Annotated in this window: 56 protein-coding genes and 1 pseudogene (1 of these 57 running past the window's edge); 31 read left to right on the forward strand and 26 right to left on the reverse strand. The window is 56.2% G+C overall.

The window, feature by feature from the left end; genetic code table 11:
• Positions 1-95: 95 nt before the first annotated feature.
• Both JI62_RS12485 and JI62_RS12490 read right to left on the reverse strand, forming a co-directional pair.
• A complete protein-coding gene (locus JI62_RS12485; protein WP_088700480.1) occupies positions 96-1,184 on the reverse strand; it encodes a histone deacetylase family protein in 1,089 nt (362 codons plus the stop codon).
• Positions 1,185-1,335: 151 nt separating this feature from the next.
• On the reverse strand, positions 1,336-1,812 hold the full coding sequence (locus JI62_RS12490) for a flavodoxin family protein (RefSeq protein WP_088700481.1): 477 nt from the start codon (positions 1,810-1,812) through the stop codon (positions 1,336-1,338).
• A gap of 93 nt (positions 1,813-1,905) precedes the next feature.
• Here JI62_RS12490 and JI62_RS12495 point away from each other — a divergent pair, with 93 nt between their 5' ends.
• The 3 genes from JI62_RS12495 to JI62_RS12505 all read left to right on the forward strand — a co-directional run bounded on the left by JI62_RS12495 (position 1,906) and on the right by JI62_RS12505 (position 3,231).
• Positions 1,906-2,280: a thiol-disulfide oxidoreductase DCC family protein gene (locus tag JI62_RS12495; RefSeq protein WP_088700482.1), complete on the forward strand. Its 375-nt coding sequence runs from the start codon at positions 1,906-1,908 to the stop codon at positions 2,278-2,280.
• A 42-nt stretch (positions 2,281-2,322) separates the two neighbouring features.
• Complete coding sequence (locus tag JI62_RS12500) at positions 2,323-2,799, forward strand: YbhB/YbcL family Raf kinase inhibitor-like protein (protein ID WP_088700483.1); 477 nt, start codon at positions 2,323-2,325, stop codon at positions 2,797-2,799.
• Positions 2,800-2,889: 90 nt separating this feature from the next.
• Positions 2,890-3,231, forward strand: coding sequence for a zinc ribbon domain-containing protein YjdM (locus JI62_RS12505; protein WP_088700484.1), 342 nt, complete (start codon positions 2,890-2,892; stop codon positions 3,229-3,231).
• A 72-nt stretch (positions 3,232-3,303) separates the two neighbouring features.
• On the opposite strand, the gene JI62_RS12510 is transcribed toward JI62_RS12505, so the two are convergent.
• Positions 3,304-3,504 carry a putative motility protein gene (locus JI62_RS12510; RefSeq protein WP_088700485.1) on the reverse strand — a complete coding sequence of 67 codons (201 nt, stop codon included), beginning with the start codon at positions 3,502-3,504 and terminating at the stop codon, positions 3,304-3,306.
• 296 nt (positions 3,505-3,800) lie between these two features.
• On the opposite strand from JI62_RS12510, the gene JI62_RS12515 reads away from it, so the two are divergent.
• The 7 genes from JI62_RS12515 (at position 3,801) to JI62_RS12545 (ending at position 10,613) form a co-directional block, all read left to right on the forward strand.
• A complete protein-coding gene (locus JI62_RS12515) occupies positions 3,801-4,265 on the forward strand; it encodes an SUF system Fe-S cluster assembly regulator (protein WP_022522974.1) in 465 nt (154 codons plus the stop codon).
• A 78-nt stretch (positions 4,266-4,343) separates the two neighbouring features.
• Positions 4,344-5,786 carry a Fe-S cluster assembly protein SufB gene (gene sufB / locus JI62_RS12520; protein WP_022522975.1) on the forward strand — a complete coding sequence of 481 codons (1,443 nt, stop codon included), beginning with the start codon at positions 4,344-4,346 and terminating at the stop codon, positions 5,784-5,786.
• A 73-nt stretch (positions 5,787-5,859) separates the two neighbouring features.
• On the forward strand, positions 5,860-6,609 hold the full coding sequence (sufC, locus tag JI62_RS12525) for a Fe-S cluster assembly ATPase SufC (RefSeq protein ID WP_035580283.1): 750 nt from the start codon (positions 5,860-5,862) through the stop codon (positions 6,607-6,609).
• The gene (gene sufD / locus JI62_RS12530; RefSeq protein WP_088700486.1) at positions 6,606-7,946 is read left to right on the forward strand and encodes a Fe-S cluster assembly protein SufD; all 1,341 of its coding nucleotides are present in this window, start codon (positions 6,606-6,608) and stop codon (positions 7,944-7,946) included. Before sufC ends, sufD begins: the two co-directional genes overlap by 4 nt.
• Before the next feature lie 26 nt (positions 7,947-7,972).
• The gene (locus tag JI62_RS12535) at positions 7,973-9,268 is read left to right on the forward strand and encodes a cysteine desulfurase (RefSeq protein WP_088700487.1); all 1,296 of its coding nucleotides are present in this window, start codon (positions 7,973-7,975) and stop codon (positions 9,266-9,268) included.
• 34 nt (positions 9,269-9,302) lie between these two features.
• A complete protein-coding gene (sufT, locus tag JI62_RS12540) occupies positions 9,303-9,872 on the forward strand; it encodes a putative Fe-S cluster assembly protein SufT (RefSeq protein WP_088700488.1) in 570 nt (189 codons plus the stop codon).
• A gap of 18 nt (positions 9,873-9,890) precedes the next feature.
• Positions 9,891-10,613: a SanA/YdcF family protein gene (locus tag JI62_RS12545; RefSeq protein WP_088700489.1), complete on the forward strand. Its 723-nt coding sequence runs from the start codon at positions 9,891-9,893 to the stop codon at positions 10,611-10,613.
• Here JI62_RS12545 and JI62_RS12550 read toward each other — a convergent pair.
• From JI62_RS12550 to JI62_RS12565, 4 genes are all read right to left on the reverse strand, one after another.
• Positions 10,610-11,056, reverse strand: a complete 447-nt coding sequence (locus tag JI62_RS12550) for a hypothetical protein (protein WP_088700490.1) — start codon at positions 11,054-11,056, stop codon at positions 10,610-10,612. The genes JI62_RS12545 and JI62_RS12550 overlap by 4 nt on opposite strands.
• 87 nt (positions 11,057-11,143) lie before the next feature.
• Positions 11,144-12,052, reverse strand: a complete 909-nt coding sequence (rimK, locus tag JI62_RS12555) for a 30S ribosomal protein S6--L-glutamate ligase (RefSeq protein WP_088700491.1) — start codon at positions 12,050-12,052, stop codon at positions 11,144-11,146.
• Positions 12,053-12,095: 43 nt separating this feature from the next.
• Positions 12,096-12,536: an ATP-dependent zinc protease family protein gene (locus JI62_RS12560; RefSeq protein ID WP_088700492.1), complete on the reverse strand. Its 441-nt coding sequence runs from the start codon at positions 12,534-12,536 to the stop codon at positions 12,096-12,098.
• Between the two features lie 33 nt (positions 12,537-12,569).
• The gene (locus JI62_RS12565) at positions 12,570-13,607 is read right to left on the reverse strand and encodes a DUF3549 family protein (protein WP_088700493.1); all 1,038 of its coding nucleotides are present in this window, start codon (positions 13,605-13,607) and stop codon (positions 12,570-12,572) included.
• A gap of 328 nt (positions 13,608-13,935) precedes the next feature.
• Between JI62_RS12565 and JI62_RS12570 the strand changes: the two genes are divergently transcribed.
• The gene (locus tag JI62_RS12570; RefSeq protein WP_088700494.1) at positions 13,936-14,271 is read left to right on the forward strand and encodes a YqcC family protein; all 336 of its coding nucleotides are present in this window, start codon (positions 13,936-13,938) and stop codon (positions 14,269-14,271) included.
• A gap of 80 nt (positions 14,272-14,351) precedes the next feature.
• Here the strand turns inward: JI62_RS12570 and JI62_RS12575 are convergent, their stop codons facing one another.
• The 7 genes and pseudogenes from JI62_RS12575 to JI62_RS12600 all read right to left on the reverse strand — a co-directional run bounded on the left by JI62_RS12575 (position 14,352) and on the right by JI62_RS12600 (position 23,112).
• Complete coding sequence (locus tag JI62_RS12575) at positions 14,352-14,978, reverse strand: OmpW/AlkL family protein (protein ID WP_088700495.1); 627 nt, start codon at positions 14,976-14,978, stop codon at positions 14,352-14,354.
• A gap of 447 nt (positions 14,979-15,425) precedes the next feature.
• Positions 15,426-19,082: a bifunctional proline dehydrogenase/L-glutamate gamma-semialdehyde dehydrogenase PutA gene (gene putA / locus JI62_RS12580; protein ID WP_088700496.1), complete on the reverse strand. Its 3,657-nt coding sequence runs from the start codon at positions 19,080-19,082 to the stop codon at positions 15,426-15,428.
• Positions 19,083-19,204: 122 nt separating this feature from the next.
• A complete protein-coding gene (putP, locus tag JI62_RS12585) occupies positions 19,205-20,698 on the reverse strand; it encodes a sodium/proline symporter PutP (RefSeq protein ID WP_088700497.1) in 1,494 nt (497 codons plus the stop codon).
• Between the two features lie 252 nt (positions 20,699-20,950).
• Positions 20,951-21,043: pseudogene (locus JI62_RS23220) on the reverse strand (1-pyrroline-5-carboxylate dehydrogenase); the annotation flags it as partial.
• Between the two features lie 119 nt (positions 21,044-21,162).
• A complete protein-coding gene (locus tag JI62_RS12590; protein ID WP_088700498.1) occupies positions 21,163-22,005 on the reverse strand; it encodes an AraC family transcriptional regulator in 843 nt (280 codons plus the stop codon).
• Positions 22,006-22,079: 74 nt separating this feature from the next.
• Positions 22,080-22,439, reverse strand: coding sequence for a hypothetical protein (locus JI62_RS12595; RefSeq protein WP_088700499.1), 360 nt, complete (start codon positions 22,437-22,439; stop codon positions 22,080-22,082).
• 265 nt (positions 22,440-22,704) lie between these two features.
• Positions 22,705-23,112, reverse strand: a complete 408-nt coding sequence (locus JI62_RS12600; RefSeq protein ID WP_088701319.1) for a CBS domain-containing protein — start codon at positions 23,110-23,112, stop codon at positions 22,705-22,707.
• Between the two features lie 232 nt (positions 23,113-23,344).
• Between JI62_RS12600 and JI62_RS12605 the strand changes: the two genes are divergently transcribed.
• The 8 genes from JI62_RS12605 to JI62_RS12640 all read left to right on the forward strand — a co-directional run bounded on the left by JI62_RS12605 (position 23,345) and on the right by JI62_RS12640 (position 29,594).
• Positions 23,345-23,890: a YqaE/Pmp3 family membrane protein gene (locus tag JI62_RS12605; protein ID WP_088700500.1), complete on the forward strand. Its 546-nt coding sequence runs from the start codon at positions 23,345-23,347 to the stop codon at positions 23,888-23,890.
• An 88-nt stretch (positions 23,891-23,978) separates the two neighbouring features.
• Positions 23,979-24,848 carry a carboxylate/amino acid/amine transporter gene (locus tag JI62_RS12610; RefSeq protein WP_088700501.1) on the forward strand — a complete coding sequence of 290 codons (870 nt, stop codon included), beginning with the start codon at positions 23,979-23,981 and terminating at the stop codon, positions 24,846-24,848.
• A gap of 63 nt (positions 24,849-24,911) precedes the next feature.
• Positions 24,912-25,856 carry an NAD(+) kinase gene (locus JI62_RS12615; protein ID WP_088701320.1) on the forward strand — a complete coding sequence of 315 codons (945 nt, stop codon included), beginning with the start codon at positions 24,912-24,914 and terminating at the stop codon, positions 25,854-25,856.
• A 2-nt stretch (positions 25,857-25,858) separates the two neighbouring features.
• Positions 25,859-26,845, forward strand: coding sequence for a metallophosphoesterase (locus tag JI62_RS12620; RefSeq protein WP_088700502.1), 987 nt, complete (start codon positions 25,859-25,861; stop codon positions 26,843-26,845).
• A 253-nt stretch (positions 26,846-27,098) separates the two neighbouring features.
• Entirely contained in the window at positions 27,099-27,950 is an 852-nt protein-coding gene (locus JI62_RS12625; RefSeq protein WP_088700503.1) for a rhomboid family intramembrane serine protease, read from the forward strand.
• 10 nt (positions 27,951-27,960) lie between these two features.
• Positions 27,961-28,245 (forward strand): YeaC family protein, encoded by a 285-nt coding sequence (locus tag JI62_RS12630; protein WP_088700504.1) that lies wholly within the window; start codon positions 27,961-27,963, stop codon positions 28,243-28,245.
• A gap of 43 nt (positions 28,246-28,288) precedes the next feature.
• On the forward strand, positions 28,289-29,089 hold the full coding sequence (locus JI62_RS12635; protein WP_170938578.1) for a DUF2797 domain-containing protein: 801 nt from the start codon (positions 28,289-28,291) through the stop codon (positions 29,087-29,089).
• Between the two features lie 79 nt (positions 29,090-29,168).
• Complete coding sequence (locus tag JI62_RS12640) at positions 29,169-29,594, forward strand: CopD family protein (RefSeq protein WP_088700506.1); 426 nt, start codon at positions 29,169-29,171, stop codon at positions 29,592-29,594.
• Positions 29,595-29,613: 19 nt separating this feature from the next.
• Here JI62_RS12640 and JI62_RS12645 read toward each other — a convergent pair whose 3' ends face one another.
• Positions 29,614-30,075 carry a DUF2231 domain-containing protein gene (locus JI62_RS12645; RefSeq protein WP_035583470.1) on the reverse strand — a complete coding sequence of 154 codons (462 nt, stop codon included), beginning with the start codon at positions 30,073-30,075 and terminating at the stop codon, positions 29,614-29,616.
• 36 nt (positions 30,076-30,111) lie between these two features.
• On the opposite strand from JI62_RS12645, the gene coxB reads away from it, so the two are divergent.
• From coxB to JI62_RS12665, 4 genes are read left to right on the forward strand one after another with little or no spacing between them, the layout of a single operon-like run.
• A complete protein-coding gene (gene coxB, locus JI62_RS12650; protein ID WP_088700507.1) occupies positions 30,112-31,155 on the forward strand; it encodes a cytochrome c oxidase subunit II in 1,044 nt (347 codons plus the stop codon).
• The gene (ctaD, locus tag JI62_RS12655) at positions 31,152-33,692 is read left to right on the forward strand and encodes a cytochrome c oxidase subunit I (protein WP_088700508.1); all 2,541 of its coding nucleotides are present in this window, start codon (positions 31,152-31,154) and stop codon (positions 33,690-33,692) included. Before coxB ends, ctaD begins: the two co-directional genes overlap by 4 nt.
• Before the next feature lie 4 nt (positions 33,693-33,696).
• Positions 33,697-34,053, forward strand: coding sequence for a hypothetical protein (locus tag JI62_RS12660; protein ID WP_088700509.1), 357 nt, complete (start codon positions 33,697-33,699; stop codon positions 34,051-34,053).
• A 5-nt stretch (positions 34,054-34,058) separates the two neighbouring features.
• Positions 34,059-36,263 carry a heavy metal translocating P-type ATPase gene (locus tag JI62_RS12665; protein WP_240513234.1) on the forward strand — a complete coding sequence of 735 codons (2,205 nt, stop codon included), beginning with the start codon at positions 34,059-34,061 and terminating at the stop codon, positions 36,261-36,263.
• Here the strand turns inward: JI62_RS12665 and JI62_RS12670 are convergent.
• Positions 36,260-36,559 carry a winged helix-turn-helix domain-containing protein gene (locus tag JI62_RS12670; RefSeq protein WP_088700510.1) on the reverse strand — a complete coding sequence of 100 codons (300 nt, stop codon included), beginning with the start codon at positions 36,557-36,559 and terminating at the stop codon, positions 36,260-36,262. The two genes, JI62_RS12665 and JI62_RS12670, sit on opposite strands and share 4 nt — an antisense overlap.
• Before the next feature lie 41 nt (positions 36,560-36,600).
• Positions 36,601-37,674, reverse strand: coding sequence for a PA0069 family radical SAM protein (locus JI62_RS12675; protein ID WP_088700511.1), 1,074 nt, complete (start codon positions 37,672-37,674; stop codon positions 36,601-36,603).
• Positions 37,675-37,843: 169 nt separating this feature from the next.
• On the opposite strand from JI62_RS12675, the gene JI62_RS12680 reads away from it, so the two are divergent.
• From JI62_RS12680 to JI62_RS12705, 6 genes are all read left to right on the forward strand, one after another.
• A complete protein-coding gene (locus JI62_RS12680) occupies positions 37,844-38,575 on the forward strand; it encodes an SDR family oxidoreductase (protein ID WP_088700512.1) in 732 nt (243 codons plus the stop codon).
• Positions 38,576-38,644: 69 nt separating this feature from the next.
• Positions 38,645-39,190 carry a DinB family protein gene (locus tag JI62_RS12685; RefSeq protein WP_088700513.1) on the forward strand — a complete coding sequence of 182 codons (546 nt, stop codon included), beginning with the start codon at positions 38,645-38,647 and terminating at the stop codon, positions 39,188-39,190.
• Between the two features lie 67 nt (positions 39,191-39,257).
• Positions 39,258-39,527 carry a type II toxin-antitoxin system toxin DhiT gene (dhiT, locus tag JI62_RS12690; protein ID WP_170938551.1) on the forward strand — a complete coding sequence of 90 codons (270 nt, stop codon included), beginning with the start codon at positions 39,258-39,260 and terminating at the stop codon, positions 39,525-39,527.
• On the forward strand, positions 39,521-40,042 hold the full coding sequence (dhiA, locus tag JI62_RS12695) for a type II toxin-antitoxin system antitoxin DhiA (protein WP_088700514.1): 522 nt from the start codon (positions 39,521-39,523) through the stop codon (positions 40,040-40,042). The genes dhiT and dhiA overlap by 7 nt, the downstream gene beginning before the upstream one ends.
• A 14-nt stretch (positions 40,043-40,056) precedes the next feature.
• Positions 40,057-40,512: a hypothetical protein gene (locus tag JI62_RS12700; protein ID WP_088700515.1), complete on the forward strand. Its 456-nt coding sequence runs from the start codon at positions 40,057-40,059 to the stop codon at positions 40,510-40,512.
• 123 nt (positions 40,513-40,635) lie between these two features.
• Positions 40,636-41,106 carry a GNAT family N-acetyltransferase gene (locus JI62_RS12705; RefSeq protein ID WP_088700516.1) on the forward strand — a complete coding sequence of 157 codons (471 nt, stop codon included), beginning with the start codon at positions 40,636-40,638 and terminating at the stop codon, positions 41,104-41,106.
• A 115-nt stretch (positions 41,107-41,221) separates the two neighbouring features.
• Here the strand turns inward: JI62_RS12705 and pgi are convergent, their stop codons facing one another.
• From pgi to ptsP, 4 genes are all read right to left on the reverse strand, one after another.
• Positions 41,222-42,889: a glucose-6-phosphate isomerase gene (pgi, locus tag JI62_RS12710; RefSeq protein WP_088700517.1), complete on the reverse strand. Its 1,668-nt coding sequence runs from the start codon at positions 42,887-42,889 to the stop codon at positions 41,222-41,224.
• 185 nt (positions 42,890-43,074) lie between these two features.
• Complete coding sequence (locus JI62_RS12715) at positions 43,075-44,808, reverse strand: PTS fructose-like transporter subunit IIB (protein ID WP_088700518.1); 1,734 nt, start codon at positions 44,806-44,808, stop codon at positions 43,075-43,077.
• Complete coding sequence (gene pfkB / locus JI62_RS12720; RefSeq protein ID WP_088700519.1) at positions 44,805-45,788, reverse strand: 1-phosphofructokinase; 984 nt, start codon at positions 45,786-45,788, stop codon at positions 44,805-44,807. Before pfkB ends, JI62_RS12715 begins: the two co-directional genes overlap by 4 nt.
• On the reverse strand, positions 45,788-48,658 hold the full coding sequence (gene ptsP, locus JI62_RS12725; protein ID WP_088700520.1) for a phosphoenolpyruvate--protein phosphotransferase: 2,871 nt from the start codon (positions 48,656-48,658) through the stop codon (positions 45,788-45,790). The genes pfkB and ptsP overlap by 1 nt, the downstream gene beginning before the upstream one ends.
• Before the next feature lie 184 nt (positions 48,659-48,842).
• Here ptsP and cra point away from each other — a divergent pair, with 184 nt between their 5' ends.
• Positions 48,843-49,820 (forward strand): catabolite repressor/activator, encoded by a 978-nt coding sequence (cra, locus tag JI62_RS12730; RefSeq protein ID WP_088700521.1) that lies wholly within the window; start codon positions 48,843-48,845, stop codon positions 49,818-49,820.
• Here the strand turns inward: cra and JI62_RS12735 are convergent.
• A complete protein-coding gene (locus JI62_RS12735; protein ID WP_088700522.1) occupies positions 49,817-50,293 on the reverse strand; it encodes a methylglyoxal synthase in 477 nt (158 codons plus the stop codon). The genes cra and JI62_RS12735 overlap by 4 nt on opposite strands.
• Positions 50,294-50,380: 87 nt before the next feature.
• Positions 50,381-51,901: a pyruvate kinase gene (gene pyk / locus JI62_RS12740; protein ID WP_088700523.1), complete on the reverse strand. Its 1,521-nt coding sequence runs from the start codon at positions 51,899-51,901 to the stop codon at positions 50,381-50,383.
• Positions 51,902-52,112: 211 nt separating this feature from the next.
• Here pyk and gap point away from each other — a divergent pair, with 211 nt between their 5' ends.
• Positions 52,113-53,117 (forward strand): type I glyceraldehyde-3-phosphate dehydrogenase, encoded by a 1,005-nt coding sequence (gene gap / locus JI62_RS12745; protein WP_088700524.1) that lies wholly within the window; start codon positions 52,113-52,115, stop codon positions 53,115-53,117.
• Between the two features lie 7 nt (positions 53,118-53,124).
• On the opposite strand, the gene JI62_RS12750 is transcribed toward gap, so the two are convergent.
• The 3 genes from JI62_RS12750 to JI62_RS12760 form a co-directional block, all read right to left on the reverse strand.
• On the reverse strand, positions 53,125-54,174 hold the full coding sequence (locus JI62_RS12750; RefSeq protein WP_240513235.1) for a LacI family DNA-binding transcriptional regulator: 1,050 nt from the start codon (positions 54,172-54,174) through the stop codon (positions 53,125-53,127).
• Positions 54,175-54,340: 166 nt separating this feature from the next.
• On the reverse strand, positions 54,341-55,447 hold the full coding sequence (locus JI62_RS12755) for an ABC transporter ATP-binding protein (protein ID WP_088700525.1): 1,107 nt from the start codon (positions 55,445-55,447) through the stop codon (positions 54,341-54,343).
• A 71-nt stretch (positions 55,448-55,518) separates the two neighbouring features.
• On the reverse strand, positions 55,519-55,862 hold the 3' portion of the coding sequence (locus tag JI62_RS12760) for an alpha-glucosidase family protein (protein WP_430750723.1). Its footprint extends 1,339 nt past the window's final position; 344 of the gene's 1,683 nt are visible here — the last part of the coding sequence; its start codon lies off the right edge, out of view; it ends in the stop codon at positions 55,519-55,521.

Here is a 55,862-nt window from a genome sequence, read left to right on the forward strand (position 1 = left end):
TGCAGTACCGAAATCAGGCCTTGGCCGCTTAGTTTTTCACTGTCCAAGTTTATGGGGTCAGTTCATGCGAGGTGCCGTTTTTATTGTCAAAGCAACTATTCCGATTGAAAGGCCGTGCGGTGGAAATCCGCTGCGGCTTGGACTTCCGCAATGCCGCAGGTATCGGGCACAGGCACGGTGTTGCCCGCCAATACGGCAAGTACGGCTCTAGTGCCGTTGGCCAGTGACTCAAGGTTATAGCCGCCCTCTAATACAAACACCAAACGGCCATCGCAGTGTTGTTCGGCCAGTTTTTGCATGAATCCGGTCAGTGCGCCAAAACCTTCATAGGAAACGTTTAAGGCCAAATCGTGCCAGTGGGGGTCAAATCCTGCCGAGACTAAAATAATGTCGGGCTTGAACCACGCTGCGGCCGGGGCAAGAATATCGCGAAACGCCTTGAGGTACGCTTCGTCGCCAGCGCCAGCCGGTAACGGAACATTAATCGTGGTGCCTTCAGCTAAACCGGCGCCCACTTCTTCCAGATGGCCTGAGCCGGGATAGAAGGGTGCTGCGCGGTGAATATCGAAAAACATTACGTCCGGTTCTGCCCAGAAAATATCCTGGGTGCCGTTACCGTGATGGGCATCCCAATCAACAATCAGCACTCTTTCGCAACCCAGTGCGCTGCGCGCATGGGCTGCGGCGACTGCCACATTGTTGAATAAACAAAATCCGCGGGCGCGAACGGGCTCTGCGTGGTGTCCAGGCGGGCGCACAAGTGCAAAGGCGCTTTTAGCGCGCTTCTCCATTACGGCTTCTACTGCGGCAATGGCCGTTCCGGCGGCGACTTCGGCGGCATCTACGCTTCCCGGTGAGACCGCTGTGGTATCCACATCCAGCCAGGCATTTTTCCCGCGTAGGCTAAAAATATCGCTTAGATAGGAAGTGGTATGCACTCTGGCGAGTTGATCATGGGTGGCTGCTTTGCCACCTTCAATGTGTAGGCCCGCAATGGGCGCTTTCTCAAGCAGGTGCTGAATAGCTTTCAAGCGGCCGGGGTGCTCGGGGTATTTCCATGGCACAGGAAGCCCTGAAAGCAGATGTCGAATGCGCTTATCGATTCGTTGCGGTAGAAAGTCGGCGTCAATATTGGGCTCGTGAGCGAGCACCCGATCATCATAGAAAGCAATGACTTTATGCATAATGGCTACCTAATGTGCGTGCGATAAGTCACAGCAGTAAATTCCAACAAGTTACTGCAGCCCTTTAATCGCACAATGGGCACGAAATGCTTATCTACAGTAAGGCAGGCTAGACGAGGTTATACAATATCACTCTCAAACGATGCCGCTCTCAGACAATGCCACTCTCAACACTAAACGCTAGGGTCATGCTGAGCTCTTCTACCTGATCTGCAAATGAGGGCTGCCACTCGCCGCGTAAAATGAGCGGTGCCTGTACCCATCGCCAGCGTAAGCCAGTGGTGATGCTCTCTACTGCTCGTTGGGTGCCCGTGCCATCGTGCCCCGCGCGAATATAGAGCGCGCAGGGTAATCCCTGTTTCTTTTCAATGACAGGATAGTAGCTGCGATCAAAAAAATCCTTGAGCGCGCCGCTCATATAGCCCAGGTTTTCCGTGGTGCCGAGCAGAATCGCATCGCAGGCAAGTACATCCTCTGGGCCTGCTTCCAGGGGCGCTTTTACCACGCAGTGCATCTGTTCAAGGTCGGGATGGCTAGCTCCCTGGAAGGCCGCATCGCGCAGTAGGCGCGTATTTGCCGAAGGGGCATGGGCAACAATTAATAGCTGTTTTTTGAACTCAGATGTCATGGCAGTAGCCTAAATCAGCAGTGAAAATGTAAAGGTTTGCGACTAGTACTGAAAATGCCACACTGCTTTAGTGACGTTAACTAGAGAGGCTATATGCCCAAGAATACCTCTATCAATGTCTTTTACGATGCGCAGTGCTCGCTGTGTCGTAAAGAGCGGCGTCGCTATGAGCGCTGGTCGGGGCGGCATGCCGCTGATATCGCTTGGCTTGATGTGAGTGAACATCATCAGGTGCTACAGCAAAAGGGCGTCGATCCCGACATGGCGCTGCGCTCTCTGCATATCGAAACGGCATCTGGGCAATTGGTGGAGGGGATCGATGCTTACCGTTTATTAATGAAGCGTATTCCCTTGTTGGCGCCTGCTGCCTGGATCATTGGTCTTCCAGGCATTAAACCGGGATTGCGGTCGCTTTATGATGTCTGGGTGAAGCGCCGCCTGAAGAAACAAGGCCGGTGGAATTGCTAGACTGTGTACGAAAGACACACCCGATAAACCAAGGAGAGAAGCATGGCATTTGCACTTTCATCAATGAAGGTTACCAGCTCGGCGTTTGCTGACCATCAAGCGATCCCTGCTAAGCACACAGGGGAGGGCGAAGATGTTTCGCCAGCGCTTGCTTGGCAGGGTGCGCCTGAAGGAACCAAGGGGTTTGCGGTGATCTGTCACGATCCTGACGCCCCGCTGGTTAAAGACGGTAACTACGGCTTTGTCCACTGGGTACTCTATAACCTACCCGGCGATATCCAGGAATTAACGGAAAAGACGGCGGTGGGCACCGTCGGCGCAAATGATAAAGGCGATACAGGTTATTGTGGCCCGATGCCGCCAGAAGGGCACGGCAAGCATCTTTATTATTTCTGGGTGCTGGCGCTGGATCATCAAACCTCGCTTCCTGAAGGGCTCACGCTGACAGAACTACTCAAAGAGGTAGAGCCCAATCTGCTGGGTATGAACCGCCTGGTCGGCACCTACCAGCGCGGTTGATCTAGCAAACTGGCTGGACATTTTGCGTAACCCGTGTAGGCTCCATCGCTTTCTTAGCCCTTTACCTAAGCCAAGTGATGGAGCCTTGTGATGAGCGATCTGCCTAACTGTCCTGCCTGTGCCTCTGAGTATAGTTATGATGATGGCCTTCAATATGTCTGCCCAGAGTGTGGCCACGAGTGGTCAAAGGTAGCAGAAGAAGAGGGAGCCGATGACACGTCAGGCGTACGCGATGCCAATGGCAATATGCTAGCCGACGGTGATAGCGTCACGGTAATCAAGGACTTGAAGGTTAAGGGCAGTTCCCTGGTGGTTAAAGTAGGTACCAAAGTGAAAAGCATCCGCTTGGTAGACGGCGATCACGACATCGACTGCAAAATTGATGGTATCGGCCCAATGAAGCTGAAATCAGAATTTGTCAAAAAAGCCTAAAGCCATTAGTAATAGACAAAAAAATAGCCTCCTCTGCCAGGGGGCTATTTACTTTTTAACTATCCACGAGAGCTACGCAGTGGTGTTAATTTGCGTACCTACGCTGCCACTTGTCGCCAGCTGAGGTTCCGCAGCGCCGTCTATTAGTGCCGTTATCTGCGCTGCCTGCCCGTCTAGAGCATCTTTGAAAACGCTGAATTGAGCTTGTTGGATCGTTTGTGCCTGCCTCATATCCAGCGTTGCATTTACCATGTTGTTTACTGCTGCATCCATAGTTACCTCCTCGAATGATCGCGATGCCTCCTACAGTAGGGGCATCTAATACCTTTTTGACGCTAGCAGAGGCGGCTAATCAATGCAAAGCCGGCCAGGCCGCAGCTATAGCTTTTTTAAATGATAATGATTGTTGTTTTTGATGCGATTAGCGGCGAACGTGCCGATATTTTGCGTAAATTGCTATCCATTTTGCTCAGGGGCTTCACATCAAATTTATACAGGACTAAAATGGTACTCAATTGATGTGGCGACCATTTGATTTGCTGCGTACTGATGACATAAAGGGAGTCGACATGCTTAAGCTTTCTCGGCTGACAGACTATGCCGCAGTGGTCATGGCGCAAATTGCCCGCCATTCCCAGGCGTCGCATGCAGCGGCAGAGTTAGCAGAGGCCGTGCAGTTGCCCCATCCGACGGTGAGTAAAACGCTCAAAATGCTAGTGCGGGCAGGGCTGCTGGTTTCTCAGCGTGGCGCCCAAGGCGGTTACCGTCTGGCCCGGCCCGCATCGCAGATTACTGCCGCCGATATTATTGCGGCGATTGAAGGCCCCGTCGCCATGACCGAGTGCAGCCAAGCAGAAGGCGATTGTGAGCTTGTGGCTACCTGCGGTGTGGCAGATAACTGGCAGCGGGTCTCCTTGGCCATGCGTACGCTGCTAGAGAGCGTAACGCTGGCGCATCTGGCCGATACAGCGCCGATTAAGCTGCCAGTCCAACTGCCTATTCAAACGATCAGTCTGTCGGCGGCGTCGGCCTAACGGCGGCGCAAGACCAGCAGGCCTAATTTATTATTAAAGGCGATGACCTCGCCACCCAACTGCCCGGAGGGTATCACCATGGCAAGCGAAGAAATGGAACAGTTGGTTCGTCGCGAATACAAAGATGGCTTTGTAACCGATATTGAGAGCGACACCCTGCCACCTGGCCTGGATGAAAACACCATCGCCTTTATCTCTAAAAAGAAGGGCGAGCCGGAGTGGATGCTGGAGTGGCGTTTGGATGCCTACCGCCAGTGGTTGAAGATGGAAGCCCCTTCCTGGGCGCATCTGGACTATCCGCCGATTGATTACCAATCGATCTCCTATTTTAGTGCGCCAAAGCGCCCGGAAGACCGCCCGCAAAGCCTGGATGAAGTGGATCCCAAGCTGCTGGAAACCTACGAGAAGCTGGGCATTCCGCTGCACGAACGCGCCGCGCTGGCAGGCGTTGCGGTCGATGCGGTGTTTGACTCCGTTTCGGTCGCCACCACGTTTAAGAAGCAGCTGGGCGAAGCCGGGGTTATTTTCTGCTCGATTTCGGAAGCTATTCGCGACTACCCGGAGCTGATCAAGCAGTACTTGGGCACCGTGGTGCCCGTGGCGGACAACTACTTTGCCGCGCTGAACTCAGCGGTGTTTACCGATGGCTCCTTTGTGTTTGTGCCGGAAGGCGTGACTTGCCCCATGGAGTTGTCCACCTATTTCCGCATTAACGCGGCCAACACCGGCCAGTTTGAGCGCACGCTGATTATTTGCGAAAGCCGTGCCCAGGTCTCTTATCTGGAAGGCTGTACGGCGCCGATGCGCGACGAAAATCAGCTTCACGCTGCCGTGGTCGAGCTTGTCGCTCTGGATGACGCCTATATCAAATACTCCACCGTGCAGAACTGGTACCCCGGTGACGAGAATGGTGTCGGTGGTATCTATAACTTCGTGACCAAGCGCGGTGATTGCCGTGGCGACCGTTCACGGATTAGCTGGACGCAGGTTGAAACCGGCTCCGCCATTACCTGGAAGTACCCTTCCTGCGTGCTGCGCGGCAAAGACAGTATTGGCGAGTTCTACTCAGTCGCCGTTACCAACGGTCGCCAACAGGCCGATACCGGCACCAAGATGATTCACATTGGCGAAGGCACGCGTTCCTATATCGTTGCTAAGGGTATCTCCGCAGGCAGAAGTGATCAGTCCTATCGCGGCCTGGTGAAAATCGGCCCGCGTGCCAAAGGGGCGCGTAACTTTACCCAGTGCGACTCCCTGCTGATTGGCGATAAGTGCGGTGCACACACCTTCCCGTATCAGGAAATTGGCAATAGCACGGCGACCATTGAGCACGAAGCGACCACCTCGAAAATCGGTGAAGACCAGCTGTTCTACTGTCAGAGCCGCGGTATCTCGGAAGAGGACGCCGTCAGCATGATTGTGAATGGTTTCTGTAAGGACGTCTTCCAAGAGCTGCCCATGGAGTTCGCCGTTGAAGCCGAAGCGCTGCTCAACGTGACCCTGGAAGGCGCGGTAGGTTAATCGTTAGCTGTTTAGACTACTTAATTATATCAGTGTCGCCGTAGCGACTCGTCAGAATTAGAAGGTAATCAATATGTTGCAAGTGAATGATTTACACGTCTCCGTCGAAGGTAATGAAATCCTCAAAGGGCTGACCCTGACCATCAAGGCGGGTGAAGTGCACGCCATTATGGGGCCGAACGGCGCGGGTAAATCGACGCTATCCGCGGTGATTGCCGGTAAAGATGGCTACGAAGTTACACAGGGCACGATTACCTTTGAAGGCAAAGACGTGCTTGAAATGGAGATCGAAGAGCGCGCCCAGGCCGGTTTGCTGCTGGGTTTCCAGTATCCGGTCGAGATTCCAGGGGTTAAAAACATTTACCTGCTGAAGTCGGCGCTTAATGCCCAGCGGGTAGCCCGCGGCGAAGGCGAAATGCCCGCGCCGGAGTTTATGAAGCTGGTGAAAGAGAAGCTGGGCTACATGAAAATGGACGCCAGCTTCCTCCAGCGCGCCGTTAACGAAGGCTTCTCCGGCGGTGAGAAAAAGCGCAACGAGATTCTGCAAATGCTGGTGCTGCAGCCAAAGCTTGCCATGCTGGATGAGATCGATTCTGGCCTCGATATCGACGCCATGAAAATTGTCGCCGACGGCGTTAATAGCCTGCGCGCTGAAGATCGTGCCATTCTGCTGGTCACTCACTACCAGCGCCTGCTGGATTACATCGTGCCGGACAAGGTTCACGTCCTGGTCGATGGCCGTATTGTTAAAACCGGCGACGCCGAGCTGGCTAAACAGCTGGAAGCCAATGGGTACGAAGGTATCGAGGAGTCTGTGGCATGAGCGATACGCAAACCTTTTTAGACACCCTGAAGGCGCGCAGCTCGAACTACACGGCGGAACCCACCTGGATCGCTGCGCGTCGTCAAGCCGGAGCCGCGCGTTTTGAAGCGCTGGGTTTCCCCACTCGCCGTGATGAAGAGTGGAAGTACACCGATGTGCGTTCGATCGCCCAGGGTAACTTTGCGATAGCCGACAACGCCGAGTTCTCTCCGGCCACTGCCGCGGCGCTAACGCTGCCGATTGATGCTTACCGCCTGACCTTTGTGGATGGCGTGTTCTCATCGGCGCTCTCGGATGTGGATTCATTGCCGTCGAGCGTACAGGTGTTGCCGCTCTCCAAGGCGCTAGAAGAGAACCATGAAGCCGTGGGTGGCCCGCTGGGGCGCTTAACCGGGGTTGATTTCTCGCCCTTCGCCGCGCTCAACACGGCGTTTATGGAAGAGGGCGCCGTGGTACGCATTGCACCGGGAACGGTGGTTGAGAAACCCATCCTGCTGCAGTTTCTGTCCCGTGCGGGACAGCCGGTGATGTGCCATCCGCGTGTATTGGTGGAAGCCGGTGGGCGTAGCGAAGCGACGCTGATTGAGCACTATACTGGCGAAAGCGAAGCGACTAACTTCACCAACGTAGTAGGCGAGTTGATGCTTGACCGTGGCGCGATCCTGGCCCACTACAAGCTGCAAGAAGCGCCGTTGGGTGATATGCACGTGGCAAGCATCCACGTGGAGCAGGGACGCGATACGCGCTATACCTCTTACAACCTGAGCCTGGGCGGCGCACTGGTGCGCAACGACCTGATCAGCGATTTGAATGGCCAGGGGGCGGAAACCAACTTCCTGGGCCTGTTCTTTGGTCAGGGGCGTCAGCACGTCGACAACCACACCAAGGTCAACCACAATGCGCCGCTGACGTTCTCCAACGAGAACTACAAGGGCATTCTGGATGACCGCGCCCACGGGGTGTTTAACGGCAAGGTCTACGTCAAGCGCGATAGCCAGAAGATCGAAGGTTTTCAGAGCAACCAAAACCTGCTGCTATCGGATCGCGCTCACATCGATGCCAAGCCTGAGCTTGAGATCTACGCCGATGACGTTAAGTGCTCCCACGGCACCACCACGGGCCAGTTAGACGAAGAGGCGATCTACGCGCTGCGTACCCGCGGTATCGATGAAGCCACCGCTCGCGGACTGCTAACGCTCGCTTTTGCTGGCGAAGTGTTGGAAAAAGTGACTCTGGATGAGATTGCCGAGCGCGTGGAATTAGCGGTTGCGGGCAAGCTGCCCGAGCGTTTCAATCTTGCCGGATTGGTCGAAGCGGCGGTTTCACTTAACGACTAGCGCCATTAAACAATCAGGAGCGTCTGATGCCACATTCCGTTATTGAGCCAACGCTCAGCCCTTTGCAAGCGAGTGCTTTGCAAACCAGCCCAGCGTCAGCGACTTTTGATGTTATGCGCCTGCGCCAGGACTTTCCGGTGCTGGCCCGTGAGGTGCACGGCAAGCCGCTGATCTATTTAGACAACGCGGCCACCAGCCAGACGCCTCAACAGGTGATTGACGTCTTTAGCGATTACTACTCGCGCTATAACGCCAATATTCACCGTGGGCTGCATACCCTCGCCGATGAGGCAACGGCGGCGTTTGAAGGTACGCGCCAACGGGTTAAAGGGTTCCTTAATGCGGAAGATGCACGCCAGATCATCTTTACCCGCGGCACCACAGAAGCGATTAACCTGGTTGTGAATAGCTGGGGACGTACAAATCTTGCGCCGGGCGATGAGGTGCTGATTTCGATGTTGGAGCACCACTCCAATATCGTGCCCTGGCAACTGTTGGCCGCCGAGATAGGCTTCACCATCAAGGTGATACCCGTTGAGGCTACCGGCGCACTGGATATGGCCGCTTACCGTGAGCTATTGAGTGAGCGCACCAAGCTGGTAGCGGTCAACCACGTCTCAAACGCTCTGGGTACCGTTAACCCGGTGCAAGAGATGGCAGCCCATGCTCATCAGCAGGGTGCGCTTATTCTGGTTGATGGCGCCCAGGCAGCACCCCACCAAGTGGTCGATGTGCAGGCCATTGATGCCGACTTCTATGCATTTTCCGGCCATAAGGTGTATGGGCCGACGGGCGTGGGCGTGCTCTACGGCAAGCATGCGCTGCTTGAAACCATGCCACCCTGGCAGGGCGGCGGTGAGATGATCAGCACGGTCTCCTTTGATGTGGGCACCACCTTCGCCGCTATTCCGCACAAGTTTGAAGCGGGTACGCCCGCTATTGCGGAGGTAATCGCCCTGGGCCGAGCCCTCGAGTGGATGGAGAGCACTGGTATAGCGGCGATCGGAGCCTGGGAAGGCCAACTGCTGAATCACGCGACCCAGGCGGTGGGTAACATTGATGGCCTGCGTATTCTAGGCACGGCGCCAAATAAAGCGGCAGTGCTCTCTTTTATCGTTGAAGGTGCCCACTCCCAAGATATCGGTCTACTGATCGATCAGCTTGGCGTCGCTATTCGTACCGGTCACCACTGCGCGCAGCCCTTGTTGCACCACTTCGGGGTAGACGCAACGTGCCGTGCTTCTTTTGCGGCGTATAATACCCTCGAAGAAGTGGATCGCTTTGTAGAAGCACTCCAACGTGTCATTGGTATGGTGCGTTAAGGTCGGTTCTTTAAGAATCGTCATAAGGACAGTTATGGATCTTGAGCAAGTTGCCAGTCTAGAGCGTGGCCAACAGTTACCTCTCCAGCGCGATGTGGACGCCATTGCCATTCCGTTTGGTAGTACGGAAACACTGGCCGAAGACAGCGTTGTTAGCGTTATGCAGGCGAAGGGCAGTACGGTAAGCGTCGGTTTTGAGGGGCGGCTCTACTTAATCGAAGGGAGCAACCTGGATGCCCTGGGGCTTGAGCCTTTACCGCGTCCTACGCTGCCGGAAACGGCTTCTGAACAGGAGATAGAGCAGTTCGTGTGGGATCAGCTGCGTACCTGCTTTGACCCGGAAATTCCGGTCAATATCGTTGATCTTGGGCTGGTCTATGGTTGCCGAATTGAACGCCTGATTAGCGGCGAGCGGCTTGTTACCATTCGCATGACGCTGACGGCGCCCGGCTGTGGGATGGGCGATGTGATCGCCGCGGATGCGCGCAATAAGATTCTCGGTGCGCCACAGATCAGCAAAGTACACACCGAAATAGTCTTCAGTCCCCCCTGGAGCCGTGACATGATGAGTGACGAGGCCAAGCTTGAACTCGGCATGTTCTAACCCCGGCTGGGGAGCTGGATGCATAACGTGTTATTAACGTGGTCGAAGCGGTTATTAATGTCGCTAGGAGCGCTACTGCTGCTGGCGACATTGCTGTTTATAGGTGGCAATTTTTGGGTACTCGCGACGACTGCCGCTTATATTGAGCGTCAGCCACAGCAGTGTCGCCCGGCGGAGGTGGGAATTGTCTTCGGCACGTCTCACTGGACCCGTAGAGGAGGGCGAAACCCACACTTCCATGCGCGCATGCGAACGGCTGCTACCTTAATTGAGCAGTCCCAGGTGGAGCATCTGTTGCTTTCCGGGGATAACCGTACCCAGGCGTATAATGAGCCAAGAGCCATGTGGCGTGAACTGTATCGGCGGGGCGTGGCCTCTGAGCAGTTGACCATGGATTTTGCGGGCTTTAGTACCTATGACACGCTGGCGCGTGCCCGGGATGTGTTTCAACTAGAGAAAGCCCTGCTGATCACCCAGAGCTGGCACCTTCCCCGCGCGGTCTATATTGGTCGTGAGCTAGGTATCGACGTGACTGGCTGCGTGGCAGATGACCCTAACGTAACGGTGGGATGGCGTTTAAAGCTGCGCGAATGGGCAGCGCGTGTGGCCACCCTGGGGGATCTCTATGTGTGGGGGAGGGAGCCCTATTTTCTCGGTACGCCCGAGCCCATCGAGTTACCTAGGCGGGCGCCCATCGATCTTATCCTGCCTTCGCTAAACGAGCGCTTTGCAGCCCCTTAACGGTGCGTTTTGCGCTTTTGCAGCGCATACAGCTCGCGGATAAGCTTACGGCACCCCTGCATGCACTCTTCGACCACCGGTTCGATCGGATCGGGTAACGGATGGGTGTATAGCGAGGAGAGCGCCTGCATTAAGACACGCTCTTGCTCCAATAGCTCATTGATGAGTACTTGGCTATCGTTGCCGACGAAGCTTTTAAGGCGACTCCACAGCCATAAAAAATCATCGCGCTCAACGTCCGCATCCCGGGGCAGCATTTTCAAATGCGCACGGGCAAGCTCCTGCAACTTGCGCATCTGCTTAAGCCGTGCAGCGTAATGCGGCTTTAAAGCGTCACGCAGCGAGGGGCGCAGGCGTTCAATATTGTCTTGGAAATAATCAATGCTATCGGCCAGCGCTTCCAATACGCTGTCCATCGCCACTTGGCGATTATCGAGAAACATGAGCGTCTACCTCCTTCGGTGACGCAGATTGTGGGGGTGACAGCGCATATTTGCCACCCCCGAAGCGGATTATTTTAATATTTTGCCTTAGCCTTTAGGCTTGGGTGGTGCTTTGCGGGCAGGCATGGCGTTTCTTTCAATGTGTTCAATAATCATTCCGGCAATATCTTTACCGGTTGCGTTCTCAATGCCCTGCAAACCAGGTGAAGAGTTAACCTCCATAATCACCGGCCCGTGATTGGAACGCAGCAGGTCGACGCCCGCCACGCGCAGACCCATGGCCTTGGCGGCGCGAATAGCCGTTGAACGCTCTTCAGGCGTGATCCGGATCACGCTGGCAGTGCCGCCGCGGTGTAGGTTCGAACGAAACTCACCATCTGCCGCCTGGCGCTTCATTGAGGCGACGACCTTATCACCGATCACAAAGCAGCGAATGTCAGCGCCACGGGCTTCTTTGATGTACTCCTGCACCATGATATTGGCTTTCATGCCCATGAAGGCCTGAATGACGGACTCAGCCGCCTGATTGGTTTCCGCCAATACCACGCCAATTCCCTGGGTGCCTTCGAGCAGTTTGATGACCAGTGGAGCGCCTTTGACCATGGTAATCAAATCGGGAATGTCGTCGGGGGAGTGGGCAAAGCCGGTAATCGGCAGCCCCAAGCCTTTGCGTGACAGCAGTTGCAGCGAGCGCAATTTATCCCGCGAACGGGTAATCGAGACGTTATCGTTGATAACGTAGGTACCCATCATTTCAAATTGACGCAGCACCGCGCAGCCGTAAAAAGTCACCGATGAACCAATGCGCGGAATCACCGCATCGAAAGGCTCAATTTCCTGGCCTTTATAGTGAATCGAAGGGTGGTGCGAGGTAATGCTCATATAGCAGCGCAGCGTATCCACCACGCGGGCGGTATGCCCACGCTGCTCTGCGGCTTCAACCAGTCGGCGGGTAGAGTACAAATTGCGATTGCGTGACAGCAGAGCGATATGCATGTAGGAGACTCCGAGCTTAAATTAAGGCGACTAATAAGGGGGGTTAAGGCTCACCGTGCAAAAATGCAGCACCGGGCGCCACCATGAGACGACGCATGGCGCGGCGTCCCAGTAGCATCGGATGCCGCATATTGCTGCGGTCAGTAAGGGTCAGTTCAACTGGAAAATTCAAATCGCCCATCTGCATAGGGGTACGTATGACATAACGCCACTCGCTATGACCGTTGGAGCTGGTAACGCGGCGCCGATCATGCAAGTGCAAGCTGTAGCGGTGAGCCGGTGTTTCCGGGCCGCCACTGTGAGTAATAAAACTGACCCATAGTTGACCATGTTCGTCTTCGTGTGTCTCTATCTCTTCTGCATGCAGCGCAGATGTTCGCGCGCCAGTGTCAGCTTTACAGCATAGGTGAAGCCCTAGCTCAGGTAGCGTCACCATCTCGCGGCGGCCAATGACCGCTTTGGCCTGATAGGGTAATTCCTTCACGGCTCACTCCTTGCAATTAAAAGTGACATCGGATCAAGCGTTCCTCTGTGACATCATCTGTGTCAAACGGCGTTGAGTAGCGGAGCCAGTAGGCGCATCCCGCAGTGCCATCATGACCGGTAAGCGTAGACGTGGTATTAACGCAATATCACGCACGACGGCGGCAAAATCGCTACGCTCATCTTCTGCTAAGCGTTGCAGAAAAAGTGGCAGGCGCTGCGCGTCTTCCAAATAGCCCCAGCCGCGCCCGGCGATGGCCGCCAGAACATCCGGCCCACAGGCCGCTGGGTCGTTAAGTAAGGCCGTATACCAATCACCCACCGCTGATGTGTCCGTATTACCCACTGCACGCAGACAGGCACACAGGGTTTCAATGTCGCCCACTTGTGCGGCGGCTTCCCCACATCGTTGCAGTGCAACGACCAACGACTGCGGCAACGGCTGGTGCTCTAAACAGTAGCACAATGAGTGGATAACGGTGGTGGGCAGTTCAGGCAGGCGCTGTGCTAACGATTCGGCGTCAGGTGTTGCCATACGCACGACGTAATCGGCAATCCCTTGTAATCCCAGCGCCTGCCAATCAATCGTTTGCTGGCCACTTAAGTAGGCCTCAACGGGCTCCAAATGTTGGCTGGCCGACAGCCCTCTGTCGTGGGTAGCACGGGCATTGAGCATGGCTTGGAAAGTGACGCTAGGCGTGAAGGCGAGGGGATTATCCTTCATTAAGTGATCTACGTCCGCTGTTTCTTCACGACCCACGTTAGAAACCGCGCGCCCCAGTGTTTCCAGCAGGCGGTTTAAAAACGCATCGCGCTGGGCGGGGGCTATCATGCCCTGCTCATCCAGCGGCAAGGCTAAGAACCAGATAGCCGGTTCGGGCATATCGCCAAGGCGAAACACAATGGCTAAGCGCGCTTGGCCTTGCCAGGGTTCTGGCCAGGCCATTTCGCCACCTTCAAAGGCGGCGAGTGACTCCCGCGGGCAGGGCACGACATGGCGCCCCATATGGTAAAGGGAAACCTCGCCACCGCTGCGGGTAAAAAACTCATCAAGGGTTTGAATCGGTTGCATAACATCCTTCCGCGTTGCAAGCCTGCACTCTACCTTGCTGATGTGGCACTGTCAGCCGCAGTGACTGATAAAACATGGTGTTAATGACCGTGCCTTAAGTCATTAGCATTAATGACAATGCGGTTAAAAATTAATCAACTCTGCGAAAGCCCCATGAGAGCAAGCGTTGCGACACCTTTCCATAGTTTATCCACAGGCTCGTGCAGGTTTTCTGTGAGTCTATGGATAACTTCCCGCGAGCGTTGGTAGGTGGCAAGGTGCTCGCTGAGTGGGGATAATGGGCAGACGATACACTTATTCATTTCTCAAGGTAGTGACAAGCGACTTTATGAGTACTTATCAACCGCTGCAGACAGCGCTTTTAGAGCTAGAAGCGTCGATGAAAGCCGCCGATCTATGGCGCATGCCAACACCCGATGCAGAGGCATTTGCCAGCCAGCAGCCGTTTTGCATCGACACCATGTCGCTGCCGCAATGGATACGCTTTGTGTTTATTACCCGCTTGAACGCCCTGATGGATGCGCGTGCCGCCATGCCCGCAAAGTGCGAGGTAGCTCCCGCCGTGGCAGCCTACTTGCAGCAGGAAAAAACACCTGCACACCACCAGCTGCTGGTTGTGCGTGCGGTAGAGAAGGTCGATCAGATCGTCACTGAAAGCGCTTAAAGCGGAATACCACTAAATGCACAAAGCCCGCCGTGAGGCAGGCTTTGTGGATAACATCCGCTAGCGGTTTTGCAGGCAGCCTAGAAGCGGTAGCTGAGGCCTGCCATCACCACGAGAGGATCGATCTCAACGGTACCTACTCCCGCACCATTAACGCTGGCATCGGTATCGATATCGATGTACCAAGCCGCGGCGTTCAGCGCCCAGTGATCATCAATAAGTAAATCAACGCCTACCTGGCCCGCTGCACCCCAGGAGTCATCCAGGTCTAAATCACCAATCGTCAGTTCTTCATCGGAGAAGTGGGTGTAGTTAATGCCCGCACCGACATAGGGCTGTACGCGGGACTGAGTGCCACCTAGCGGGTAGTACTGCAGCGTTAGGGTCGGCGGCAGGTGCTTGGTGGAGGCGATATTGTCGCCGTTCAAATGGATATCGTGCTCGAACGGCAGCGCCGCCAGCAGTTCCACGCCGACTTTATCGTGGAAGCGATAGCCCAAGGTGAACGCGAAGTTGGTTTCATCCTGTACATCCACCGATAGCGCACCGTTGGCCAGTGAGCCGTTGTCGCTGGTGGGGGCAACTTTAGCAACACCCACGCGGGTGAAGAAATCGCCAGCGCCGTAGGCGAATGCCTGGCTGCTGGTCATCATTGCCGCAGCGGCAACAGTGGATACAAGTAGGGTAGGCAGGGCGGCTTTACGCATGGGTTCACTCCTGGTGTTAAAACAGCCAGTTTTAAACGACTAACTAGTTGCAAAGCTGGGCGGCCATTCGATAGCCGCTTAACGATGAAGCCAGTGTAACGAGACCCAGGGAGTGGATTATTGATCCAGGGCAAAGGTTGTTAGACAAGGTCTAGGCGCTATGCACCCAAGGCTGCGCAGGCCCTCCTCATTTTGTCGGGCTGGTAGCCTGAACGGTCGCGAGCTAAAGCTACCTCCCACAAGTGCCATTATCTGTCTGACAGAAGTCATTCTGCGCTGAGCAACCAAGAGTCGGAAAAACCGGCTGCCAAATACAAAAAAGCCGCTAACGAGTAGCGGCTAATCTTGATAGCTTAGACTTTGAACAGCGTTTGCTTAGCCCAGGAGGAGGGCGAGAGTCATTAATCCGCCCGCTCACCTCCTAAGCTCCCACCATTTAGCGCCGACCTATTCAGCTGTGGCCAACAGGCTGGCGTTACCGCCCGCCGCGGTGGTGTCGATGCATAGATGGCGTTCTACCACGTAGCGATCCGGCGAGATGGTCTGGGTCTCGAGCGGTATGATGGCGCCGTCGCGCTTGGCCAGCGCAATGCGCAGTTCACGCGTCCAGTCGCTGTTGCCAGCGGCGGCGACTGCCGCAATCCCATTGACCTCGCTCAACGTCTCGGTTGAAACGCTGCCATCAAGCCCGGCCACCGGCACGCCGGCATCGATCAATGGCTTCACGGCCTGTGCAGCGCCGGGTGCGACCACGACGGCCGCACAGCCCGTGCCTAGGGCCTGCGCTGCTTGCGCGATGGCGATATCCAGGGTTGGCCCTAGACATAGCACCACGCCCTTGGGGTACATCGCCAGGCGGTTGCTTTCACCTGTCGGCCCCGGCAATGTCTGCGGCGTCATATCCAAGGCTGCTGTTTCGGCAAGCGCCTTGCGGATTACGCCACCTTTGCCGGAGAGTGCCTTGCGCAGCACCTCGATTCGATTGGGTCGTACCGCCCAGTTGCGCGCATCCAGTTCATCAAGAGCTGTCTGGAGATCGCTAAGTGATACGGCTTTTCCTTCTGGCGCCTCAACGTGTTCAGCCTCCGTGGTGCGGCGGAAGCGATTGACGTAGAGCGGGCCACCGGCCTTGGGCCCGGTGCCTGAAAGCCCCTCGCCACCGAACGGCTGGGAGCCAACGATGGCGCCGATCTGGTTACGGTTAACGTAGACGTTGCCGACATGAATGCGCTCGACGATCTGCTGCACGCGGTCGTCGATACGGGTATGCAGGCCGAAGGTTAGTCCGTAGCCCTTGCCATTGATGTCGTCGACCACCTTGTCGATATCCCGCGCCTTGAAGGTGGCGACGTGCAACACCGGGCCGAAGATTTCACGTTCGAGATCCTCAATGCCGCCAACATCAATCACCGCAGGAGTGACGAAGGTGCCGGTTTCCGGCGCGGGCAGCCTCTTGAGCACTTTGCCGGCTTTCTCTTGTGCTGCCACATAGTCGCTGATTTCGGTCTGGGCATCGGTGTCGATCACCGGTGACACGTCGGTGTCCGTGTTCCAGGGGTCGCCAATGGTGAGTGCGTCCATGGCGCCGTAGAGCATATTGAGCAGGCGGTCTCGGGCCTCTTCCTGGACATACAGCATGCGCAGCGCGGAACAGCGCTGACCAGCTGACTGGAAGGAGGAGATCAGGATATCGCGCACCGCCTGTTCGGTCAGCGCCGTGGAGTCCACGATCATGGAGTTTAGCCCACCGGTTTCGGCAATCAGTATTGCATCGGAGCCCGCGTTTTCGGCCAGCGCCTTGTGGATGATTTGGGCTACCGGGGTCGAGCCGGTGAAGCAGACACCGGCGATACGAGGGTCGCTGGTCAGCGGGCCACCCACCGTTGGGCCATCGCCAGGCAGTAACTGCAGTGCCGCTTCCGGTAGGCCAGCCTCACGCATCAGCTCGACGGCGCGGGCAGCAATCAGTGGCGTCTGTTCGGCGGGCTTGGCGATTACCGCGTTACCGGCCACCAGAGCAGCAGCAATTTGCCCGGTGGTGATGGCCAGGGGGAAGTTCCATGGGCTGATGCAGACGAAGATGCCGCGGGCGCTGCCGGGCTCTTCGGCTTCCAACCGCTCGCCTTCGTTGGCGTAGTAGCGCAGGAAATCCACCGCTTCGCGCACTTCGGCGATGCCGTCGAACATCATCTTGCCCGCTTCACGGGTGGTGATCACGGTCAGCTCAGCGATGTGCTCTTCGTAGAGATCGGCGGTGCGGCGCAGTACCGCGGCGCGCTCGGCCGCTGGGCGTGCAGACCACTCTTTAAAACCTTGTTCGGCGGCATCAAGGGCAGTGGCGACCTCTTCCGGGGTGGCTTCATGCACCTTGCCAATTACCCGTGAGCCGTCGGCAGGGGAGACGGCATCACGCGCCGGGCCCTTGGGTGCGGGGTTGCCCACCAGCATGGGGCCTGCTGTCCAGGTGGCGTCGGCAAACGCTTCGCGAGCATTGAGCAGTGGCAGGATTGAGGCGGGCTCATTGATCCGGTAGCCCTTGGAGTTTTTGCGCTCAGGCGCAAACAGCTCGCCGGGCTGGCGGATCAACGGGCTTGAAACGTCGTTACCGAGTTGCTTAAACGCTTCAATGGGATCCTTTGAAACGTCGCTTGGTGGAATCGAGCTATCTACCACTTGGTTAACGAACGAGGAGTTGGCGCCGTTCTCCAGCAGGCGACGTACCAGGTAGGCCAGCAGGTCGCGGTGGGCGCCGACCGGGGCGTAAATGCGGCAGTGGGTGCCTTCTGTCTCTTTGACGATGTGGTGCAGCGACTCGCCCATGCCATGCAGGCGCTGGAACTCGTAGCTGTCCTTGTCGTCGCCTGCCATTTCCGCGACGGCGGCGCAGGTGTGGGCGTTGTGGGTGGCGAACTGCGGATAGATGCGGTCGCGACGGTCGAGCAGCATCTGCGCGCAGGCCATGTAACTGACGTCGGTGTTAACCTTGCGGGTGAAAACCGGGAAGGTCTTGACCCCCATCTCCTGGGAGAGCTTGATCTCGGTATCCCAGTAAGCGCCTTTCACCAGGCGTACCATGATTTTGCGGTCGAAGCGTTCGGCGAGTTCGTAGAGGGTTTCGATCATCGGCGCGGCGCGGCGCCCGTAAGCTTGAACGACCACCCCGAAGCCATCCCAACCGTCCAGGCTGGGGTCGGCCATTAGCGCCTCGATCACGTCGAGGGAGAGGTCTAGCCGATCCTGCTCTTCGGCGTCGATATTGAAACCGATATTGGCCTTGGCTGCCTGCTGCACAAGCTCTTTGGCCCGGGGCAACAGCTCTGCCATCACCGTGTCACGGTGGGTGTATTCATAGCGCGGATGTAGCGCCGAGAGTTTTACCGAGATGCCAGGGCTGCCGCGCACATCGCCCTTGGCCTGCTCGGCGATGGCGGTGATCGCCTTGGCATAAGCCTCGTGATAGCGAACGGCATCTTCGTCAGTGCGCGCCGCTTCGCCCAGCATATCGTAGGAGTAGGTGTAGCCCTGCTTCTCTAGCTCGCGGGCATTCTTCATGCCCTCTTCGATGGTCTGGCCAAGCACGAACTGGCGGCCGAGAATCTTCATCGATTGGCCAACCGCCTTACGCACCACCGGCTCGCCCATACGGCGTACCAGTCCGCGCAGCGCTCGGGTCGGGCCCTTGGGGTCTTCTTCCAGCACCTTACCGGTAAGCAGCAGCGCCCAAGTAGAGGCATTGACCATTGAAGATGAAGACTTGCCTAGGTGGGCGCCCCAGTCGGAGGGTTCAATCTTGTCGTGGATCAGGTCGTCGATGGTTTCCGCATCGGGCACGCGCAGCAGCGCTTCTGCCAGGCACATCAGGCCGACGCCCTCGGTGGTCGAGAGCCCGTACTCGGCCAGGAACGCCTCCATCATCGAGGGCGACCTTTCCTTACGCACACGCTCCACGTATTTGGCACCGACTGCAGCGACCTTCTTGCGGTCATCCTCCGACAGCTTGATACGCTCTAAAAGCCCATGCAGCACATCTGCCTCGTTGGCATCATAATGGCTGCGAATGCGTGAGCGTAGATCACTCACGTCGCTATGCAGATGATCGTTCATACAGGGTCTCTCCTTGCTAGCCGACAGTTTGGCGTTGCTGCGTCGGTTAGAATGTAGTCGTTCTCTAACCTGAAGAGGGCTCCCGCGGGAGCCCTCTTGATACGCTAATGTATCTTGAGCGCTTATTTGCGTTCGATATGCTGATATTCACCGGCATCGTCGGTGGCATTGCTGACTACGATGATGGCAATGAAGGAGGCGATAAAGCCAGGGATAATCTCGTAAACGCCTGGGCCACCCATAAAGGAGCCGTTCCAGCCGAGTGCAATCCAGACCATTACGGTGAGCGCGCCTACCACCATGCCTGCGATAGCACCATTGCCGTTGGTGCGTGACCACATCAGCGATAGGATAATCAGCGGACCAAAGGCCGCACCGAAGCCTGCCCAGGCGTTACTGACCAGCCCCAAAACCTGGGAGTTTTCGTCAGAGGCAATCACCGCTGCGACAATGCCCACCAGTACGACACTGACACGGCCGACGGCCACACACTGCGCCTCAGAGGCTGTCTTGTGCAGGAACAGACGGTAGAAGTCCTCAGTCAGTGATGAAGAGGCTACTAACAGCTGACTGGAAACGGTACTCATGACCGCCGCAAGCAGTGCCGCATAGAGGAAGCCGGTAATCAGCGGATGGAACAGCAGGTTCGCCAGGACGATAAAGATGGTTTCCGGATCTTCGATATCCAGGCCATTACGGATGGCATAAGCGCGGCCAAAGATACCCAGAGACACGGCGCCGATCAGGGAGATCAGCATCCAGCCCATACCGATGTTACGGGCAATCGGTACATCCTTGAGTGTCCGGATGGCCATGAAGCGCACAATGATGTGCGGCTGCCCGAAGTAACCCAGCCCCCAGGTGACGGCAGAAAGCCAGCCAATAAAGGTGAGCCCTGATGTCCAGGAGAGCAGGGTGGGGTCGACCTCATTCAGCGTTTGTGAGGCCTGAGAAAAGCCGCCGCCACCTTCACCAAAGAGTACCACCGCCGGCATGATCACCAGGGCCAGCATCATGATGCAGCCCTGTACGAAGTCGGTCATGCTCACGGCCAGGAAACCACCGACAACGGTGTAAATAAGCACCACGCCTAGGGTGATCATGACGCCCATGGCGTAGTTGCTCATATCCCCGAAGTTGTAAATGCCAGAGAACGCGCTTTCAAACAGCTTGCCGCCAGCCACCAGGCCTGAGGCCGTGTAAACTGCGAAAAAGACTACGATGACAATAGCCGACACGGTACGCAGTGACATGGATCGGGTCGGGAATCGGTTTGCCAGAAAGGCTGGGATGGTGATCGCATTGCCATAGTGAACGGTCTGTTCACGTAGGCGCGGAGCGACCAGAATCCAGTTGAATAACGCCCCAACGAGCAAACCAATGCCGATCCAGGCGGAGCCTAAGCCAGAGACAAACATTGCCCCAGGTAAACCCAGCAGCAACCAGCCACTCATATCCGAAGCACCGGCCGACAGAGCCGCTACTTTAGGGCTGAGGGTACGACCACCCAGCATGTAATCTTCAGAGGAAGAGGTGGATTTGCGCATCGCATAAATACCGATGGCGACCATGAGCGCAAAGTACGCAATGAGACTGATCCAAACACCTATAGCCATGTAACTTCTCCAGTTCGTCAGGAAGGAACTAGGTCCGACCTATTGGTGCGGTCACCGGGTAGAGTCCGGTAGTTAACCGCGTTGTTTTTATTGCCCCTGTTGTTTATTCACGTCAGAAGGTCAAACGAGCCTCTGCCCATCATCAAGTCAGAGAGCTTGTTGGTACCTTTGTAAGCAGTGATCCCTATATTATTGTCGACCATAAGTTAGTTTCCTGTTCAGAAGTTCAGGTTAATGATGTTGATGAGTGGCTTACTCATCCCCAAGCGCCAGCAGCGACGCGTTTCCGCCTAATGCAGCGGTGTTATTGGTATTGGTTTTCTCAGTCACGAAACGTTTTAGGTACAGAGCAAGTGGGTAACAGGGCATGACGCCCAAGCAAATAAGCGAATGTAGAGTGCCATCATCTCTGGTGTATGTTGATTCCACGGCAAAACGTGTCAATTCCGCGGCAAGATCAGCAATTATACGACTTTAGTAGAGCTTTTGTTGGCTTGCACTGTCCCTAGCGCAGCATTTGATGGGTTAATGGCTACCGAGGGTGCATCCGCTTGGCGCAATTTGCGTGGCGATAATCCGTAACTGCGACGAAATGCATGAGAGAGTGCGCTTTGGTTGGCAAAGCCGGTTTGAATCGCAATATCAGTGAGGGGCAGGCGGCTTTGCAGGATCAACTGTCGGGCGGCATGCAGACGTTGGCGTTTTACGTACTGCCAGGGCGAAAGCCCCGTTTGAGCGCGGAAGCAGTCAGAAAAGTGCGCTTCGCTTAGACAGGCTAGCCGCGCTAGATCGGCAACGCGCAGATCCTCAGCGAGGTGCTGGCGAATAAAGCGGTTAATGCGCGTCAAATCCAGGCGCTGCTGAGCACTGCTGGCGGCAGTACCCAAGCGCGCCTTAAGTGAGCCCAGCAGTGTGGCGGCTAAGCGGTCTTGCTGAAAGGAGTTAGACGACGTATCAAACCCTTGAGCAAGTTCGCTTTGCATAAACGCTAGGTAGTGGCGCAGCGCATTATCCAGGCCAAAAAAGCGTGGAGCGTCAAACAGGGCTACCAGCGCTCGGTTCTCACCGGTTAGCGCGGGGGCATCTTCTGGAAGGTCGAAAATTAATTGCCGGTTATGGCCGCAACCTGAGTAGTAGTGCTCGTGGTTAGCGGGCACGATACAGCCTGAAAAAGCATTGACTCGCCCGCCCAATCCTTCAATTTCAAATTCTGATGAGCCGCACAGCGTAATCACAATTTGATGAAAATCATGGGTATGGTGATGGGTAGCGCTGGCTAGCGGTATTTGTCGAATGGTACTGGGCATGCACTTCTCCTGAATTGCATTAGGTTCATTGCAGTCGTTCGCCTGAACCGCAATACGCCTTTAAATTGCAATAGCTACTGCTGGCGGAGGGCAGTGTGGGCAGACAAGTGGTCGCGAAGAGCCTGGAGTTCTGCCTGTCCCTCTGGATTGAGCAGTGGCTTACCTTGGGCAATCATCCAACGTCGGCCGTGCTGCTCCATTAAGTGCGCTGCGCGACGTCTAATATTGTCCAAGTACTCGTTGTGTCGAATGGGGTAACCGATTATCGCGTTCCACTCGGTTTCGCTCACTTGGCTGTTGAGCGCCTTATCAAACACCGCCAGTAAATCTTTGGGCTCAGTGCGATAGCGTGGGGTGCTTGACGTCATCAGCACCAACATTACTGCACCAATTACGAGTAAGCAGACTCCAAACACTAATAAATACAGCGCCATTCGCTCTGCTCCTGGGCGTCATCCGTTAATAAATAGCTACGTTATTATACGCTTGACGCCGCTAGGGTCGAAAATTTTACTTTTTTGCGAACTTTTACTTCACAGCGTGTCTGAGTATGTACAGGCAACATCGCGATAGCAGTCGCTAAAGTTGTTGTCCTGGCTCTATTGTTTTGATCCCTTGCTTCCGCTACTCCCTGAGTAGCGGTTTTTTTTGCTAAAGATTTTTTCTGTCAAAAGCTTGCCTTGAGCGTTAACAACCCTGCTAATGGCGGCGAATAGCTAATAGCGCTATCAGGATATCACGTCGTGTCACGATTCCTACCAACCGCTGCTGCTCAACCACCGGATAGACTTTAGGTTTTGAGCCCAGCATCTCCTGGGCCAGGTCGGTTATGCTTTTATTGGGAGAGACACTGAGCACTTCGTGGCGCATCATCTCTTTTACCAAGGGTGCTTCGTCATCATGGTAAATACTGTCCAGCACACGGCCCATGACATCTTGCTCTGAAATAAAGCCAATTAATCGATCGGTATCATCCACTACCGGTGCGCCGGGCAAGCGGTGCAGTGCCAGCCCTTTAGCCAAGGTGGTGACCGAGGCGTTGGGTGAGAAACGGTAGCAATCCCGGGACATAATATCGCGGACAGTGCTGGGGGTTGCTCTATTCATCATGGACACTCCTTGCTCATCTTATTCATCGCAATGGCAAACAGGGTATCGCCAGCAAAGCGATTGGGTCTAAGTGCTAAAGTAGCAGCGACTCTTTCACTGTAGGTGATTTAAAACGCAGTGTTCAGCCTGCAAGGCATCTTTATTCAACGCTGTAAGTACTGAATTTTCTAGGACGTTAATTTTCTAACCAGTTAAATGCACCACAAATTAGCGCATTGAGGAGCCACCCATGGATGCACGTGAGTACTTAAACCGCAAAGGGGTGGGGCTTGACCGAGACCCTGATCGGCCGAATACCTTGGAAGAGAAAGCCTGGGAGCGGGCACGGGGAGCCGGGCACCAACGGCCAAAATCGGGGACGCCCCACGATTGGGAAGATTGGGAGCGCCACCACGATGACCTTGCTGAAGGGGCGGAATCCCTGGAGCAGAAAATTGATAAAGAGGCCCATCGGCTTGCCCAAGAGCGGGCCGCAAAAGCTTCAAATGAGACCGCTTCCAGCACTGTGGAGCACTTCACACCGCCACCTAAAGCGGAATCAGCGACTGCCCAGGTCGAACCATCCAAAGCGGCCCCAGGGCAGCAAGCAGAGCAAGCTGTACCAGAGCCTGGCGCGTTAAAGCTTGCCTATTATGCGCTGGCAATACTCCTGCCACCGCTGGCGGTGGGTTTAACCCTGGGGGGAGGCAAGCGCGTAAGTTTAGCTGTGCTGCTCACGCTAGCAGGATGGCTGCCTGGCGCTGTGTATGCGGTTTGGTGGTTGCAGCGGCGTTAACTAACGCCTCCTAAAGGCGTTTACTGCTTGGCAGTCCCCTTCAAGTGCGTATAATCCGCGTAAACTAAATAATGGATTGAGGTTTACGATGGGTTATCTGATTGGCGTCACGGCGCTATGGGCGTTCTCCTTTTCTCTGATAGGTGTCTACTTGGCGGGCCAGGTCGACAGCTACTTTGCTGTGCTTCTGCGGGTAACGCTTGCCATGCTGGTGTTCTTGCCATTTCTACGTCCTGGCCTGCTGCGTGGTAAGCAGCGGCTGGCGCTAATGGGATTGGGCGCCATACAGCTGGGGGTAATGTACACCTTCTTCTACCAATCTTTTCTGCTGCTGTCGGTACCTGAAGTCCTGCTATTCACTATTTTTACGCCTATTTATATCGCGTTGCTGGATGACCTGCTGTTTGGGCGTTTTACACCGATCTATCTTGTCACCGCGCTACTCGCGGTAGTTGGGGCAGGGGTTATTCGCTATGACGGGGTTGATAGCGGCTTCTGGGCAGGTTTTTTAGTGGTGCAGGGGGCCAACCTCTGTTTCGCGCTTGGCCAGGTGGGCTATCGTCGTCTAGCCGCTGGCCTACCGCCCACACTGGCATGGCATAACGTGTTTGGCTGGTTCTTTATTGGCGCGATGGTCGTGGCTCTACCCGCCTATTTGCTGTTTGGCAACAGCGCGGCACTGCCAACCACCTCACTGCAGTGGGGCGTCCTTGCATGGTTGGGGCTGGTCGCGTCTGGCGTCGGCTATTTTGCCTGGAACCAGGGGGCCACCAAAGTGGATGCTGGCACGCTGGCGATTATGAACAATGCGCTGGTTCCGGCAGGCTTAATCGTCAATTTAGTGATCTGGAACCGCGATGCGGATATTCCGCGTTTGCTGTTGGGGGCCGTTATTATGGCCGCCTCTTTATGGCTCAACCACTGGTGGTGTCAGCGCCGTCAAGTGGCCGTTAGCTAAGCCTATTTGCCCGATAGCTAAGGTGTCCCCATAATGGCGCCTTACGTTAGCGAGAGTCGGCCCATGAGCAACACTTTATCACCAGACGCTAAGCCAGGGAGTGTATCCCGCTCCAGCGATCAATCAGGTAGGCCCTTTAAAACGATCGGGCTGATTGGTCGGCTGGGGAGCGACAAAGTGGTCGACTCCCTTCAGCGCCTGGTGACCTATCTTATTGCCCATGACTATGCGGTGTTGATAGAAGATCGCACTGCCACCGTGTTACCAGGCCATGGCCAGCCCGAAGCCAGCCGCCGCATGCTGGGTGAGTTGTGCGACTTGGTGATTGTGGTAGGCGGCGATGGCAGCTTGCTGGGTGCCGCACGTGCCCTATGTCGCAGCGGTACGCTGATTCTGGGCGTTAATCGGGGCCGCCTGGGGTTTCTTACCGATATTTCTCCGGATGAATTGGAAACCCGCGTCAGCGAAGTGCTGGCGGGGGAGTTTGAGGTCGAACAGCGCTTTTTACTCGATACCGTGCTCTACCGTAATGGCGTGGCCGTGGGTAATGGCGATGCCTTGAACGAAGTCGTGCTGCACCCTGGCAAAGCGGTGCGCATGATAGAGTTTGAGCTGTTCATTGATGGTCAGTTTGTCTATAGCCAGCGCAGCGATGGCTTGATCGTTGCTACGCCCACCGGCTCTACGGCCTACGCGCTCTCTGGTGGCGGGCCCATCATGCACCCCAAGCTGGATGTGGTGACGCTGGTGCCAATGTTCCCCCATACGTTGTCGAGTCGTCCCATTGTGATCGATGCCGCCAGCGAAATACGTATTCACATTGGCGAAACCAATCAATCCTATCCACATATCAGCTGCGATGGACAGACCCGAGCGGTGGCCAAACCCAACGATGTGTTGGTGATTACCCGCAAGCCCGAGCGAATCCAACTGGTGCATCCCATCGGCCATAATTTCTACGAAGTGCTGCGCAGCAAATTAGGCTGGAGCAATCGGCTGGGGGATTGAGTATGGAGGGCTACGACCTTATTGGGGATGTCCACGGCTGCGGCGCTACGCTGGCCGCACTACTGGAAAAACTGGGCTACCACCAGCGCAACGGCGTCTATCGCCACCCCCGGCGCAAAGTAATTTTCCTCGGTGATTTGATTGATCGTGGCCCGAGAATCCGCCTGGCAGTGACCATTGCCCGGCGAATGGTCGAGCAGGGCGAAGCGTATATTGTTATGGGTAATCACGAGTATAACGCTCTGGCGTATACCCATCCTGGGCCTGCCGGTAGCCATAAACGCTGGTTGCGCGAGCATACGCCGCGACATAATCGGATTATTCAAGACACTCTAGAACAGTATCGCGACTATACCAACGAGTGGGAGGATACCCTGGCGTGGTTTAAAACCATCCCACTGTGTCTGGAAATCGATGGTATCCGCGTGGTGCATGCCTGCTGGGATGAGGCGCTGATTGAAGAGCTTAAGCAGCGCCGTCCAGACGCCTGCATGGACACGCAGTTTCTGGTCGAGTCCACCGACGCCTCCACTCAGGCGTTTAGGATCCTGGATCGCCTCACTCGCGGCCCCCATGTCTCACTGCCTGAAGGTATTGCGATACACTCCGGTGATGGCTTTACGCGGAAAAGTTTTCGCGCTCACTTCTGGGCTGAGGCACCAAAGCAGTGGGGCGATGTGGTCTTCCAGCCGGATAATTTGCCTGGTGATCTTGAATCCCGTGAATTGACCGACCAAGAGCGCCAGAAACTGAGCTACTACGGGCCAGAACAGCCGCCGCTGTTTATCGGTCACTACTGGTGTGAAGGCATACCAGCACTGCCGACTAATAATATTGCCTGCCTGGACTATAGCGCCGTCAAATATGGGCGTTTAGTGGCTTATCGTTGGAGTGGTGAATCGGTCTTAAATGCCGATCATTTTGTCTGGATTAAAGTGCCAAAAGAGGAGCGGGCGCTGCCTAAACCCTGGGAAATCGATTTTGATTAATTGCGGTGATAACAAACGTTTCTTTTGATTACATAAAATTACATATTTTTTTCAAAACAGCTGAACTAACCCTGCTGTCGGCTATCAGAGTAAGTGTTCCCTTGAATGATCCCTTGCTTTTATTCTCCGGCGGTTTACACCGCCGGTTTTTTTTGCCTGTTTGTTGGCCGCCGTAGGGTTCATTTCAGTCGTTACCTTCAATAGCTATCCGCTGCGGTCAGCATGCCGCAAGCGCTTTGATTAGGGGGATGTTATGCATCCAGTGATGCTTCTGCCCGATCACGTGGATACCAGCGAACTGCGCCAGGCGCTATGGCGCCATCGCATTGGTCACCGCATTACCGATGAGGCCGACGGCCAACTGCTATGGATCGCCGACCCACGCCAGCTTAATGAACTTAAAGCACTGCTGGAGCGCTGGCAGCGGGGCGAACCCCTGGTGCTTCAGCAGGCTACTCAGCACCCGCGCACCATGACCAACTCCTTGGCATCGCTAAAACAAGTGCCGGTGACGGCGCTGATGATTGTTATTAGCCTAGTGATATTTGCACTGATTGCTGTTTTTGGCGACCAGTTGATCGTCACTTTAACCATCGTGCCGATAGGTATTTCGGGTGGCGAGCTGGTGTTCGGCAATCTGACCCAAACGCTGACCTCAGGCCAAGTATGGCGCTTGTTATCGCCCGCTTTTCTACACTTTGGCTGGATGCATTTAATCTTCAATTTGATGTGGGTGTGGTATTTCGGCCGCCAGGTCGAGGCCCTGCAGGGCAGCCGAACCATGCTACTGCTGCTTGTTGTGGCGGGCATTGGCGCTAATGTGGCGCAGTACGCAACCGGTACCGTCCTATTTGGCGGCATGTCAGGCGTCGTTTACGCCTTACTGGCGCATGTCTGGTTGATGTCTCGCCGGGTACCACGGAGTGGTTTCTTCGTCCCCCAAATGCTGGTGGTCTTTATGCTCGGCTGGATGGTGTTCACCATGACCGATATGGCAGGCAGCGTTGGCTTTGGCAATGTCGCTAATGAAGCACATTTGGGCGGTCTACTCGTGGGGCTTGTCACAGGCTGGTATTATTCATCCCGCCGTTTGAAAAACCGTTAAGAGGCCTGCAATGAGCGAAATGACGTTTGAAAAAATGATCAACCAGATGACCCCGGCGATTTACGAAAGCCTTAAACAGGCGGTATCGCTGCGCAAATGGCCCGACGGTCGCCGCTTGACGCCGGAACAGACCGAGCTCTGCCTGGAAGCCGTCATGCGTTTTGAGGTGGAGAACAACGTGCCAGAAGAGAACCGCGTAGGCTACTTGGAGCAGCGTACCTGTGGGGCGGCAGCGAGTGGTGCCGGGGTGACGCCTGAGATGGCCGGCTTGGCACGGGATGCCACGCGTGATTGAAGCAGCAGTACCGGGCTTTTCAGTACAGGGCTGTTTAAGCAAAATGGCGGCGACTTTGCCTAGCTGCCAAGATCAACCGGTGATTTACCACTTGCGCGCGGGTGAACACCGTATCGCGCTTAACGAGCGGATTGGTGAGCCGCTCAGCCTGCGTTGGACGGGAGCAATTGCCTGTACCCACTGCGGGCGAGCAACCAAGAAGAGCTTTGCCCAGGGCCACTGTTACCCCTGCTTCAAGCGGCTAGCCCAGTGCGATACCTGCATTATGAAGCCGGAAACCTGTCACTTTTTCCAAGGTACTTGCCGTGAGCCGGAGTGGGGCGAGCGACACTGTTTCCAGCCCCATATCGTCTATTTGGCTAACTCATCGGGGCTTAAAGTAGGCATCACCCGCAAAACCCAAATGCCTACCCGCTGGTTGGATCAAGGCGCGATTCAGGCGCTGCCGATTCTTGAAGTGGATACCCGTCAGCAGTCCGGGTTTGTCGAGATGCTGTTTAAACAGCAGGTGGCCGACCGCACCAACTGGCGGGCGATGCTCAAAGGCGACGTCGAAACCATGGATATAAGTGCCGAGCGGGATCGTTTGTTGACCCTGCTAGCCGATGGATTGAACCAACTGCGCGAGACTCATGGTTCGGATGCTATCCGTTTGTTGGAACAGCCTGCGCAACATTTTCACTACCCCGTCAGCGTTTTTCCCAAAAAAGTGGTGTCGCATAACTTTGATAAGCAGCCACTGGTAGAAGGCGTGCTGCAAGGCGTCAAAGGGCAGTATTTGATCCTCGATAGCGGTGTGATAAATCTACGCAAATTCACGGGTTACGAGATACAAGTGTGTTAACCGGCTAGCCAGATGAGGGGGTTTTGACTAAGGTTAGGGGGTGATGTGATCCCGCCTTATGCAACGCAAGGAAGCCCCAATGCCCTGGCTAAAACTGCTTCACATTGCCGCGCTAGTGATCTGGTGCGGTTCCCTGCTTTATCTGCCTGCTTTGCTCAGTCAGGCGCTACAGCTGCGCAAAGACGCGGGCTTCGCCCAGGGCACACCGCCCATGCCGCGGTTTTTTTATAACTCCATTGCTACCCCCGCTGCATTGATCGCGATTGCCTCTGGCACCCTGCTGTTTCTTATCCATGGCTTGCTGGGTGGTTGGCTGATCTTAAAACTGGGTGCCGTGGTCGCTATGGTCGCCGCCCATGGTTGTTTCGGCTGGTTAATCCTGCGTCTTGAGATGGGCCACTATCGCTGGGTTAAGCCTGCCAACTGGACAGCGCTCTGTTTAGCCATGGCAGGCATTCTAAGCGTGCTGGGGTTTGTGTTAGCAAAACCGCTGGATTGGAGCTAACACCATGTCTTATCAATCTTTAATCCTCAACCTCGACCCCCACCGCGTGCTCATAGACCAGTTGGCCGCCCAGCCAGCCTGCCAGGGCGATCAACGCAGCAGTGACCAGCGATACGGCCAAACCCCAGGGCAGAATTGCGCTGGGGTCGTTGAAGCGCAGCAGCCAGTTCAGCGACGCCAACGAGAGCATCACCACCGCGACGATGGCGTGGCTCCAGCCGGTTATCAGACGGCGAATGCGCGGTACAGTGACCAGATCGATAATCCCAGCCGTGCTTGCAATCCAGCCGCCGAAAGCACCGACGCCTGCCAGCCACAAGCTAGCGCGCAACCAGAACGGATCGCCGCTCAGGAGGTAACCGATATCGCTTGCCACCAGCGCCATCAGGGCCGCGACGGGAAAGTGGATCATCACGGGATGAAGCGGATGGCCGGCGAGGGAGGCGCGGCTTTTAATCGAGCGTTGACGAGGTTTTGCCATGGTCACTTCCTGTGGGCAGAAAAAGTCATTCAAGGGATGAGCCTATGTATTCAACGCTTAACGCTGCAGAGGGTCAAATCGCTTGGCACACCGCTAGCGATGTTAGCCAGCCTATTGCTAGCCGGTTGCGCAGGGGATAAGTCTATTCTAGACCCGGCAGGTCAGGCCGCGCGAGACGTGGCGATGATCTGGTGGGTAATGCTGAGTTTTGGCACCGTGGTTTTAGTGCTGGTCACGGCTTTTTGGCTGTATACCTTCAAGCGCAAAGAAGTAACGCGTACCCCTGCGGAGGAGCGAAAAATAGCCCGCCGCTGGATTATTGGCGGGGGCATTGTGCTGCCGGTGGCGAGTATTACCGCGCTGCTGGCCTTCGGGGTGCCCACTGGACAGCGACTTTTAGCGTTGCCACTGGGAGAGCCGCCGGAGGTGATTGAGGTGATTGGCCATCAGTGGTGGTGGGAAGTGCGCTACCCAGGCGCTGAAGGAGGCGAGGTGGTGACCTCTAATCAGCTCATTATGCCTGCGGGAGAACCGGTCGATTTTCACGTTACCGGCGCGGACGTTATTCACGCCTTCTGGGTGCCTCGCCTGGGCGGAAAGATCGATATGATTCCTGGGCGGGTTAATAAGATCCGCTTGGAAGCGGATGAACCGGCGGTATTTGGCGCTCAGTGTGCCGAGTTTTGCGGTGCCCAGCATGCCCAAATGCAGCTCTATGTAGAAGCCGTCGCGCGCGACGAGTACGAGGCTTGGCTGGCTAATCGTCAAATTGACGAGCTATCGGCGCTAGCGGAAAACGACCAACAGCATGAACCGGCCAGGGAGGCCTTTATGACCCATTGCGCGAGCTGCCATCGGATAGCGGGGCTCTCCTCGGGTGGGGAGGGGCCGGATCTGTCTGATCTTGGCAGCCGGACAAGTCTGGGAGCGGGGATTATGGCCATGGAGGAGGGGGCGGTAACCCGCTGGCTACAGCGCCATCAAGATTTAAAGCCGGGCAACAAAATGCCGCCCCACGATGATATTGAGACGGCCACCTTGGAGAGCCTGGGTGCTTGGCTGGAGACGCTCACCCCATGACCACTATCAACCGTGAAGCGACCCCCGAAGGCGATAACATCAAAGGCCCCCATCAACTGCACAGTGACTTGCACGAGATATGGGGTAACCCGCGTGGCTTGAAAGCCCTCACCATTGTTAACCACACCACGCTCGGCCTACGGTTTATGGTCACCGGCATGGTGTTCTTCTTGGTTGGTGGCCTGTTGGCAATGCTGGTGCGCACCCAGTTGGCGCTGCCTGATCAAGACTTTATGTCGCCGGATATCTATAGCCAGGTCACCACCATGCATGGCACGGTGATGATGTTCCTGTTCGCCATCCCCATGCTGGAAGGGTTGGCGATTTATATGATCCCAAAGATGATCGGTGCCCGGGATCTGGTCTGCCCCCGGCTAACGTCGCTGGGCTACTGGTGCTACCTGTTTGGCGGCATTATTTTGTCGTTTAGTTTAGTGCTGGAGATGGCGCCGAATAGCGGCTGGTTTATGTATACCCCGCTGAGCAGCAGCGAATACTCACCCGGGTTGGGCTCGGATTTCTGGCTGCTGGGGATTACCTTTGTTGAGATCTCCGCGCTCTCTGCCGGGGTTGAACTGGTGGTTTCAATACTGCGTACCCGCACCCAGGGTATGGTGCTGCACAAAATGCCGCTATTTGCCTGGTATATCCTCGCCATGGCGCTGATGATCGTGGTCGGCTTCCCGCCGCTGATTCTGGGCAGTATTCTACTGGAGCTTGAGCGCGCAGTAGGAATGCCTTTTTTTGAAGTGGCGGGTGGCGGTGACCCGGTTCTTTGGCAACACCTCTTTTGGCTGTTCGGCCATCCTGAGGTTTACATCATTTTTCTGCCCGCGGCGGGCATTGTCTCCACGCTGATACCGGTGTTTGCTGGCCGACCGATTGTTGGCTACGGCTGGGTAGTGTTTGCTATTGCCGTGACAGGCTTTATAAGTTTTGGGCTTTGGGTTCACCACATGTTTACCGTGGGCATCCCTCAACTGGCCCAAGCGTTCTTCTCCGCCGCCAGTATGCTGGTGGCGGTGCCCACGGCGATTCAGGTGTTTGTGTGGCTGGCCACGCTATGGCTGGGGAAGCCCAAGATGAAGCTGCCGATGCTGTGGATCATGGGCTTTCTGATTATCTTTGTGTGTGGCGGCTTAACCGGGGTGATGCTTGCGCTAGTGCCGTTTAACTGGCAGGTGCACGACACCCACTTTGTCGTAGCGCATATGCACTATGTGTTGGTTGGCGGAATGTTCTTCCCCCTGATCGCCGGGCTCTACTACTGGCTGCCGCTGTTCTCAGGGCGGATGCCGTCTGAAACCCTGGGCAAATGGGGCTTTTGGCTGACCTTCTTGGGCTTTAATGGCACCTTCCTGATCATGCACTGGACAGGCCTGCTGGGTATGCCACGGCGGGTTTACTCCTATGAAACGGGCATGGGCTGGGATATTTTCAACCTGCTCTCGTCCATGAGTAGCTTTATTATGTCGGCGGGGATTGCCATGGTGCTGCTCGATTTTGCGCTGCATTTCCGTTTTGGCAAACCCGCTAAGCACAACCCCTGGAACGCGGACACCCTGGAGTGGGCCAACAGTATGCCGCCTAGCGCTTATAACTTTGTCAGTCTGCCAAAGATCGAGACGCGCCACCCACTATGGGATAATCCCGATCTGCCGCGCACCATGGCAGAAGGGCAGCATAGCCTGGCGGTGGCGACTCATGGCCGCCGGGAAATGTGGGGCAGCGACCCGATAACCGGCAAAGTGCGTGAAATCATTCACCTGCCAGGTAACTCATGGTGGCCGCTGTTTGCTGCCATGGCGCTGGCGGTCGTCTGTATTAGCCTGCTAACGCGCCTTTATCCTTTGGCGGGCGTTGCGGTGATTATTGCGGGGCTATTTCTGCTGCGCTGGTCGTGGGAGAACGGGGCGCATCCCAAAGCCGCGCCGGATGCGGAGGTTGCCCCCGGCGATCCGCCGCTGCACTCGCGCACCCTGGATGGCCCCGGCCTTTGGGCCATGTCGATCACGCTGCTCGCCAATGGTTCGTTCTTCCTCTCTTACCTGTTTGGCTGGTTCTACTTGTGGACTGTGTCCCCCGAGTGGCGGATGCCCGACACCTCACCGCTCTCCTTAACGGGACTGAGCCTTGCCGGGGTGGCGCTAACCGCTGGCGTGGTAATTCTCGAAAAACTGGTGCGCGGTTTGCGCCAGGGTAAGGATACGGGCTTGGCAATCGGCTTGTATTGCATCAGTGCCCTAGGCTTTGTGCAGGTAGCGATAACGCTGTGGGTGCTGCTGAGTGCAGACCTGGCGGTGACCGAGACCTCCCATGATGCGATCATTATGGTCGGGCTGGCCTATGCGCTGTTACACGGTGGTTTAGGCGCAGTACTTACCCTACTTCAGGGCCTGCGGGTGGGTTATGGCTATGTGGGTGCCCATGCGCCTTTCGAGCCCGCCGTGGTTGCCCAGTGGTGGCGCTATAACCTGGTGACGTTCTGGATACTCGTGGGCGCGCTTGCCGTGTTGCCGCGTGTGATAGGGAGCTAAGTTAATGTCCTTCACGATGCAGCGCTTACATCTTACCCATCCCTTGCATTTCGTCATTGGCCTAACGCTGTGGTGTATCTGGTTTGTGGCGGTTTATGGTGGGCATGCGGTCGCCTGTGCAGTCGCGCCGCCTGCTCCCGAGCAAGGGGTTTTTAACCTGGTGAATGCCATGCTGCTTGTCGTCAGTATCCTGGCAATTGCGCTACTGGCGGCGTTAACAGTGGGCTGCTGCCGGATAGCCAAGCGCCAGGTCGGGCGGCTGCGCTTTAATGCATCGGTGTCCGCTGGGCTGTATCTTTTCTCTACCTTAGGCGTTGTGTTTGCGGCAATGCCGATCATCGGCATTCCGCCTTGTCTGTGAGTGGCATGTCTGACGCCAACGTGGAAAAGCTGTATACCCTCCAAGGTATGTGGTGCACCAGTTGCGCCCTAGCCGTGGAGGGCTCGCTGAAGCGGCTTGAAGGGGTGCGTGAGGTTAGCGTGCACTACCCAAGCGCAACGCTTTGCATCAGCGGCACGCCTGCCGTGACCCAGCTCTCGAATCTCGCTGCAAAGGTTAAGCGTCTGGGCTACCGACTGACGGAGCTTGAGCCGGTGGCGGACGCCCATGCGCGTCTAGAAGAGGAGAGTCGCTACCTGACGCTTAGACTGATGGTCGGCTCGTTGTTCGGCATGTGGACGATGCTGGCTTCTCTACTGATCTACGCCGGTGCGCTGCCAAGCGTGCAGATTGAGCAGGTAGTCGCTTGGGTTTCAGGGGCGTTTTCACTGCCCGTTGTACTGTTCGCCGGCGTGCCGTTTTACCGGGCTGGGTGGCGCACACTGCTCGCCAAGCGCCCCGGTATGGATGTGCTGGTCAGCCTGGGTGTTATCGGCGCGGTGATGGTCTCGATTTGGCTACTATGGCGCGGTTCAGTAGAGGTCTATTTCGACACCGCGGTGATGCTGATTGTGCTTTTGCTGGTTGGGCGGTTGGTGGAAACGCTGTGCCGCCATCGGGGGTTAAAAGCGCTCGATGCCCTGGCGCTGCCAGACGACAACGTTACAGTTTGGCAAGGCGAAAGGTGGCTATCTCTCCCCGCAGAAGAAGTGGCAAAGGGAGTGCGTATCAAGCTAGCACCCGGTGGATTGGTGGCTCTCGACGGCACCCTTGAAGCGCCCGGTTGGATCGACACCGCCTCACTGACTGGGGAAAGCGTGCCGCGACATTTTCAAGCAGGGCAGACGATATACGCGGGCTGCCGTTATCTGGGTACCACGCCTATTGTTATGCAGGTCAGTGCAGGGGTAGGCCAGCGGCGGTTGGATCGGCTGTGTGATGAAATGCGCCGCTATCAGGCCAAAAAAGGTGAACTGCAGAAGCTCGCTGATCGTTTTGCCGCTTGGCTAAGCCCGCTAGCACTAGGGCTCGCGTTACTGACACTGCCCACTGCGCTGTTATTCGGGTTGGGTTGGGAAGATGCCTTGGTGCGCGCGCTTTCCGTATTAGTCGTGGCATGCCCCTGCGCCGTCGGGCTTGCGGTGCCGCTGGCAAGCCTGGCAGGGAGCGGTCAGGCTATGCAGCAAGGAATTGCACTGCGCGACCCCGCCGCGCTTGAAACCCTGGCACGTATTCGCTCGGTCGCACTGGATAAAACCGGCACCCTGACCATCGGTAGCCATACGGTGCTTCATTGGGCAGCACGGGAAGGTGTTGATGAACCCACCCTGCAGCGCAAACTCTGGGCCGCCGTTGCTGGCAGCGAGCACCCTTTAGCACAAGCGCTGGCGAACTGGTCAGGCAGTCAAAGCGATCGGCGCCCTGAGCCTTACCTGCAGGTTACCAACACTCCGGGGGAAGGGCGCCGCGTGCAACTCAAAAGCGGTGAGTGGCTCACGGTGGGCCGCGCCGCTTGGCTCGCTAGTCAACAGATAGCACTGCCTGCCCAAGCGGAAGACGCAGCGCTGGCCTTTGCTTCTCAAGTGATGATCGCCGATGAGGCAGGTTGGCTAGCCACGCTCTATCTTATTGATCAACCGGTGAAAGATGCCGAGCCCAGCGTAAAACATCTGCTTGCGTCAGGGTATGTGATAGCGATGATCAGCGGTGATCGGCAGGGGGCCGTGAGTTGGTTAGGGGAGCGGGTGGGGTTAGGAAGAGAAGCTTGCTATGCCCAGCGCTCGCCGGAAGCCAAAGCGCGGCTGTTGCAAGGGCTGCCATCGCCAGCGCTCTACGTGGGGGATGGCTTAAACGATACCTTGAGTCTGGCTGCGGCAGATGTGGGCATCGCGCCACTGAGTGCCAGCGAGGCCGCCCGTGAGGGGGCCGCAGCCCAGCTTATGACACCAGGAATTGGCGGGGTAGTGAAACTGCTTGGCATTGCCCAACGCACCCGGCGCATCATGGTGCAGAACCTGTTCTTTTCGGCGCTGTATAACACGCTGGCGCTCGGTTTGGTGGTCGTGATGGCAATACCCCCGCTAATCGCGGTGCTCGCCATGGCCGCAAGCTCGCTGACGGTTACCTTCAACGCTGCACGATTAGCCTGGGCTGAGCCGGATTACGAGGGCTCACTAAATGAAGAGAGCTAAATGGCATAGCCAAGTGCCTGTTTAAGGCGCTCTGCATTTGTCGCCACCCAGTGTGGATCTATCGCGCCCCAATTACGTATTTGGTAGCGGCCAATGTTGTGTCGCTCGCCGTCATCTTTGCTAAAGACACACTCGATATCCAACTCGGCCAGGGAAGCGATCGTATCCTGGGCGGTGCGCCGGGGCATACCGGTGGCCTCAATTAACGCAGGCACGCTGGCGACACCTTGTTCGATCAAATGGGCGACGTATAAGCGGCGGTAAAAACTCGATTTAGTTTTGCTAAGCGCGGGCATTCGGGTTCCTTTGCAGCTAATGGATGTATGTGACGCTTAGCTTAAATGAATAAATCCTGCTGCGCTCGTGGCGGGCGAAAATCCCGGGTGTTCAAGCCCTGCTCGGTGCGATCCTGCATGTTCCACTGGCGGCTGGCGCGGGCAAAGCGTTGCGCAATTAAATCGGCAAACACCCCTTCACCGCGAAAGCGCTTACCAAACTTGGCATCGTACGCCTTACCGCCACGGCACTGACGCATTAGGCTCATCACTTTCGCCGCGCGCTCCGGGTAGTGGGCTTCTAACCAGGCTTCAAATAGAGGCGCCACTTCATAGGGTAAGCGAAGCAGCATCCAGGCGGCGGTTCGCGCTCCTGCACGGCTGGCGGCTTCCAAGAGCTTTTCGATTTCATGATCAGTTAGCCCTGGAATCACCGGCGAAATCAGTGCGCCCACTGGGATGCCTGCAGTATTCAGTTCACGAATCGCCCGCAAGCGCGCCTGAGGTGATGCCGCCCGTGGCTCTAATGTGCGTTTCAAGTTGGCATCCAGGCTGGTCAAACTGACAAATACGCGCACCAGTCGGTGCTCGGCCATTTCCGCCAGGAGTTCTAAATCGCGCAGAACTAAGGTGCTTTTAGTTACCAGCGTTACCGGATGGCGACACTCCAGCAGCAATTCCAGTAGGCGGCGCGTGGTTTGGTAGGTGGCTTCTAACGGCTGATAGCAGTCGGTGTTGCCGGATAGGTTAATAGGACGGCAGACGTAGTTGGGATTGCAAAGCTCTTCGGTTAACCGCTCCACTAAACCGCTGCGGGCAATTAGCTTGGTTTCAAAATCCAACCCTGGTGATAAGTCCCAGTAGGCGTGGGAGGGGCGGGCATAGCAGTAAACACAGCCGTGCTCGCAGCCGCGATACGGGTTCAGTGAGCGGTCAAAGGGTAAATCCGGCGATTTGTTCCAGGAGAGCGCGCTTTTGCTTACTTCCTCACATACTTCTGTTGCGATAGTCGTAGAGGCCTCTTCCCGCCACCAGCCATCATCTTCCGCCACGCTGTGGCTTGGCGCAAAACGGTTGTGTGGGTCATAGGTTGCCCCGCGACCCTTATAGGAGCTTGGCGTTCCAAGAGATGTCATGTTTCACCTCTTTTTACATGATTTTATATACAGTAGTTGTGGGGAGGCAAGAAATCAATAGCCAGCCAATTAATTAACTTGCCGTAGCTAAAAGGACGCTACCCAAAGAACTATCGTGGGTTTAATCTGCTAGGTGGGTTTGTGACTAAAGAGCTAGCGAGGAAACGTTATGTCGAAAGTGGTCATCGTGACAGGGGGAAGCCGAGGTATCGGAGCGGCCACCGCAAAATTGCTAGGCGCAAAAGACTATGCAGTGTGCGTCAACTATCTTGCGAACAGGGATCGCGCGAATAACGTGGTTGATACCATTGTACGTAACGGTGGCCAAGCGTTTGCTTATCAAGCGGATGTTAGCAGTGAAGCTGACGTTATCCGCCTGTTTGATGCAGCAGAGGAGCGCTTTGGCAAGGTGACGCATTTGGTTAACAATGCAGGCATCCTGTTTACCCAATCCAAGCTGGTCGATATCGACCTTGAGCGCTTCAGCAAAGTGCTTAATAGTAATGTAGTTAGCTGTTTTCTGTGCTCCAGAGAAGCCATTAGGCGCTTCCCACCAGGTAGTGCCATCGTCAATGTCTCATCGCTTGCCTCGCAAACAGGCTCGCCCTTTGAGTATGTTGACTACGCTGCATCGAAAGGTGCCATGGACACCCTAACCAAGGGGTTGTCTCGCGAAGTTGCTGCCTCGGAGATTCGTGTTAACGCCGTTCGGCCCGGTTTTATCTACACTGATATGCATGCCGATGGTGGCGAGCCAGGGCGGGTTGACCGTTTAGCTCCTCAGATTCCTATGCAGCGTGGCGGTAGCGCTGAAGAAGTGGCTAATACCATCGCTTGGCTGCTCTCGGACGAAGCCTCTTATGTAACGGGGTCATTTATTGATGTAGCAGGCGGGCGGTAACGCTGTTTTTCGCCTGTATTTCAAATGTTCTAAACGGATGCTGCTTTTGACAAGGAAAGGTCTTAACTCATGACACTTCAACAACACTTCGAACAGTTGGCCACTTATAACCAGTGGATGAACGCTAAACTTTATGATGCCGCCGGTAAGCTGAGCGACTCTGAACTGACTGAAGAGCGTGGCGCGTTCTTCGGCTCGATTTTTGGCACACTGAACCACATCGCGGTAGCCGACACGATTTGGCTCAAACGGTTTGCCACACACGCTTCTTCTTCCGCACGGACGCTTGAGGTAATGGTGGCACTACCTACGCCAGCCAGTCTTGACCAGATTCTTTTTGATGACTTGAAGGGATTGAAAGCGCATCGCCAATGGCTCGATACCGTGATTATTAATTGGGTAGCAGCGCTGACCGACGACGATTTGAGCACCGCACTGAGTTACCACAACACAAAAGGAGTGGCCTCAAAACGGAGCTACTCAAGCCTGATCGTTCACTTCTTTAATCACCAAACCCACCACCGTGGGCAGGTATCTACTTTGTTCTCCCAAGCTGGTGTAGATATCGGTGTCACCGATCTGCTGGCGCTGATTCCGGAGGAGGTGGAAATATGATGATTGTTTTTGTCTCTTTTAAGATACGGTGCTACTCTGCCTTCAGGGTGTAATTCAAGAGGTGCTCATGCCAGAGATTGATGCTCTGCTAGGGCTTTCATTTTGTATGTATTTTTTTGATAACAAGCAGCACAAGCTTCCCCACCTGCACGTGAAATATGGTGGCTATGAATTGATAATCGCGATTGAGTCAGGTGAGTGCTTGGAGGGATATTTGCCCAATAAGCAACGTAAGCGGGCTGAAAACCACATTGCTGAGCATCGTGAGCAGCTAATGCATATGTGGCAGAAAGCAGTAAAAGGTGAAAACCCAGGCAAGTTAGGTGACATATGTTAAAAATTATTGATGTGGATTTGGTTGGGCCATATAAGCTTGAACTGGTTTTTAACGATGGTTTTCATGGCATTGCTGATCTATCAGACTATTTTAGCAAGGCACCTTTTTCAGCAATTAAAGACTTCCAAAAGTTTTCACTAACCGCGGATGGCTCGCTCAACTGGCGTGGGAACGAGCTTTCAGCGGCCACTTTGCGTGCAGCGACAAAGGGCGTGCAGAAAACAGCAGCTACTAACTTCAACGTGCAGGAAATGGAAGACGTTATTAAGCAAGCCTCTTGGGACTCTATGCAGGAAGGCCGTCCCGACATTTTACAGGCTGCTATTCGTTCCTACGTGGAGCAGTTCGGGCATAGCCAGGTCATTGCCAAAGCAGGTATCAAAAGCCGTACTAGTGCATATCGTTCTTTAAAGCCACAAACCACACCCAATTTCGCCACTTTGGTTCAACTTGGGCATGCGGTCATCGAATTAGCTAAAGAAAATATCAACGGACGTTCTGAAACACAGCTATAGATCCAGGAAATTAAATGACACCTTTCTCCGTCCTACTAATACGTGTATTGGCAATTTACCTTGCGTTGAACCCTCTTATATCGGTGTCACCGATGCTGTTTAGCCCGGGCTCGGATACGTCAATAAACGAATGGCTGCCTGTTTTAATAGCATGGGTATTGATACCTATGGTAACGGGCGTTGTACTCTGGTTTTCAGCACGAGCGTTAGCTAATAAAATCCATGGTGGTTCTGCCGCAGAGTCAAGCGTAAATATTCGTGAGGCAGGCTTGGTGCGAGCAGGTAGCTTTTTGATAGGCGTTTACCTATTCGTTCAACACCTAGGCATAACGATTAGTCAGTGGGCCTGGAGTGGCATTATTGCCTATGGTTCGCTGTTTGTTATCGTCATCAGCTTGGGATTGATAGTAGGGGCTAACTCTATGGGTAAGCTATATAAAAAGGTTAAGTATGCAGGTGGTGGTTTGTAGACCATGGTAAATATCCATTGCAGTTGCAGTCTTATCTCTATTGAAGATTTAGCTTGCCTTGCCGCTGCTTTCACAGCACTGCTGGCTAAGCGATCTCTATGTAAACAGATAAACGAGTGTTAAATGACCAAGCTAGAAAAACTTAATGCATCGGATATCCCCGTGCTGCGCAGTATCACAGTACACGATGATCAAGTGAAGTTTGTGGGAACTGCTAAGGAGTTTCTTGCTGATAAAAACGAGGCTACCCATCTGCATGTGATTAAACACGATGAACAGATGGTAGGGTGCTTCAAAATCGATATAGCCTACGCTGATGACTATGATTTTTGCACTAAAGGCAGCATAGGCTTACGCGCGTTTCTTATTGACGCCAAGCAGCAGGGCAGAGGGCTCGGAACTTCGGCGGTAAAAGCACTGTTTCCCTATCTAAAAGAAAACTATGCGAACTACCCCCGCATCTATCTAACCGTAAACTGTAAGAACCCAGCGGCATACACCTGTTACCAAAACGCGGGCTTTCATGAGACAGGTGAGCAATATCTGGGTGGGGCTGCGGGACCTCAACATATTATGTACTGGGACATCCAATGATCAGTACGTCTACCACAAGCGGTAGAAAGTTCGTTCTGACTCTCATGCAAAAAGCAACGCCTTGGTTCTTTCAAACCAAGGCGTTGCTTTTCTATCAATTTAACAATCTATCCGTTCAACGCTTCTTCCGTGCTGGCTTCTTCTCTGCACTGGCGGGCGCGCTTTCCTTTTCGCCGCTGCCCCCATTGGGGAAGTGCGCACGCACCAGTTCCAGCAGGCCTTGAGTGGAAGCGTCGAAGTCAGCGGCGTTGGTGTCGATGCGTTCGCTGATTTCACCGGCGATGCGTTTGCCAAGCTGCACACCCCACTGGTCAAACGAGTTGATGTTCCAGATCACGCCCTGAACAAACACTTTGTGCTCGTAGAGCGCAATCAGCGCGCCCAGGTTTTTCGGCGTTAGCTCATCGAGCAGTAGGGTGCTGGAAGGGCGGTTGCCGGGGCAGCTGTAGGGATCGTGTTGGCTTAGCTCTTTGCTATCCCCTTGGCTGCCTTCCATAAAGGCGTTGGCCTGGGCGAGCATATTGGTGAGCAGTGCGAAGTGGTGGTCTTCAACGCCGGGCTCGGGCTTGAGCGAGGCAATAAAATCAATTGGCACGTAGCGGGTGCCCTGGTGCAGCAACTGGAAGAAGGCGTGCTGGCCGTTGGAGCCGGTTTGGCCCCACACAATCGGGCCGGTTTTGTAGTTCACCGGGTGGCCGAAAATATCCACCGACTTACCGTTAGACTCCATATCCAGCTGCTGCAAAAACGAAGGCAGTTGGTTCAGCGCCTGATCGTAGGGCACGATGGCTTGAGTTTCGGCGCCAATAAAGTTGATGTACCAAATACCAATCAGCGCCATCAGTACCGGCATGTTTTGTGAGAAGGGCGCGTTGATGAAGTGGTTATCCATTTCGTGGGCACCTTCCAGCAGCTCGATAAAGCCTTCAAAGCCGATGGAAAGCGCAATCGGCAGCCCGATGGATGACCACATGGAGTAACGGCCGCCCACCCAGGCCCAGAACTCGAACACGTTCTCTTCGCGAATGCCGAACTCCATGGCCGCTTTGCGGTTAGTGGAGGCGGCAATAAAGTGCGCGCCCACGTCGGCGTCTTCGCCAGCGTTCTCCAGAAACCAGCGCCGCGCAGTTTTAGCGTTGAGCAGCGTCTCCTGGGTAGAGAAGGTCTTGGTGGAAACGATAAACAGCGTAGTCGCCGGGTCGAGGCGCGAAAGCACCTTTTGAATATGAGTGCCGTCCACGTTGGAGACGAAGTGGAAGTGCAGCTCCGGGTGGCGGTATTTGAGCAGCGCACGCACCGCCATATTGGGCCCAAGGTCAGATCCGCCGATACCGATATTGACCACGTCTTTAATGCGTTTGCCGCTGTAGCCTTTCCATTCACCGCTGCGCACTGCTTCTGAAAACAGCTTAATCTGCTCCCGGGTGCGGGTGATTTCCGGCATGACGTCTTCGCCGTCTACATAGACCGGCTCATCGCCTAAGTGGCGCAGCGCCGTATGCAGTACCGGGCGGTTTTCCGTCACGTTGATAATATCGCCCGAGAACATCTGTGCCCGGCGCTGTACCAGGGCGGAGTGGTCGGCTAGCTCAATCAGCTTGGTAAGCACTTCATCGGAGACGTGGTGCTTGGAGTAGTCAAGAAACAGACCGCCCACCCGTAAACTCATTTTCTCAAAGCGCTGCGGGTCATTGGTGAAATAGTCACGAATGCGGTCGTTGGCGGTTTTGTCGCGCAGGCGATCAAGTGCCTGCCAGGTAACACTACGAGTGAGCTGAAACATAGGGCGATCCGTTTGTTATATGTGAACGTGGTAACCAAAGACAAAAGTGGCGTTATGTAAAAATACTACATAAAAAATGACAAAGAGTAGAGGGTATAAGTGGCGTGAAAAGGTATTAAATGCGTAAAGCGACGTATTTAAAAGGACAGGCATGTTCGCCTGCCCTCACTTTTTGGTAACAGCGGTTAGGTGGCGAGGGCTACCTGGGCCGCATCACGTTTGATAAACGCATAGCCTAAACCGGTCACCAACGAGCCAGCCACAATAGCGCCAAGGTAGAGTAGCACCGGGGTGATGGCGTTGGGGATGAGCAGTACAAAAATACCGCCATGAGGCGCCATTAGTTTTGCACCTACCAGCATCGAGAGAGCACCGGTGAGAGCGCCCCCTGCGATACAGGCGGGGATAACACGTAGCGGGTCTTTCGCTGCAAAGGGGATTGCACCTTCACTGATAAAACAAAGGCCTAGTACAAAAGAGGCTTTGCCCGCTTCGCGCTCCGGTGCAGAGAACTTGTTGCGCGCGACAAAGCTGGCAATCCCCATACCAATAGCGGGTACCATGCCTGCGGCCATAATCGCCGCCATGGGGCCATAGGTTTCAGAGGCGAGCAGGCCCACGCCAAAGGTGTAAGCGGCTTTGTTGACCGGGCCACCGAGATCGAAGCACATCATCGCACCCAGCAGAATACCCAGTAGCACCGCATTAGTGGAGCCCATGGATTCCAGGAAGCTGGTCAGCGCATTAAGCAGCGCCGCGACCGGTTCGCCAATGACGTAGATCATGGTCAAGCCGGTGACCAAACTGGCGACCAGCGGAATGATCAGAATCGGCTTAAGGGATTCAACGCTGGAAGGCAGTTTGACGTAGCGGGTAACCGCCAGTGCCACATAGCCTGCCAGGAAACCCGCCAAAATACCGCCGATAAAGCCGGAGCCGATATTGGCTGCGAGCATGCCGCCAATCATACCCGGCGCGATGCCGGGGCGGTCGGCGATGGAGTAGGCGATATAGCCTGCTAGCACTGGAATCATCAGCGCAAAGGCGGTGCCGCCACCGATCTGCATCAGCGCGGCGGCCAGGGTGCCTTCCTGCTCAAAGGCCTCAATGCCAAACACAAAGGAGAGCGCAATCAGCAGGCCGCCCGCTACGACCATCGGCAGCATAAAGGAAACGCCGGTGAGCAGGTGCTTATAAACGCCTTTCTCTTTGACGCTCTTATTGGCTGTGCCTGCATTGCTGCTGCCGTTCTCTATGGCGGCCTCGCTGAGCGCGGCTTCAAGGGTGGGGCGTGGTTTTTTTAGCGCGTTGCCAGTAGAAGTGCGGTAGATGCGCTTACCAGCGAACCGCGACGGATCAACGTCGATATCGCAGGCCAATACGACTATGTCGGCGTCGGTGATCTCTTCTTCGGTCAATTTATCTTGTGCGCCCACCGAGCCCTGGGTTTCCACGCGAATGGCGTGGCCCATAGCTTTGCCCGCCTCGGCGAGTGCTTCGGCGGCCATAAAGGTATGCGCCACGCCGGTGGGGCAGGCAGTGACGGCAACGATTTTCTTGCCAACCGTGCTGCTTGCAGCGGTAGGTGCGCTAGAGGCGGCCGGGGCGCTATAAATCGGCGCTTCACGCTTAGCCTGGGCCAGAAAAGCGCTGGGGTCGGGGAGTGCGCTGGCAATCGGCGCTTGGAACAGGCGCTTGCCTTCAAAACGCTCCGGGGCAGGCACTTGATCGGCGGCGACCACGATCAAATCGGCATTAGCGATCTGCTCGGCAGTGGCGGGCTGGAGCGGCGCGACTTCACCGTGCATTTCCACATGCGCCGACCAGCCTTGGCGCTGGGCGGCTTGTTCCAGGCGCTTAGCCGCGAGGAAGGTGGTCGCCATGCCGCTGGGGCAGGCGGTAATCAGAATAATATTCATAGCGTGGCTCCCTCGGTGATGGTGTCATCAAGACGCCGTATCCGGGTGTGTTGTTGGAGTGAGTCGAAATCGGCAGCGTGGGGGTTGCCCACGCCAACGTGGCGCACGGCCTCGGCCGAGAGCGCGGTGGCAAAGCGCAGCGTTTGTTCAGCGTCTTGCTGGCCGTTCTGATGAGTCAGCAGGCCGTGGAGCATGCCCGCAATAAAGGTATCGCCAGCGCAAACGGTATTCGTCGCGGTAACCTTAGGCGGTGTGGCGTGCCAGGCACCTTGAGCGTTAACCCACAGCACCCCTTCGGCACCCGCTGAAATCAGCGCATTGGCGATGCCGCTTTTATGCAGCCGCTTGGCCGCATTCAAGCGAGCATCAGAAGAGGTCATATCTTCGCCCGCCCACTCTGCCAGTTCGTTTTCATTAGGCTTAACACCGGCGGGGTGAGTCGCTATGGCCGCATTGAGTGCCGGGCCACTGGTATCTACCCAGAGTGGTACGCCGCTGTCGTTTAAGTGGTTTAACAGCGCGCTGAAATCGTCCAGTGACAGCCCAGGGGGCAGGCTGCCCGCCACAACGACCGCCTGGGGTGGTGTCGCGCTGGAAAGCTCGGTATTGAGCGTGTCGATCAGCGCCTGCAAATGCGTGGCGTCAATGGGCATGCCGGGGCCATTAATATCAGTAACGCGGCCGCTCTGTTCCGCAATTTTGGCATTAATACGGGTTTCTCCCGGCACGCGCACAAAGGTGTCGGTCAGGGAGTACTGGGTAAATGCCAATTGAAAGGGAGTGTCGTTATCGGCACCTAAAAAGCCGCTGACGGTGACATCGTGGCCAAGGCCTGCCAATACGCGGGCAACGTTAACCCCTTTGCCTGCCGCTTCTAATTGGGCGCTGGTAGGACGGTTGACGCTGCCCAGCACCAAGGCGTCAAGGTTAAACGCCAAATCCAGTGCCGGGTTCAATGTAATGCATAGCACGCGTGCCATTAGCGTGCCTCCAGTGCATCGCGCACTTCATCGCTAGTCGCTTGGCTCAGCGCTAACTGAGCGCTGGCTTGGGCATCAGCGAAGTCAAACTCGCGCAGGCGGGCTTTGACCAGCGGGATCTGTCTCGCGCTGACGGAGAGCTCGTCCACGCCAAGGCCTACCAGTACCGGAATGGCCACGGCGTCTGAAGCCAATTCGCCGCACACGCCGACCCATTTGCCTTGGGTGTGGGCTGCCGCCACGGTCATTTGAATCAAACGCAGCACTGCGGGGTGCAAACCATCGGCTTGGGCAGAGAGCTCCGGGTGGCCTCGGTCGATAGCCAGGGTGTACTGGGTTAAATCGTTGGTGCCGACTGAGAAGAAGTCCACCTCGACGGCAAGGCTGGGTGCCAGCAGCGCACTAGAGGGTATTTCAATCATCACCCCCAACTGCACATCGGTGGCGCGTTGGGAAGTAGGAATCTCTTGGAGTAGGCGGTCATAGATGACTTTAACGGCACGGAACTCGGCGATATCTTTGACCATCGGCAGCATAATGCGTAGCGGTTTTTCGACTGCTGCCATCAAGAGTGCGCGTAGCTGGGTCTCAAGCACCTCGGGCTGGGTTAGCGCCAGTCGAATACCGCGCAGACCCAAGAAGGGGTTGTCTTCCTGGGGCACAGGCCAGTAGGGCAGTGGCTTATCACCGCCGACATCTAATGTGCGCGCTATCAGCGGGCGGCCGTCGAGTGCATCAATTGCTTGACGATACTCGCTAATCTGAGTGGCTAAGTCTGGTGCGCTGGCGTGGGCCATAAACAGGAATTCGGTACGCAGTAGGCCAACCGCCTCAGCACCGCGCTCCACCGCATCGGCGGCGTGGGCGGTGTTGCCCAGGTTGGCGGCGACTTCCACACGGTGCCCATCGCGGGTTTGGGCGACCTCGAAGCGGCTTTCCCAGGCATCGGCTTCGCGCTGCTGCAGGTCGAGCAACTGTTGCTCGGCACGCTGTAGGCGCTCTTCGGAAGGCTGCGACGTCACCCGGCCACGCTCGCCATCCAAAATCATCATGCTGGCGTTGTTGAGTGCCATCACCGCTTGACCGGCGCCAACGACGGCGGGAATACCCAATGCGCGGGCCAGAATAGCGCTATGCGCCGTGGCGCCACCGCGAACGGTGAGCAGGCCGCGCACACGGGAGGTATCCAGGCGGGCCACATCGGAAGGGCCGATATCGTCCATCACCAGAATATAAGGGTGATCCGGCGGTTCGGGGAGCGTCACATCGCAGAGTACGCCCAACACCCGGCGTCCCACGTCGCGCAGGTCGGCAGCGCGTTCGGCCAGCAGGCGATCAGCGAGCATCTCTTGGGCGTGGGCCGCGGTTTCAATCGCTTCCCACCAGCCCGCTTCCGCCGAGCGTCCCTCACGAATGGCATCCGTCGCCGCGTGATGGAGTTCCGGGTCGTCGAGCATCTCTTCGTGCATCGAAAGAATATCGGCGACTTCGCCACCGGGGGCGTTATGCACCAATGTGTGCAGCTGGGCGGCGCCCTCTTTCAGCGCGCTATTTAAACGGCTGATTTCGTGTTCAGCGTCGCTGGCGTGCTCTGCGTACTCGAACTGCATCGGGCGAATGACAAACACGGGCGCAATGGCCAAACCCGGCGAGGCGGCCACACCGGCGTGGGGCGTATCGGCAGCGAGAGGCTCGACGGCCGGTGTAGCGGTGCTCGCTTCCTGCACGCTTTCGAAGCCTCCGTCAAAGGGCGTTACTTTTTCACCCAGGCCCGATTCAACCGCCTCGGCGACGGCCTCTAGCGCTGCGCTTGCCTGCTCGCCCTCGGCTGAAAGCACCAGCCACTGGCCACGGCGTGCGCCCAGGCCAATCACTTTGGTCAGGCTGGCGGCGGAAACCGGGGTGGCGCTGCCTTCTTCCAAACGTGCCTGAATCGGCATGGCCTGGGCACGCGCTATCTGTACAAGCTGTTTGGCGGGGCGGGCGTGTAAGCCATGGGGGTTAAGTACCCGCACACGGCGAGTCTGAGTGCTGGCGGTTTCGCCCGCCAGGGTGGCCAGCAGCTGCGCGCTGGTTTTGCCCAACAGGCTTTGGCTTTCGCTGTTTTCCAACACCGCCATCAATTGCTCTAGCAGCGGGCGGTGGGCATCACCGTGGGCGGCCAGGCAGAACAACGCATGCACCGGATGACCAGCGCTTTCCAGGCTTTGTTCTGCAGGTGTGGCCACTCCTAGCGCGGGCTGATTAACGCCCTTGGCACTGCTGGCCAGCCACAGCCCTTTACCTAACCAGGTCGGCTGCGTCGCAGCGACGGCGGTAATAAAACTGTTATCGACACAGCCGCTTTGGCGTAAGCGGGCGGCTGCAGCGAGGGCGAGTTCTTGTGGGTCGCGTGCCGGAAAGTTGACGCATAGGGTGTCGGCATCCAGGCGCGGTTCTAAGGCTGGCTTGGAAAGCAGCCGTGCGACATCTGCCGCGGAGGTGGCGTTTGCCAGTTGCTCGGAAACGCCTTCGCGATCCAGCACGTGGGTGAGCTGGCGCAGAATATCCAGGTGCTCGTCATTTTGGGCGGCAATCGTTACTAGTACATGCACCTGCTGGCCGTCGTGCCACTCGATCCCCTGGGGAAACTGCAGCACGCGCACGCCCGTTTGCTTCACATATTGACGGCTTTCTGGCGTACCGTGGGGGATCGCAATGGCGTTGCCTAGAAACGTGGATGATTGCGCCTCCCGGGCGTGCAGGCCGTCGCGATACTCGGCCTCAACCAATCCGGCCTCAACCAGCGCCTTAGCGGCACTGTCCAGCGCGGTTTGCCAGCTGTCGGCGTGGCGGCCTAGCAAGATGTCATCGGGGCCGAGTGTCAACATAGGTGTCTCCGTGTAGAACCATAGTCGTAGCGCTTCGAAGTGAGCTAGATGAATCGTATCATCTGTGTATAGTTGGCTATGCTGAATCGATTCACTGAATGACACAAGGCTTGGGCGTTTAGACTTTGGTCTGGTAGGCGCTAACTTGCTGATAAACTGCTTGGTTATATTAAGGGAGACCCGAATGACTCTTGCCGATATTGCCCGGTTAGCCGGCGTCTCGCGCACGACCGCTAGCTACGTGATTAATGGTCAGGCCGAGCAGCGGCGCATTAGTGCGGCGACAATTGAAAAAGTGATGGCGGTGGTGCGGCAGCACCGCTACCACATTGACCCCCAGGCGGCTGCGCTGCGCCGCGGCGCAAGCCGCCTGCTGGGGCTGATCGTGCCGGATCTGGAGAACATCAGTTATGCCCGCCTAGCCAAGCGCTTGGAGCGGGGCGCTCGGGAGCAGGGTTACCAGCTGTTGATCGTAAGCTCGGATGACTGCGCAGAGAGCGAACGAACCCTCGCGTTGGCGCTGCGTGCCCAGCGCTGTGAGGTGTTGATCACTGCTAGCTGCCTCCCCAGCGACGACACTTTTTATGCCGACCTGGTAGACGAGGGTTGGTGCGTGGTGGGAATGGATCGTGGCCTCAACCCGGCGCGCTTTGCCAGTGTCGTGAGTAACGACCAGGAAGCGGCAAAGACGTTGACTCGCTCGGTAATTGGCGCGGCGACCAAGCGTGTTGCCTGGTTAGAAGCGATGCCGGATCTGTCGGTTAGCTGCGAGCGGCGGGCGGGGTTTCAGGCAGCCCTTGAAGGCAGCATGATAGCGCCGCTTTATCTAACCGGATCCCACTATGAGCGCAGCGAAGGGGCGCGTTTAGCGATTCAACTGCTGGACGAGCAAGGCGGTGCCGATGCACTGGTGACGGCGTCCTATACACTGCTGGAAGGGGTTTTTGATGTGTTCTTGGAGCGCGGCGGCCTGCCGGAAAATATTCGCCTGGCCACTTTTGGTGATCACAGGCTGCTGGATTTCCTTCCTCAGCCAGTGAACTCGGCGCTACAGGATTATGACCGTATTGCCGAGTTAACATTGCGCTGTGCCCTAGCCGCCATGAGCGGTCACTATGAGAGCGGACTACAAGTGGTGGCGCGCCATCTGCACCGGCGTTAAACCGTGCGGGCCTGGGCCCAAGCTGCTGCATCCGGTATCGACATGTCGTAACTCTCGCTCAAGTAGGGAGAGGAGAGCACGAAGTCGGCGCTCGCCGCATTGCAGGCAACGGGAACATTCCACAGCGCCGCTAAACGCAGCAACGCTTTGACATCCGGGTCGTGGGGCTGGGGGGAGAAGGGATCCCAAAAGAAGATCAGTACATCCAGCCGCTGCTCCGCAATCCGCGCGCCTATCTGCTGGTCACCGCCCAGGGGGCCACTCATTAAACCCTCCACATCTAGTCCTAACGCGGTTTGCAGCCGCTTAGACGTTGTTCCTGTCCCGATCAGTTCGTGCTGGCTCAGGGTATCCTTCCAGCGGGTTGCCCACTCAAGCATTTCGCTCTTCTTGCCATCATGGGCAATCAGCGCAATGCGCTTGCGTGCTTGCAGCGTACGGATGGCTTGGCGGGGCGGTTGCGCGTCACTCATTTGGTCACTTCCCTCATGGTTCTATTGCCTTACGGTCTTATGCCCGAATGGCTTTTTCTTATTAAGCTTGCTACCGAGGTTAGCCGATTAATCGCTCTCCAGGGCAAGAATTTTCATCGTATTGGTGCCCCCATGGGCATTCATATGGTCGCCGCGAGTGAGAATGACATGCTCGCCAGGGTGGATAAATCCCTGCGCCTGCAAGCGCTTCAAGGCTTCTTGGTTAAGGTTGGCCGGATCCATATCGGTAGTGTCGAAAGGAATGGAAACCACGCCACGATAGAGTGCCATGCGCCGTTGGGCGATAGGGCTGTGGGCCAATCCCACGATAGGCAAACCTGAACGAATGCGTGAGGCAATCAGCGGCGTATAGCCGGTGGAGGTCATACAGGCGATGGCGCTGACGCCGGATAAGTGATTCGCAGCATACATCGCCGATAGCGCGATGGTTTCATCGATGCGCTCAAAGCCTTCATGAATACGGTGGCCTGACTCTTGAGCGAGACGCTCACGCTCGGCACCCAAACAAACGCGGTTCATCGCTTCGATGGTTTCCACCGGGTAATCACCCGCGGCGGTTTCTGCGGAGAGCATCACCGCGTCGGTGGCGTCGAGCACCGCGTTGGCCACGTCGAAGACTTCGGCGCGGGTGGGCAGCGGCGACTCGATCATCGACTCCATCATTTGGGTGGCGGTAATCACCGCGCGGTTGAGTGAGCGTGCGTGCTTGATAATGCGCTTTTGAGTACCAATCAGCGCGGCGTCACCAATCTCAACGCCCAAGTCACCCCTGGCCACCATGACCGCCTCAGAGGCTTCAATGATGCCATCCAGCGTGGCGTCGTCGGCAACCGCTTCTGCGCGTTCGAGCTTAGCCACCAGGCCGATCTCTTTACCGGCTTCGCCAAGCAGTTCGCGGGCTTCCTGCATATCCGCCGCGCTGCGTGGGAAGGAGACAGCCAAGTAGTCAACGCCAATCTCAATCGCAGTTTTTAGATCGGCCTTATCTTTCTCAGTGAGTGCGGGCGCAGATAGGCCGCCTCCCTGTTTGTTAATGCCTTTATTGTTGGATAGCTTGCCACCTACGTGAACGCGGGTATGCACTTCTTGTCCAACTACTCGTGTGACATCGAGTACCAAACGGCCATCGTCGAGCAGTAGCCGATCGCCTTCTACGACATCATCCGGGAGAGTTTGGTAATCACAGCCGACCCGCTCTGCGGTGCCGCTATTGGCGTCAAGCGCCATATCCAAAACGAATGTCTGGCCGACATCGAGTTTGACAGCACCATCAACAAAGCGGGCAATACGAATTTTCGGCCCCTGTAGATCGCCCAGTGCGGCGACGCTGCGGCCCAGGCGCTCGGCAATCTCGCGGACTTCGCTCAAGCGACGGCGATGATCTTCCGCCGAGCCGTGGGAGAAGTTTAGCCGCACCACATCCACACCGGCTTTGAGCATCGCTTCCAGTACGCCGGGCCGATCACTGGCGGGGCCGAGGGTGGCGACGATCTTGGTGCGTCTCAAGGGGGTATGAGGGCCTGAGGGCGTATAAGGAAGGGAGGAAGTAGACGTCTGGGCCGTTGTTTTCGAAGTCGCATTCGTCATGGGCGCTCTCCTTGAGTAGAGGTATTGTTGGCAATTTAGTATTGGACTACGATAGCGCTTATATAGTAATTTTACTACATATTGGATATTTACTAGCCTTTTGGGGCGGTTAACACGCTATTTATCGGCCTCATGACGCTTAAATACGTATTTTTAGTAATTTTTTTACTAAAGATGCCACTCATTATTATTGGTTAATTGAGGAGCTATCATGACAATAAGAGTTGCGATTAACGGATTTGGCCGCATTGGCCGCAACGTACTGCGCGCCCTTTACGAAAACAGCTACCGTGACCGCGTACAGGTCGTCGCCATTAACGATCTCGGTGACCCCTCGCTCAACTCCCACCTGCTGCGTCACGACACCGTACATGGCCACTTCCCTTTTAAGGTAGAACACGACGCGGAGAGCATCACGGTAGATGGCGATCGCATCGCCATCTCCTCTGAGCGCGATCCAGCGCAGCTGCCATGGGCATCGATGAATATCGATCTGGTGATGGAGTGCACCGGTTTGTTTACCAAGCGCGAAGCGGCGGCCAAACATATAGAAGCGGGTGCCAAGCGCGTGCTGATTTCCGCACCCAGCCCTGATGCCGATGCGACGATTGTGTATGGCGTAAATGATCAGGTGTTGACCGCTGAGCACACGGTTGTCTCTAACGCTTCCTGCACCACCAACTGCCTAGCGCCGGTGGCCAAAGCGTTGAACGATGCGGTGGGTATCGAAAATGGTTTGATGACCACGGTGCACGCTTACACTAACGATCAAAACCTCTCGGATGTTTACCACTCCGACCCCTACCGGGCACGTAGCGCGACGCACTCTATGATCCCGACCAAAACCGGCGCTGCCGCAGCGGTGGGCTTGGTGCTGCCAGAGTTGGCGGGTAAGTTTGATGGCTTGGCCGTTCGCGTGCCGGTAATCAACGTCTCGCTGGTGGATCTTACTTTCACCGCCGGACGTGATACCAGCAAGGAAGAGATCAACGCCATCGTCGAGAAAGCCGCAGCTAACTCACCGGTTCTGGCCGTTAACGCCGAGCCACTGGTGTCTATCGACTTTAACCACGATGCCAACTCGTCGACCTTTGATGCCAATCACACCCGCGTGAATGGCCGTCTGGTTAAAATCATGGCCTGGTACGACAACGAGTGGGGCTTCTCTAACCGCATGTTGGACACCGCGCTTGCCATGCAGGCGACTGCAAAGTAACCCCCATCTAAGGGCAGGTATCGCCCAGCAGTAACTCCGTTTGCAGCAGTTGCTGGGCGAGGGGAATACGGCCAAGAATCATCTGCGCCGCGACCCTCCCTTTGCCCACGCTATCCTGGCGCACCGTGGTTAAACGCGGTGCCCGGTACTGCCCCTCGGCAATACCGTCAAAGCCAGTAATGCGCAGCTCTTCCGGCACACGAATACCGCGCTGTTCGGCAAGCGTTAGCGCCGTTAGCGCAATGCGGTCAGACATGCACAGCAGCAGGTCTGGCCGTTGTTCTGTGGGCTGGTCGAGAATCTCGGCAATCACCGGTGAGCACACCTCGAAGGTATTCTCCTCGATATTCCATAGCGGCACCTGCTCCACATCTATGCCTTGCTCACTCAGCGCGCTATGAAAGCCCTCCAGGCGGGCGCGGCTGATCGTGCTGGTGTTGGGCAGCAGGGTGTGTTCAGACGTCACACGGCCGTTGCAGGCCTCTTTGGTCAAGCGCAGGTTGATAATCGCCGGCCGTTTGGGCAAATGCGTCAGCGCATGCTGAGCGATTTTATAGCTGGCAGCGGTGTCGTCGATATGCACCGTCGGGCAGCCTTCAATATCAAAATCAACGGACACCAGGCTACGCTGGGCAGGCAGTTCATCTAGCAATTTATTGTTGGGCATTAGTCCGTAAACGATAAAGCCATCGGCGATATTGGCCGAGCCCGGCGGTTGGGAGGCGTGGCCGCGGCCCGGCAAGAGCAGCAGCGTATGGCCGTGAGCATCGAGCACTTCGGCAACCCCTGATAGAAATTCGCTGGCCACGGCGTCGTTCAAGCTGTAGGTAAGACTTTCCGCAAGAATCACCGCAATGATCCGCGAGCGGCCAGTGCGCAAGCTGCGCGCTTTGGCATCAGGGCCGCTGTACCCCAGCCGCTTGGCCTGTTTAAGGATCCGTTCGCGCAGGGCTGGCGAAAGCTGATCCGGCCGGTTAAAGGCATTGGAGATCGTTGCAGTGGAGACGTTGAGTTCCTGCGCAAGATCCTTGAGTGTCATTCGGCGCTGATCAGTCACGGTGCTTCCTTTACAGGCTTTTTTAATAATTGAAAACTTAGCTATTCAAAGGGTGTGCATAATAAAATCGACCCGCTGTGTGCTGCCAACTTCCCATGATAAGCGAAGGGAAGGGTAGACACACACAGGGGGTCGTTAATGCGGGTATCTTGGTTGACTCCCGTGCTTAAGCCGCGGCTCTTTGGGTGGGCAGCATCAGTGCTGCACCGCTCTCATCGAACAAGTGGACTTTTTCCCAATCCGCTGCCAATGCCACCTGCTGGCCCTCCTGCCACTGGCTGGGCGCTTCGCTACGATGGATCAGCAGCGTGTCGCCCTGTTTTGGCTCAAGGTAGACGTAAACCTCGTTGCCCAAATACTCGACATTGACGATATCGAAGCAGTTGTCTTCGGTGGGCGCCGCTAAGCATAGGTGCTCTGGGCGAATGCCAAGGGTCAACGCTTCGCCGCTACGTTGCTGCTGGGCATTCTGGGGCAGAGCGAGCTCGCCAATCCCCGCGGCCCGTACGCGACAGCCGTTGGCGTCGCCTGCGAGGAGCTCAGCAGGCATGAAATTCATGGTCGGTGAACCAATAAACCCGGCGACAAATTTCGTTGCCGGGCGCTGGTACAGCTCGTGGGGGCTTCCGACCTGCTCGATGTGGCCACCATTGAGTACCACGATTTTGTCAGCCAGGGTCATGGCCTCCACCTGGTCGTGAGTCACGTAAATCATGGTAGAGCCGAGGCGGTTATGCAGCCGCGCAATTTCGTTACGCATCTGCACCCGCAGTGAGGCGTCCAGGTTGGAGAGTGGCTCGTCAAACAGCAGAATACGCGGCTCCCGGGCCATGGCACGGCCCATGGCCACCCGCTGGCGCTGGCCCCCAGAAAGCGCTTTGGGTTTGCGGTGGAGCAGCTCTTCCAGCTGTAGAATCTTGGCGGTGGTCATCACCCGCTCATGCACCGTCTCTTTGGCAGTTTTGGCCAGTTTCAGACCAAACGCCATATTGTCGTAGACGGTCATATGGGGGTAGAGCGCGTAGGATTGGAATACCATGCCAACGCCGCGTTCCCGGGGCGGTAAGTCGTTGACCACCGTCTCGTCTATGCACAGATCGCCATCACTAATCGATTCCAAACCGGCGATCAGGCGTAAAAGCGTTGACTTGCCGCAGCCGGAGGGGCCGACGAAGACCACGAACTCACCGTCGCCAATATGTAGATCGACATCGTTGATAATGTGATCGCGGCCAAACACCTTATTGACCTTATTAAGCGTAACACTTGCCATGGGTGACTCCTTGCCGACCTTCCTGCACTGCTGTTGTTGGGTCGGCTTGTTGTTGTGTGCGGTGGTGGCGATTAATTGTCATGAGCGACGCGCATAAAGGCTGCCTGGTACGCCGGTAGTGCCAGGCGATTACCGTCGCGCTGAGTGGTAAAACCGTGGCCCTGCAAATCGCTGTCAATCGCTAGCGGCAGATTAACCGTCTGAGCCTCGGCGGTGAGGTTGAAAACGCATAGCAGTGTTTCTTCCCCTTTTTGTCGACTAAAACCCAGCAGCGTTTCGCCTACATCGACCAGCGTCAAGTCACCATCGAACAGTGGGGGGTGCTGGCGACGAAAGGCCAGCATGTTGCGCAGCGCATTCAAGGTCGAGTTGGCATCATCCTGTTGGCGGCTGACCGCCCTATCCCGATGACTGG

Origin of the sequence: Halomonas campaniensis (genome assembly GCF_002211105.1) — a bacterium.
Classification (GTDB): Bacteria; Pseudomonadota; Gammaproteobacteria; order Pseudomonadales; family Halomonadaceae; genus Vreelandella; species Vreelandella campaniensis_A.

What these genes read in the sequence shown, in the direction of transcription:
- JI62_RS12485 (WP_088700480.1), bottom strand. Translation starts at nt 1,184, where the DNA reads ATGCATAAAGTCATTGCTTTCTATGATGATCGGGTGCTCGCTCACGAG.
- JI62_RS12490 (WP_088700481.1), bottom strand. Translation starts at nt 1,812, where the DNA reads ATGACATCTGAGTTCAAAAAACAGCTATTAATTGTTGCCCATGCCCCT.
- JI62_RS12495 (WP_088700482.1), top strand. Translation starts at nt 1,906, where the DNA reads ATGCCCAAGAATACCTCTATCAATGTCTTTTACGATGCGCAGTGCTCG.
- JI62_RS12500 (WP_088700483.1), top strand. Translation starts at nt 2,323, where the DNA reads ATGGCATTTGCACTTTCATCAATGAAGGTTACCAGCTCGGCGTTTGCT.
- JI62_RS12505 (WP_088700484.1), top strand. Translation starts at nt 2,890, where the DNA reads ATGAGCGATCTGCCTAACTGTCCTGCCTGTGCCTCTGAGTATAGTTAT.
- JI62_RS12510 (WP_088700485.1), bottom strand. Translation starts at nt 3,504, where the DNA reads ATGGATGCAGCAGTAAACAACATGGTAAATGCAACGCTGGATATGAGG.
- JI62_RS12515 (WP_022522974.1), top strand. Translation starts at nt 3,801, where the DNA reads ATGCTTAAGCTTTCTCGGCTGACAGACTATGCCGCAGTGGTCATGGCG.
- sufB (WP_022522975.1), top strand. Translation starts at nt 4,344, where the DNA reads ATGGCAAGCGAAGAAATGGAACAGTTGGTTCGTCGCGAATACAAAGAT.
- sufC (WP_035580283.1), top strand. Translation starts at nt 5,860, where the DNA reads ATGTTGCAAGTGAATGATTTACACGTCTCCGTCGAAGGTAATGAAATC.
- sufD (WP_088700486.1), top strand. Translation starts at nt 6,606, where the DNA reads ATGAGCGATACGCAAACCTTTTTAGACACCCTGAAGGCGCGCAGCTCG.
- JI62_RS12535 (WP_088700487.1), top strand. Translation starts at nt 7,973, where the DNA reads ATGCCACATTCCGTTATTGAGCCAACGCTCAGCCCTTTGCAAGCGAGT.
- sufT (WP_088700488.1), top strand. Translation starts at nt 9,303, where the DNA reads ATGGATCTTGAGCAAGTTGCCAGTCTAGAGCGTGGCCAACAGTTACCT.
- JI62_RS12545 (WP_088700489.1), top strand. Translation starts at nt 9,891, where the DNA reads ATGCATAACGTGTTATTAACGTGGTCGAAGCGGTTATTAATGTCGCTA.
- JI62_RS12550 (WP_088700490.1), bottom strand. Translation starts at nt 11,056, where the DNA reads ATGTTTCTCGATAATCGCCAAGTGGCGATGGACAGCGTATTGGAAGCG.
- rimK (WP_088700491.1), bottom strand. Translation starts at nt 12,052, where the DNA reads ATGCATATCGCTCTGCTGTCACGCAATCGCAATTTGTACTCTACCCGC.
- JI62_RS12565 (WP_088700493.1), bottom strand. Translation starts at nt 13,607, where the DNA reads ATGCAACCGATTCAAACCCTTGATGAGTTTTTTACCCGCAGCGGTGGC.
- JI62_RS12570 (WP_088700494.1), top strand. Translation starts at nt 13,936, where the DNA reads ATGAGTACTTATCAACCGCTGCAGACAGCGCTTTTAGAGCTAGAAGCG.
- JI62_RS12575 (WP_088700495.1), bottom strand. Translation starts at nt 14,978, where the DNA reads ATGCGTAAAGCCGCCCTGCCTACCCTACTTGTATCCACTGTTGCCGCT.
- putA (WP_088700496.1), bottom strand. Translation starts at nt 19,082, where the DNA reads ATGAACGATCATCTGCATAGCGACGTGAGTGATCTACGCTCACGCATT.
- putP (WP_088700497.1), bottom strand. Translation starts at nt 20,698, where the DNA reads ATGGCTATAGGTGTTTGGATCAGTCTCATTGCGTACTTTGCGCTCATG.
- JI62_RS12590 (WP_088700498.1), bottom strand. Translation starts at nt 22,005, where the DNA reads ATGCCCAGTACCATTCGACAAATACCGCTAGCCAGCGCTACCCATCAC.
- JI62_RS12595 (WP_088700499.1), bottom strand. Translation starts at nt 22,439, where the DNA reads ATGGCGCTGTATTTATTAGTGTTTGGAGTCTGCTTACTCGTAATTGGT.
- JI62_RS12600 (WP_088701319.1), bottom strand. Translation starts at nt 23,112, where the DNA reads ATGAATAGAGCAACCCCCAGCACTGTCCGCGATATTATGTCCCGGGAT.
- JI62_RS12605 (WP_088700500.1), top strand. Translation starts at nt 23,345, where the DNA reads ATGGATGCACGTGAGTACTTAAACCGCAAAGGGGTGGGGCTTGACCGA.
- JI62_RS12610 (WP_088700501.1), top strand. Translation starts at nt 23,979, where the DNA reads ATGGGTTATCTGATTGGCGTCACGGCGCTATGGGCGTTCTCCTTTTCT.
- JI62_RS12615 (WP_088701320.1), top strand. Translation starts at nt 24,912, where the DNA reads ATGAGCAACACTTTATCACCAGACGCTAAGCCAGGGAGTGTATCCCGC.
- JI62_RS12620 (WP_088700502.1), top strand. Translation starts at nt 25,859, where the DNA reads ATGGAGGGCTACGACCTTATTGGGGATGTCCACGGCTGCGGCGCTACG.
- JI62_RS12625 (WP_088700503.1), top strand. Translation starts at nt 27,099, where the DNA reads ATGCATCCAGTGATGCTTCTGCCCGATCACGTGGATACCAGCGAACTG.
- JI62_RS12630 (WP_088700504.1), top strand. Translation starts at nt 27,961, where the DNA reads ATGAGCGAAATGACGTTTGAAAAAATGATCAACCAGATGACCCCGGCG.
- JI62_RS12635 (WP_170938578.1), top strand. Translation starts at nt 28,289, where the DNA reads ATGGCGGCGACTTTGCCTAGCTGCCAAGATCAACCGGTGATTTACCAC.
- JI62_RS12640 (WP_088700506.1), top strand. Translation starts at nt 29,169, where the DNA reads ATGCCCTGGCTAAAACTGCTTCACATTGCCGCGCTAGTGATCTGGTGC.
- JI62_RS12645 (WP_035583470.1), bottom strand. Translation starts at nt 30,075, where the DNA reads ATGGCAAAACCTCGTCAACGCTCGATTAAAAGCCGCGCCTCCCTCGCC.
- coxB (WP_088700507.1), top strand. Translation starts at nt 30,112, where the DNA reads ATGAGCCTATGTATTCAACGCTTAACGCTGCAGAGGGTCAAATCGCTT.
- ctaD (WP_088700508.1), top strand. Translation starts at nt 31,152, where the DNA reads ATGACCACTATCAACCGTGAAGCGACCCCCGAAGGCGATAACATCAAA.
- JI62_RS12660 (WP_088700509.1), top strand. Translation starts at nt 33,697, where the DNA reads ATGTCCTTCACGATGCAGCGCTTACATCTTACCCATCCCTTGCATTTC.
- JI62_RS12665 (WP_240513234.1), top strand. Translation starts at nt 34,059, where the DNA reads ATGTCTGACGCCAACGTGGAAAAGCTGTATACCCTCCAAGGTATGTGG.
- JI62_RS12670 (WP_088700510.1), bottom strand. Translation starts at nt 36,559, where the DNA reads ATGCCCGCGCTTAGCAAAACTAAATCGAGTTTTTACCGCCGCTTATAC.
- JI62_RS12675 (WP_088700511.1), bottom strand. Translation starts at nt 37,674, where the DNA reads ATGACATCTCTTGGAACGCCAAGCTCCTATAAGGGTCGCGGGGCAACC.
- JI62_RS12680 (WP_088700512.1), top strand. Translation starts at nt 37,844, where the DNA reads ATGTCGAAAGTGGTCATCGTGACAGGGGGAAGCCGAGGTATCGGAGCG.
- JI62_RS12685 (WP_088700513.1), top strand. Translation starts at nt 38,645, where the DNA reads ATGACACTTCAACAACACTTCGAACAGTTGGCCACTTATAACCAGTGG.
- dhiT (WP_170938551.1), top strand. Translation starts at nt 39,258, where the DNA reads ATGCCAGAGATTGATGCTCTGCTAGGGCTTTCATTTTGTATGTATTTT.
- dhiA (WP_088700514.1), top strand. Translation starts at nt 39,521, where the DNA reads ATGTTAAAAATTATTGATGTGGATTTGGTTGGGCCATATAAGCTTGAA.
- JI62_RS12700 (WP_088700515.1), top strand. Translation starts at nt 40,057, where the DNA reads ATGACACCTTTCTCCGTCCTACTAATACGTGTATTGGCAATTTACCTT.
- JI62_RS12705 (WP_088700516.1), top strand. Translation starts at nt 40,636, where the DNA reads ATGACCAAGCTAGAAAAACTTAATGCATCGGATATCCCCGTGCTGCGC.
- pgi (WP_088700517.1), bottom strand. Translation starts at nt 42,889, where the DNA reads ATGTTTCAGCTCACTCGTAGTGTTACCTGGCAGGCACTTGATCGCCTG.
- JI62_RS12715 (WP_088700518.1), bottom strand. Translation starts at nt 44,808, where the DNA reads ATGAATATTATTCTGATTACCGCCTGCCCCAGCGGCATGGCGACCACC.
- pfkB (WP_088700519.1), bottom strand. Translation starts at nt 45,788, where the DNA reads ATGGCACGCGTGCTATGCATTACATTGAACCCGGCACTGGATTTGGCG.
- ptsP (WP_088700520.1), bottom strand. Translation starts at nt 48,658, where the DNA reads ATGTTGACACTCGGCCCCGATGACATCTTGCTAGGCCGCCACGCCGAC.
- cra (WP_088700521.1), top strand. Translation starts at nt 48,843, where the DNA reads ATGACTCTTGCCGATATTGCCCGGTTAGCCGGCGTCTCGCGCACGACC.
- JI62_RS12735 (WP_088700522.1), bottom strand. Translation starts at nt 50,293, where the DNA reads ATGAGTGACGCGCAACCGCCCCGCCAAGCCATCCGTACGCTGCAAGCA.
- pyk (WP_088700523.1), bottom strand. Translation starts at nt 51,901, where the DNA reads ATGACGAATGCGACTTCGAAAACAACGGCCCAGACGTCTACTTCCTCC.
- gap (WP_088700524.1), top strand. Translation starts at nt 52,113, where the DNA reads ATGACAATAAGAGTTGCGATTAACGGATTTGGCCGCATTGGCCGCAAC.
- JI62_RS12755 (WP_088700525.1), bottom strand. Translation starts at nt 55,447, where the DNA reads ATGGCAAGTGTTACGCTTAATAAGGTCAATAAGGTGTTTGGCCGCGAT.